Source organism: Pseudomonas sp. UBT (assembly GCF_050915955.1).
GTDB lineage: Bacteria > Pseudomonadota > Gammaproteobacteria > Pseudomonadales > Pseudomonadaceae > Aquipseudomonas > Aquipseudomonas antarctica_A.
Map to the genome: position 1 here is coordinate 1403375 of NZ_CP168079.1, position 57671 is coordinate 1461045.

The 57671-nt window shown below is 60.6% G+C and carries 52 protein-coding genes and 3 pseudogenes (2 of these 55 running past the window's edge); 24 read left to right on the plus strand and 31 right to left on the minus strand.

Features of this window, described 5'->3' with window-relative positions; all coding sequences use genetic code 11:
- From ACDZ94_RS06435 to pilM, 7 genes are all read right to left on the minus strand, one after another.
- A protein-coding gene (locus ACDZ94_RS06435) for an AAA family ATPase (RefSeq protein WP_259763164.1) crosses the window boundary here: on the minus strand, nucleotides 1-160 show its beginning. Its footprint begins 1409 nt before the window's first position; 160 of the gene's 1569 nt are visible here — the first part of the coding sequence; its start codon is at nucleotides 158-160; its stop codon lies off the left edge, out of view.
- A gap of 10 nt (nucleotides 161-170) precedes the next feature.
- Nucleotides 171-1271, minus strand: a complete 1101-nt coding sequence (gene aroB, locus ACDZ94_RS06440) for a 3-dehydroquinate synthase (RefSeq protein WP_053253955.1) — start codon at nucleotides 1269-1271, stop codon at nucleotides 171-173.
- Between the two features lie 124 nt (nucleotides 1272-1395).
- Nucleotides 1396-1914, minus strand: coding sequence for a shikimate kinase AroK (gene aroK, locus ACDZ94_RS06445; RefSeq protein ID WP_017138567.1), 519 nt, complete (start codon nucleotides 1912-1914; stop codon nucleotides 1396-1398).
- Nucleotides 1915-1918: 4 nt separating this feature from the next.
- On the minus strand, nucleotides 1919-3247 hold the full coding sequence (locus ACDZ94_RS06450) for a type IV pilus secretin PilQ (protein ID WP_064450308.1): 1329 nt from the start codon (nucleotides 3245-3247) through the stop codon (nucleotides 1919-1921).
- Between the two features lie 69 nt (nucleotides 3248-3316).
- The gene (locus ACDZ94_RS06455) at nucleotides 3317-4288 is read right to left on the minus strand and encodes a pilus assembly protein PilP (protein WP_432751217.1); all 972 of its coding nucleotides are present in this window, start codon (nucleotides 4286-4288) and stop codon (nucleotides 3317-3319) included.
- Complete coding sequence (locus ACDZ94_RS06460) at nucleotides 4285-4836, minus strand: PilN domain-containing protein (protein ID WP_432751218.1); 552 nt, start codon at nucleotides 4834-4836, stop codon at nucleotides 4285-4287. The genes ACDZ94_RS06455 and ACDZ94_RS06460 overlap by 4 nt, the downstream gene beginning before the upstream one ends.
- Nucleotides 4833-5489: a type IV pilus assembly protein PilM gene (pilM, locus tag ACDZ94_RS06465; protein WP_221296023.1), complete on the minus strand. Its 657-nt coding sequence runs from the start codon at nucleotides 5487-5489 to the stop codon at nucleotides 4833-4835. The genes ACDZ94_RS06460 and pilM overlap by 4 nt, the downstream gene beginning before the upstream one ends.
- A 220-nt stretch (nucleotides 5490-5709) precedes the next feature.
- On the opposite strand from pilM, the gene ACDZ94_RS06470 reads away from it, so the two are divergent.
- The gene (locus ACDZ94_RS06470; protein ID WP_407015984.1) at nucleotides 5710-8172 is read left to right on the plus strand and encodes a penicillin-binding protein 1A; all 2463 of its coding nucleotides are present in this window, start codon (nucleotides 5710-5712) and stop codon (nucleotides 8170-8172) included.
- 206 nt (nucleotides 8173-8378) lie between these two features.
- Here ACDZ94_RS06470 and ACDZ94_RS06475 read toward each other — a convergent pair whose 3' ends face one another.
- A complete protein-coding gene (locus tag ACDZ94_RS06475) occupies nucleotides 8379-9647 on the minus strand; it encodes a malic enzyme-like NAD(P)-binding protein (protein WP_064450304.1) in 1269 nt (422 codons plus the stop codon).
- Between the two features lie 288 nt (nucleotides 9648-9935).
- Entirely contained in the window at nucleotides 9936-10169 is a 234-nt protein-coding gene (rpmE, locus tag ACDZ94_RS06480; protein WP_064450303.1) for a 50S ribosomal protein L31, read from the minus strand.
- Between the two features lie 358 nt (nucleotides 10170-10527).
- Between rpmE and ACDZ94_RS06485 the strand changes: the two genes are divergently transcribed.
- From ACDZ94_RS06485 to ACDZ94_RS06530, 10 genes are all read left to right on the plus strand, one after another.
- Nucleotides 10528-12747, plus strand: a complete 2220-nt coding sequence (locus ACDZ94_RS06485) for a primosomal protein N' (RefSeq protein WP_432751219.1) — start codon at nucleotides 10528-10530, stop codon at nucleotides 12745-12747.
- 204 nt (nucleotides 12748-12951) lie between these two features.
- A complete protein-coding gene (gene argS, locus ACDZ94_RS06490; protein WP_432751220.1) occupies nucleotides 12952-14688 on the plus strand; it encodes an arginine--tRNA ligase in 1737 nt (578 codons plus the stop codon).
- Between the two features lies 1 nt (nucleotide 14689).
- Nucleotides 14690-15391 carry an SPOR domain-containing protein gene (locus tag ACDZ94_RS06495; RefSeq protein ID WP_053253947.1) on the plus strand — a complete coding sequence of 234 codons (702 nt, stop codon included), beginning with the start codon at nucleotides 14690-14692 and terminating at the stop codon, nucleotides 15389-15391.
- A 257-nt stretch (nucleotides 15392-15648) separates the two neighbouring features.
- Complete coding sequence (gene hslV, locus ACDZ94_RS06500; RefSeq protein WP_064450299.1) at nucleotides 15649-16179, plus strand: ATP-dependent protease subunit HslV; 531 nt, start codon at nucleotides 15649-15651, stop codon at nucleotides 16177-16179.
- Between the two features lie 37 nt (nucleotides 16180-16216).
- Nucleotides 16217-17554 carry an ATP-dependent protease ATPase subunit HslU gene (hslU, locus tag ACDZ94_RS06505; RefSeq protein ID WP_064450298.1) on the plus strand — a complete coding sequence of 446 codons (1338 nt, stop codon included), beginning with the start codon at nucleotides 16217-16219 and terminating at the stop codon, nucleotides 17552-17554.
- Between the two features lie 79 nt (nucleotides 17555-17633).
- Nucleotides 17634-18011: a gamma-butyrobetaine hydroxylase-like domain-containing protein gene (locus ACDZ94_RS06510; protein WP_064450297.1), complete on the plus strand. Its 378-nt coding sequence runs from the start codon at nucleotides 17634-17636 to the stop codon at nucleotides 18009-18011.
- 249 nt (nucleotides 18012-18260) lie between these two features.
- On the plus strand, nucleotides 18261-19940 hold the full coding sequence (gene phaC / locus ACDZ94_RS06515; RefSeq protein WP_064450296.1) for a class II poly(R)-hydroxyalkanoic acid synthase: 1680 nt from the start codon (nucleotides 18261-18263) through the stop codon (nucleotides 19938-19940).
- A gap of 164 nt (nucleotides 19941-20104) precedes the next feature.
- Nucleotides 20105-20950: a poly(3-hydroxyalkanoate) depolymerase gene (gene phaZ, locus ACDZ94_RS06520; protein WP_053253943.1), complete on the plus strand. Its 846-nt coding sequence runs from the start codon at nucleotides 20105-20107 to the stop codon at nucleotides 20948-20950.
- Nucleotides 20951-21038: 88 nt separating this feature from the next.
- On the plus strand, nucleotides 21039-22721 hold the full coding sequence (phaC, locus tag ACDZ94_RS06525) for a class II poly(R)-hydroxyalkanoic acid synthase (protein ID WP_064450295.1): 1683 nt from the start codon (nucleotides 21039-21041) through the stop codon (nucleotides 22719-22721).
- A 27-nt stretch (nucleotides 22722-22748) separates the two neighbouring features.
- Nucleotides 22749-23369 carry a TetR/AcrR family transcriptional regulator gene (locus ACDZ94_RS06530; protein WP_064450294.1) on the plus strand — a complete coding sequence of 207 codons (621 nt, stop codon included), beginning with the start codon at nucleotides 22749-22751 and terminating at the stop codon, nucleotides 23367-23369.
- Nucleotides 23370-23540: 171 nt separating this feature from the next.
- Here ACDZ94_RS06530 and ACDZ94_RS06535 read toward each other — a convergent pair whose 3' ends face one another.
- From ACDZ94_RS06535 to ACDZ94_RS06545, 3 genes are all read right to left on the minus strand, one after another.
- The gene (locus ACDZ94_RS06535) at nucleotides 23541-24491 is read right to left on the minus strand and encodes a phasin family protein (protein ID WP_221293734.1); all 951 of its coding nucleotides are present in this window, start codon (nucleotides 24489-24491) and stop codon (nucleotides 23541-23543) included.
- Between the two features lie 12 nt (nucleotides 24492-24503).
- A complete protein-coding gene (locus ACDZ94_RS06540; protein WP_064450292.1) occupies nucleotides 24504-24926 on the minus strand; it encodes a phasin family protein in 423 nt (140 codons plus the stop codon).
- Between the two features lie 105 nt (nucleotides 24927-25031).
- Nucleotides 25032-25307, minus strand: a complete 276-nt coding sequence (locus ACDZ94_RS06545) for a polyhydroxyalkanoic acid system family protein (protein WP_407015919.1) — start codon at nucleotides 25305-25307, stop codon at nucleotides 25032-25034.
- Nucleotides 25308-25451: 144 nt separating this feature from the next.
- On the opposite strand from ACDZ94_RS06545, the gene ubiE reads away from it, so the two are divergent.
- The 13 genes and pseudogenes from ubiE (at nucleotide 25452) to ACDZ94_RS06610 (ending at nucleotide 35624) form a co-directional block, all read left to right on the plus strand.
- Entirely contained in the window at nucleotides 25452-26222 is a 771-nt protein-coding gene (gene ubiE, locus ACDZ94_RS06550) for a bifunctional demethylmenaquinone methyltransferase/2-methoxy-6-polyprenyl-1,4-benzoquinol methylase UbiE (RefSeq protein ID WP_003171186.1), read from the plus strand.
- Entirely contained in the window at nucleotides 26222-26845 is a 624-nt protein-coding gene (locus tag ACDZ94_RS06555; protein ID WP_064450291.1) for a ubiquinone biosynthesis accessory factor UbiJ, read from the plus strand. The genes ubiE and ACDZ94_RS06555 overlap by 1 nt, the downstream gene beginning before the upstream one ends.
- A complete protein-coding gene (ubiB, locus tag ACDZ94_RS06560; protein WP_432751221.1) occupies nucleotides 26842-28446 on the plus strand; it encodes a ubiquinone biosynthesis regulatory protein kinase UbiB in 1605 nt (534 codons plus the stop codon). The genes ACDZ94_RS06555 and ubiB overlap by 4 nt, the downstream gene beginning before the upstream one ends.
- 41 nt (nucleotides 28447-28487) lie before the next feature.
- Entirely contained in the window at nucleotides 28488-28880 is a 393-nt protein-coding gene (gene hisI / locus ACDZ94_RS06565; RefSeq protein ID WP_012721796.1) for a phosphoribosyl-AMP cyclohydrolase, read from the plus strand.
- Nucleotides 28881-28882: 2 nt separating this feature from the next.
- Nucleotides 28883-29215 (plus strand): phosphoribosyl-ATP diphosphatase, encoded by a 333-nt coding sequence (locus ACDZ94_RS06570; protein WP_053253935.1) that lies wholly within the window; start codon nucleotides 28883-28885, stop codon nucleotides 29213-29215.
- 25 nt (nucleotides 29216-29240) lie between these two features.
- Nucleotides 29241-29519: a twin-arginine translocase TatA/TatE family subunit gene (locus ACDZ94_RS06575; protein ID WP_064450289.1), complete on the plus strand. Its 279-nt coding sequence runs from the start codon at nucleotides 29241-29243 to the stop codon at nucleotides 29517-29519.
- Between the two features lie 10 nt (nucleotides 29520-29529).
- Nucleotides 29530-29949 (plus strand): Sec-independent protein translocase protein TatB, encoded by a 420-nt coding sequence (gene tatB / locus ACDZ94_RS06580; protein WP_407015920.1) that lies wholly within the window; start codon nucleotides 29530-29532, stop codon nucleotides 29947-29949.
- On the plus strand, nucleotides 29946-30737 hold the full coding sequence (gene tatC, locus ACDZ94_RS06585) for a twin-arginine translocase subunit TatC (RefSeq protein WP_064450287.1): 792 nt from the start codon (nucleotides 29946-29948) through the stop codon (nucleotides 30735-30737). The genes tatB and tatC overlap by 4 nt, the downstream gene beginning before the upstream one ends.
- Nucleotides 30734-31441 (plus strand): 16S rRNA (uracil(1498)-N(3))-methyltransferase, encoded by a 708-nt coding sequence (locus ACDZ94_RS06590; protein WP_064450286.1) that lies wholly within the window; start codon nucleotides 30734-30736, stop codon nucleotides 31439-31441. The genes tatC and ACDZ94_RS06590 overlap by 4 nt, the downstream gene beginning before the upstream one ends.
- A gap of 186 nt (nucleotides 31442-31627) precedes the next feature.
- Nucleotides 31628-32638, plus strand: a pseudogene (locus ACDZ94_RS06595) (methyl-accepting chemotaxis protein); the annotation flags it as partial.
- A gap of 201 nt (nucleotides 32639-32839) precedes the next feature.
- The gene (locus ACDZ94_RS06600; RefSeq protein ID WP_432751486.1) at nucleotides 32840-33544 is read left to right on the plus strand and encodes a methyl-accepting chemotaxis protein; all 705 of its coding nucleotides are present in this window, start codon (nucleotides 32840-32842) and stop codon (nucleotides 33542-33544) included.
- Nucleotides 33545-33716: 172 nt separating this feature from the next.
- Nucleotides 33717-34499, plus strand: a pseudogene (locus ACDZ94_RS06605) (methyl-accepting chemotaxis protein); the annotation flags it as partial.
- A 132-nt stretch (nucleotides 34500-34631) separates the two neighbouring features.
- On the plus strand, nucleotides 34632-35624 hold the full coding sequence (locus tag ACDZ94_RS06610; protein WP_432751487.1) for a methyl-accepting chemotaxis protein: 993 nt from the start codon (nucleotides 34632-34634) through the stop codon (nucleotides 35622-35624).
- Between the two features lie 5 nt (nucleotides 35625-35629).
- Here ACDZ94_RS06610 and ACDZ94_RS06615 read toward each other — a convergent pair whose 3' ends face one another.
- The 19 genes and pseudogenes from ACDZ94_RS06615 to ACDZ94_RS06705 all read right to left on the minus strand — a co-directional run.
- Complete coding sequence (locus tag ACDZ94_RS06615; RefSeq protein ID WP_064450283.1) at nucleotides 35630-36364, minus strand: amino acid ABC transporter ATP-binding protein; 735 nt, start codon at nucleotides 36362-36364, stop codon at nucleotides 35630-35632.
- The gene (locus ACDZ94_RS06620; protein WP_432751222.1) at nucleotides 36357-37316 is read right to left on the minus strand and encodes an amino acid ABC transporter permease; all 960 of its coding nucleotides are present in this window, start codon (nucleotides 37314-37316) and stop codon (nucleotides 36357-36359) included. The genes ACDZ94_RS06615 and ACDZ94_RS06620 overlap by 8 nt, the downstream gene beginning before the upstream one ends.
- A gap of 145 nt (nucleotides 37317-37461) precedes the next feature.
- Nucleotides 37462-38259: a transporter substrate-binding domain-containing protein gene (locus ACDZ94_RS06625; protein WP_064450281.1), complete on the minus strand. Its 798-nt coding sequence runs from the start codon at nucleotides 38257-38259 to the stop codon at nucleotides 37462-37464.
- Nucleotides 38260-38480: 221 nt separating this feature from the next.
- A complete protein-coding gene (locus ACDZ94_RS06630; RefSeq protein ID WP_064450280.1) occupies nucleotides 38481-39281 on the minus strand; it encodes a transporter substrate-binding domain-containing protein in 801 nt (266 codons plus the stop codon).
- Between the two features lie 169 nt (nucleotides 39282-39450).
- Nucleotides 39451-42038 (minus strand): annotated as a pseudogene (gene mdoH, locus ACDZ94_RS06635) (glucans biosynthesis glucosyltransferase MdoH); the annotation flags it as partial.
- The gene (locus ACDZ94_RS06640) at nucleotides 42031-43797 is read right to left on the minus strand and encodes a glucan biosynthesis protein (protein ID WP_316963677.1); all 1767 of its coding nucleotides are present in this window, start codon (nucleotides 43795-43797) and stop codon (nucleotides 42031-42033) included. The pseudogene mdoH and the gene ACDZ94_RS06640, both read right to left, overlap by 8 nt.
- Before the next feature lie 266 nt (nucleotides 43798-44063).
- Nucleotides 44064-44501, minus strand: a complete 438-nt coding sequence (gene dtd, locus ACDZ94_RS06645; RefSeq protein WP_432751223.1) for a D-aminoacyl-tRNA deacylase — start codon at nucleotides 44499-44501, stop codon at nucleotides 44064-44066.
- Nucleotides 44498-45469 (minus strand): prolyl aminopeptidase, encoded by a 972-nt coding sequence (gene pip / locus ACDZ94_RS06650; RefSeq protein WP_064450277.1) that lies wholly within the window; start codon nucleotides 45467-45469, stop codon nucleotides 44498-44500. Before pip ends, dtd begins: the two co-directional genes overlap by 4 nt.
- A 104-nt stretch (nucleotides 45470-45573) precedes the next feature.
- Nucleotides 45574-46503, minus strand: a complete 930-nt coding sequence (locus ACDZ94_RS06655; protein ID WP_432751224.1) for an alpha/beta hydrolase — start codon at nucleotides 46501-46503, stop codon at nucleotides 45574-45576.
- Between the two features lie 155 nt (nucleotides 46504-46658).
- The gene (gene choX / locus ACDZ94_RS06660; protein ID WP_064450275.1) at nucleotides 46659-47606 is read right to left on the minus strand and encodes a choline ABC transporter substrate-binding protein; all 948 of its coding nucleotides are present in this window, start codon (nucleotides 47604-47606) and stop codon (nucleotides 46659-46661) included.
- A 258-nt stretch (nucleotides 47607-47864) separates the two neighbouring features.
- Nucleotides 47865-48665, minus strand: coding sequence for an N-formylglutamate deformylase (gene hutG / locus ACDZ94_RS06665; RefSeq protein ID WP_064450274.1), 801 nt, complete (start codon nucleotides 48663-48665; stop codon nucleotides 47865-47867).
- Between the two features lie 29 nt (nucleotides 48666-48694).
- Nucleotides 48695-49900: an imidazolonepropionase gene (gene hutI / locus ACDZ94_RS06670; protein ID WP_262666804.1), complete on the minus strand. Its 1206-nt coding sequence runs from the start codon at nucleotides 49898-49900 to the stop codon at nucleotides 48695-48697.
- A gap of 15 nt (nucleotides 49901-49915) precedes the next feature.
- Nucleotides 49916-51325 carry an amino acid permease gene (locus ACDZ94_RS06675; protein ID WP_262666803.1) on the minus strand — a complete coding sequence of 470 codons (1410 nt, stop codon included), beginning with the start codon at nucleotides 51323-51325 and terminating at the stop codon, nucleotides 49916-49918.
- Between the two features lie 161 nt (nucleotides 51326-51486).
- Nucleotides 51487-53025, minus strand: coding sequence for a histidine ammonia-lyase (gene hutH, locus ACDZ94_RS06680; RefSeq protein WP_221293726.1), 1539 nt, complete (start codon nucleotides 53023-53025; stop codon nucleotides 51487-51489).
- A gap of 58 nt (nucleotides 53026-53083) precedes the next feature.
- The gene (locus ACDZ94_RS06685) at nucleotides 53084-54607 is read right to left on the minus strand and encodes an HAL/PAL/TAL family ammonia-lyase (RefSeq protein WP_432751225.1); all 1524 of its coding nucleotides are present in this window, start codon (nucleotides 54605-54607) and stop codon (nucleotides 53084-53086) included.
- A 136-nt stretch (nucleotides 54608-54743) separates the two neighbouring features.
- A complete protein-coding gene (locus ACDZ94_RS06690) occupies nucleotides 54744-55568 on the minus strand; it encodes a quaternary amine ABC transporter ATP-binding protein (RefSeq protein WP_046034013.1) in 825 nt (274 codons plus the stop codon).
- A complete protein-coding gene (locus ACDZ94_RS06695; RefSeq protein ID WP_064450271.1) occupies nucleotides 55565-56416 on the minus strand; it encodes an ABC transporter permease in 852 nt (283 codons plus the stop codon). Before ACDZ94_RS06695 ends, ACDZ94_RS06690 begins: the two co-directional genes overlap by 4 nt.
- A 71-nt stretch (nucleotides 56417-56487) precedes the next feature.
- Entirely contained in the window at nucleotides 56488-57453 is a 966-nt protein-coding gene (locus tag ACDZ94_RS06700; protein ID WP_064450270.1) for an ABC transporter substrate-binding protein, read from the minus strand.
- A 69-nt stretch (nucleotides 57454-57522) separates the two neighbouring features.
- On the minus strand, nucleotides 57523-57671 hold the final stretch of the coding sequence (locus ACDZ94_RS06705; protein ID WP_064450269.1) for a purine-cytosine permease family protein. It continues 1309 nt past the right edge of the window; only the last 149 of its 1458 coding nucleotides appear in the window; its start codon lies off the right edge, out of view — the gene reads right to left on this strand; it ends in the stop codon at nucleotides 57523-57525.

Genomic DNA, 57671 nt, shown 5'->3' on the forward strand with positions numbered 1-57671 from the left:
CCAGCAGCAATTGGCTGTAGCGCGCCAGATGGTGCAACTGACCGAGCACCGGCTTGCGCTGGGCAGGGAAAAATTTGAAACCAGGCACCCGCGGAGCAAAAGGGTCATGGCTTAACTGGTAATGGCCGAGGAACGCCTCGTCGGCATGCAAACTAGTCATCGGGATCTTATTAACCTTTAAGCTGGGCCAGGGCGCGGTAATCCGCTCCCAGCGTGGCCTGTAAAATCTCTTTCGGATAATCGTCGGTCACTACCGCTTCGCCCATGTGGCGCAGCAACACCAGTCGCAGGCGACCGTCGATCACTTTCTTGTCTATTGCCATATGTTCGAGGAAATCCGCCTCGGTCATCTCCAACGGTGGAACGACCGGCAAGCCGGCGCGCTGGAACAGGCGTATACCCCGATCCCGCTCCTGAGCACTGATCCAGCCCAGGCGTTGCGACATCTCCAATGCCATCACTGTGCCAGCCGCGACGGCTTCCCCATGCAACCACACACCATAGCCCATGTGCGTTTCGATCGCATGGCCGAAGGTGTGACCCAGGTTCAAAGTGGCCCGCACACCGGACTCCCGTTCGTCGGCATTCACCACCAGCGCCTTGGCCGCGCAGGAGCGGGAAATCGCTTCGGTCAGCGCCACTTGGTCCAGCGCGCGCAGGGCATCCATATGTTCTTCGAGCCAGGTCAGGAACGGCTCGTCGCAGATCAGCCCGTACTTGATGACTTCCGCCAACCCCGCCGACAACTCGCGCGGCGGCAGGGTGTTGAGGGTCGCGGTGTCGATCAGCACCACGTTGGGCTGATAGAACGCGCCGACCATGTTCTTGCCCAGCGGGTGGTTGATGCCGGTCTTGCCGCCCACCGACGAATCGACCTGGGAAAGCAGGGTGGTCGGCACCTGGATAAAGTCCACGCCGCGCTGGTAACAGGCTGCCGCAAAACCGGCCATGTCGCCAATCACACCGCCGCCCAAGGCGACCACGGTGGTACGACGGTCATGGCGCGCAGTCAGCAGGCCATCAAAGATCAGTTGCAGGGTTTCCCAGTTCTTGTGGGCTTCGCCGTCAGGCAAGATCACTGAGATCACCGAATACGCCGCGAGGCTGCGGCTCAGACGCTCAAGATACAGCGGCGCGACCGTTTCGTTGGAGATGATCGCCACCTGCCGCCCGGCAATATGCGGAGCGAGCAATTCGGGCAGGTCCAACAAACCTTCGCCAATATGGATTGGGTAGCTGCGCTCGCCTAGATCGACCTTAAGTGTCTGCATGTGTCCCCGCGTGAAGATATATGTACGATCGGCAACGCTCAGATCTGACGTCGCCCGATGGCTCTACGCCACACCTGGAAGGGTAATGACGTGCCGCCGAGAATAGCGCATTTCGGATCTGCCTTTAACGGGGCGGCAACTGCTGCAAGCGCTCAAGAATGTCGAGAACGACCATTCGTGGCGGCCGCTCATCGGTTTCCACCACCAGATCGGCGATTTCCCGATAAAGCGGATCGCGCAACGTCAGCAAATCCCGCAACGTTTTTGCCGGGTCGGCCGTACGCAACAATGGGCGGTTGCGATCGCGGGCGGTGCGGCCCACCTGCTGCTCGACCGATGCATGCAGATAGACCACGCGACCACCGGCATGCAGTGCCCGGCGGTTTTCATCGCGCATGACGGCGCCGCCGCCGGTGGCCAATACCACGCCATCGCAGCCGCACAGCTCGGCAATCATCGCCTGCTCGCGGTCGCGAAAGCCCAGCTCGCCTTCCTTATCGAAGATCCATGGGATATTGGCACCCGTGCGCAATTCAATTTCCTTGTCGGAATCTTTGAACGGCAGGCGCAGCTCTTTGGCCAGCAAACGGCCGATGGTGCTTTTTCCAGCCCCCATCGGTCCTACAAGAATCAAATTTCGCACAGAATCAACGACTCACAGCAATCGCCTGGTTATTCATAATACGCGGAGTCAGGAATACCAGCAGCTCGGATTTTCTTTCCGCCAGCACATCGCGCCGGAAAAGGCGGCCAAGATACGGCACATCGCCCAAAAATGGCACTTTATCTACCACTTTGCTTTGGGTATTGGAGAAAACGCCACCGATGACGATGGTCTCGCCATCCTTGACCAGCACCTTGGCGTTGACTTCGTTTTTCTTGATCGGCGGTACGTCATTGAGCTTGTTCAGATAGTCGGGCTCGTCCTTGGTGACCTTGACCTCCATGACCACCCAGCCATCCGGGGTGATTTGCGGCGTCACCTCCAGCGACAGCGAGGCTTCCTTGAACGACACCGATGTAGCACCGCGCGAGGTGGATTCCTGATAGGGGATCTCGGTGCCCTTGAGGATGCGCGCGGTTTCCTTGTCGGAGGTGACCACCTTGGGCTGCGAGACGATTTCACCGTTGCCGGTTTTCTCCATGGCCGTCAGCTCAAGATCCAGCAACAGGTTGTCGGTGATATAGGCGATACCCAGGCCTGAAGTACCCGTGAGCGAACCCATGTCGACAAACGGCGAGCTGGGCGGGTTCTCCGGCGGTTCAGCACCCTCGGCCGAAGGTTTGTTGATACCGCCCGCCCCCCACTTGCCACGGTTCAGGCGCCCACCCCAGCGCACGCCAAGGCTTTTGTCGTAATCGACATTGGCTTCAACGATCCGCGCCTCGATCATCACCTGGCGCACCGGGACATCCAGTTGCGCCACGATCCGCCGCAGCTCTTCGAGCCGTTCGCCGGTCTGGTAGGCAATAATGTTATTGGTGCGCTCATCCACGGCTACCGAACCGCGCTCATCGGGGATGCCTTCAAGGCTGGTGACCGATTGGAACAATTTGGCCAGGTCCGCCGCCTTGGCGTAATTGACCTGCAACAGTTCCCGGCGCAAGGGCGCCAACTCGGCCATTTGCTTGCGCGACTCCAGGGTCAGCAGTTCGCGGGCGGCCAACTCTTCGGCCGGCGCCACCAGCAACACACCGGCCTTCACCCGCTTGTCCAACCCCTTGGCTTGCAACACCAGGTCCAGTGCCTGATCCCAGGGCACCTCCTTGAGCCGCAGGGTGATGGAGCCTTGCACATCGTCGCTGGCCACCAGATTAAGTCCGGCGACATCCGCAATCTGCTGCAATACAGCGCGCAAATCGATGTTCTGGAAGTTGAGGTTCAGCTTGTCACCGGAATAGCTGGTATTCACCGCCGAGCTGCCGGGAGGTGGCAGCTGGATCAGGTCCAGGCGATTGGGCACAGCAAATGCCATCGGTGCCGTGAACGCTATCCATAGCGCCACACCGAAGGACGAGAAAGTCCTTTTCATTGTTGGATTCCGTTATGAGTTGATAGTTAACACCAGGGTTCGGGAGCGCTCCAGCCATGCGCCCTGCTCATCCGGGAACAGCTCGGCCAGTTCAATGTGGCCTGCATGAATGGCCGTGACCCGGCCGTGGTTGGGCCCCAGGTAATCGCCAACCGCCAGCCGGTGCACAGCCGATGCTGCGCGCAGCAGGACGAAGGTTTGCATGCCGCGGGACAAGGTGCCGACCATTTCGACTTGATCGAGGGCCAGACCTTCCAACACTCCACGTTTACGGGCCAAGTCCGGGGCACGTGCCGGCTGGCCAGGCGCGTGATAGGCCTGCGAGGCGGGGGGCTGGAACGGATCACGCAAAGAGGTCGCATCGTAGACAAATCGCGCCACCGGCTCGACAACGCGCTCAGGCTTGCCGCCAGGCAACCTGCCGCGATAAGCCTTGGCCAGCAGCTCAAGACGCAGTAACGGCCCATCAGACCGAAGCGCAACATCGTGCACCGTGACCATCTGCGACAGCCCGCCCAAGGCACTCACGAACATCGCCAGGTCGTGATAGGCGCCAAACACCCCAACATGAACAGGCTCCTCGATGTAGAACGGCAGAGGCAGTTCGTCCAGGACCGTGACGCCCTCGACCACCACACCGTTGGCCGCCGCCAGCCGAGCAATGGCTTCGAGTAGACCAGGCATATCCGACTCGCCGGGCAATTGGCGTAAAAGCCCGCCAACCGCCTCCTGCATCACCTGCCCCTGACGGGCACGTTCCTCAAGACTGTCTGCCAAGCCAGCCTTTTGCGTGAGTTCCTGTTGCAGCGCCACTGCCTGCGTTTCCAACGTGTGCAGCCGCTCGCCTGCCGGGGCCAGCAGCCAACCATTGCTCACCACCCACACCAGACCTGCCAGCGCGCAGCCCAGCAGAACCTTGCCCGGCAGGGGCCATTTAGCAGCGTTGTAAGCGAGCGTGGAAAAGTCGAGCCTGGGCAGGCTCATGGCTGGGCCTCGGTGGGTTCCCCCTGGCGCACCATCAATTGAAAGGCGTTGCCGCCACCTTGCGCCTCCGCACGCACATGTTGCAGGCGAGTGGCGTGAGCACCTTCAGACGCCTCCAGGCGGCGCATCAGTTGGGCGATATCCTGGCTGGATTCGGCACTGCCGCTGACACTCACGGTGTTGCCCTTGGCTACAACCTCGTGAAGATGCACCCCATCCGGCACCGCACGGGCCAACTGGTCCAATAGCTGGGCGCTGGCCGAGCGGGATTCGTGCAGGTCCTGCACGACCTTCATGCGCGCAGCCAGTTGCTGGCTTTGCTCCTGCAAGTCGTCGATGGTCTTGATGCGGGAGTCCTGAACGGCGACTTCTTTAGTCAGGTGATTGTTGCGCGTCACCTGACGGTCTATAGCCTGATCGATGACCTGGTCCGCCAGCCAAACCGCCGCGAGCGCCACACCGGCGAACGCCAGCAGAAATATCAGGAAGTATTTGCGCCGCCGCTCCGCCAGCGCCTGGCGCCAAGGCAAAAGATTGATTCGTGTCATCCAGCGAAACTCCTCAGGGCCAACCCGCAAGCAACTCCCATCCCATGGGCATCCACGGCCCACTGTGCGCCATCAACGCGATAGCCCGGCGTGAAGCTGGCGAAATCCTGACTGCAAGCGCGCTCCAATGCAAACCCTTCGACATCCACCACCCGTGCCGCCAACCCGGCCAGGGCCAAAACCGCTTTGCGGGCCTCGACCTGCTCCTTGAGGCAGGCTGCCAGCAACACCTCGACCCGCGCCGAGCCCTGGGGCGAAGGGCCACGGACCTGAAAATCAATGGCGACATCGTCCAACGGGTAAGGAATGTACTGGTCGGCCTCCATCTGGATCTTCCAGACCATTTCCTCGTCACTGAGCCCCGCGTCCATTTCAATCACCCGTGTGATGACCGATGGGCCCGAGACTGCCACAGCTGCCTGCCGGGCGGATGTATGCAACCGAGATAACGCCTGCTGCAACGTCCGCGCTATCGCCTCGAGGTCCAACAGCGTGCCATCGACTACGGCATTGGCAGGCAACCCCTGCGTAACATAAGACTGAACGCTGTAACCACCGACTGAATGGCCCAGCTCAATCAGCTTGATGCCTGTGTCATTGATGTCGACGCCCAGCAGGGTGCTGGCTTTTCGCCTGAAAAATCCCTTTCTCATAAAACTCCCCAAAACTTTGCCTGTCATACCGCCTGATTGCGGCCGGGTGTCGTGCATTCGGTCGACTTGTTTAACGGGTACGAATGACGCCCCAAGCCGAAAATGCTTTAATGCCCAGCGTTTTTTCCCGCTTTTTATTTGCAGCTCGGGTCGATCCATCGTTTGCCATGCATGCCCCGACGCCTAACTCATTCTTTTCTCTGGAAATCCAAAAGCCTTGATTCGTCTGCTGAAGTTTTTCGGGTACTCCATTGTCGCGATCGTCTGCGGGCTGCTGCTCGTGCTCAGCGGTGCCTACCTCTACCTTAGTCCGGGTTTGCCTTCCGTAGAGGCGCTCAGAAGTATCCAGTTGCAGATTCCTTTGCGGGTTTACAGCAGCGATGAAAAACTGATCGCGGAGTTCGGCGAAATGCGCCGCACACCGATCCGTTTCGCCGACATTCCACCCAATTTCATCAACGCGCTGCTGTCGGCTGAAGACGATAATTTCGCCAATCACTACGGCGTCGACCCCAGCAGCCTGGTGCGTGCAGCCACACAGCTGGTAAAAAGCGGACACATTCAGTCCGGCGGCAGCACCATCACCATGCAGGTGGCGAAGAACTTCTTCCTCACCAGCGAGCGCAGCTTTTCGCGTAAAGCCACTGAAATCCTGCTGGCATTGCAGATCGAACGTCAGCTGACCAAGGACGAAATCCTTGAGCTGTACGTCAACAAGATCTACCTGGGCAACCGCGCCTACGGGATCGAAGCGGCGTCCCAGGTTTACTATGGCAAGTCGATTCGTGACGCCAGCCTGGCGCAGATGGCAATGATTGCAGGCCTGCCCAAGGCCCCGTCACGCTTTAACCCACTGGCCAACCCTGCGCGCAGCAAAGAGCGTCGCGACTGGATCCTGGGGCGCATGTACAAGCTGGGCAAGATCGACCAGGCCGCCTATGAAAGCGCCGTAGCCGAGCCGTTGAATGCCAGCTACCACGTGCCGACACCGGAAGTGAATGCACCGTACATCGCTGAAATGGCGCGCGCCGAAATGGTCGGTCGTTATGGCAGCGAGGCCTACACCGAAGGCTTCCGCGTGACCACGACCGTTCCTAGCAACCTGCAGGACATCGCCAACAACTCAGTCCATGACGGCCTCGTCACCTATGACCAGCGCCACGGCTATCGCGGCCCCGAATCACGCCTGCCCGGCAAAACCCTGAGCGCCTGGACCACCGAACTGAGCAAACAGCGCCCAATCAGCGGCCTGGAACCGGCCATCGTCACCCAAGTGACGAAAGATGGCGTGCAAGTACTGACCCGCACCGGTGAAGGCCATGTGTCGTGGGACAGCATGAAGTGGGCGCGCCCCTTCCTGAACACCAACAGCATGGGCCCGATGCCCAAGCAGCCGGCGGATGTCGCGCAGGTGGGTGACCTGATCCGCGTAAAACGCCAGAAAGACGACAGCCTGAAATTCAGCCAGGTCCCTGTGGCTCAAGGCGCCCTGGTGTCTCTTGACCCACAGAACGGTGCGATCCGCGCCCTGGTCGGTGGTTTTGCCTTCGAACAAAGCAACTACAACCGCGCCACCCAAGCCAAGCGCCAGCCGGGCTCGAGTTTCAAGCCGTTCGTCTACAGTGCTGCACTGGACAATGGCTACACCGCTGCCAGCCTGGTCAACGACGCGCCGATCGTGTTTGTCGACGAGTACCTGGACAAGGTCTGGCGCCCGAAGAACGACACCAACACGTTCCTCGGCCCTATCCGTATTCGCGAGGCGCTGTACAAGTCGCGTAACCTGGTGTCGATCCGCCTGCTGCAGGCGATGGGCGTTGGCAAGACTATCGACTACATGACGCGCTTCGGCTTCAACAAGTCGGACCTGCCACCCAACCTGTCCCTGGCCCTCGGCACCGCGACCCTCACGCCGATGGAAATCGCCACAGGCTGGAGCACGTTTGCCAACGGCGGCTACAAGATCACGCCGTACCTGATCGACAAGATCGAGAGTCGCAATGGCGACACACTGTTCACCGCCAACCCGCCACGCGTGCCAGGTGATGTGGTCAACGGTGTTGCAGCACCCGATGGCATCGCCGCACCCAGCAACGGCGGCATCACCATTGAGCCAACACCCGGTGCAGCACCAGCCGCAAACGCCCCTGCGCCAACCGAGCCACAAACACCTGCGGTTGCTGAACGTGTCGTGGATGGCCGTACCACCTATATCCTCAACAGCATCCTGGAAGACGTAATCAAGAAGGGTACCGGCCGTCGCGCCCTGGCCTTGGGCCGTGCAGACATTGCAGGCAAGACCGGTACCACCAACGAATCCAAGGACGCCTGGTTCTCCGGCTACAACGCTGACTACGTGACCACCGTATGGACCGGCTACGACCAACCGGAAAGCCTCGGTCGTCGCGAGTTTGGCGGCACCGTCGCCCTGCCGATCTGGATGAGTTACATGGGCGCGGCCTTGAAAGACAAGCCGCTGCACACCCAGCCTGAGCCGGAAGGCATTCTCAGCCTGCGGATTGATCCGGTGAGTGGCCGTGCGGCTTCGCCAAGCACGCCAAATGCGTACTTCGAGTTGTTCAAGAGTGAAGACACGCCGCCGTCGGTCAACGAGCTGGGTAACGGCACCGCACCGGGCAGCCCGCTGCCGGCGGATGAGGCGGCGCCGATCGATCTCTTCTAACTCGGTCTGCGCCTGAACGCAGATCCAATGTAGGAGCGGGCTTACTCGAGAAAGCGGAGTGTCAGTCAATGAACCTGGCGACTGACCCACCGCGTTCGCGAGCAAGCCCGCTCCCACCCTTGGAGCGCCACCAGGCCCAAGCGAATCGCCACAAAAAAGCCCCGACTCGTGAGAGCCGGGGCTTTTTGTTGGTGCGTTACAACAGCTTAGCCGTTGAACACATCATCCACGCTTTGCAGTGGGTAGTGCTTCGGATACGGCAGGGTGGCCACACCCGTCTCGATGGCAGCTTTAGCCACGGCATCGGAGATCAGGGTGATCAGGCGCTTATCCATTGGTTTCGGAATGATGTACTCACGGCCGAACGCCAGCGGGGCACCACCGTAGGCATCGCATACGTCCTGAGGTACCGGCAGCTTGGCCAGTTCACGCAGGGCGTTGGCGGCAGCTACTTTCATCTCTTCGTTGATGCGCTTGGCGCGAACGTCCAGGGCACCACGGAAGATGAACGGGAAACCCAGTACGTTGTTGACCTGGTTCGGATAGTCCGAACGGCCGGTGGCCATGATCACGTCGTTACGGGTGGCGTGCGCCAGTTCCGGGGAGATTTCCGGGTCTGGGTTGGAGCAGGCGAACACGATCGGGTTGGCCGCCATGGACTTCAGGCCTTCAGCGCTCAGCAGGTTCGGGCCGGACAGGCCAACGAACACGTCTGCACCGTTCAAGGCATCAGCCAGGGTGCGCTTGTCAGTGGCGTGGGCAAACATCGCCTTGTACTGGTTCAGGTCGGTACGCTCGGACTGAACAACGCCCTTGCTGTCGACCATGAAGATGTTTTCCAGCTTGGCGCCCATGCTCACCAACAACTTCATGCAGGAGATGGCCGCAGCGCCAGCGCCCAGGCAGACGATCTGAGCGTCAGCCAGAGTTTTGCCAGCGATTTCCAGGGCGTTGATCATGCCGGCCGCAGTAACGATCGCGGTGCCGTGCTGGTCATCGTGGAATACCGGAATGTCGCACTGTTCGATCAGGGCCTTTTCGATCTCGAAGCACTCAGGTGCCTTGATGTCTTCCAGGTTGATGCCACCGAAGGTGATGGAAATGCGCTTAACGGTGTCGATGAAAGCCTGCGGGCTCTCGGAATCGACTTCGATGTCGAAAACGTCGATGCCGGCAAAGCGCTTGAACAGCACGCCCTTACCTTCCATGACTGGCTTGGAAGCCAATGGGCCGAGGTTACCCAGGCCGAGAATCGCGGTGCCATCGGAAATCACTGCAACCAGGTTGCCTTTGCCGGTGTACTTGTACGCCAGTTCGGGGTCGCGGGCGATTTCACGTACGGGCTCGGCAACGCCAGGGCTGTAGGCCAGCGACAGGTCGCGGGCGGTGGCAGTGGCTTTGGTGAGCTCTACACTCAGCTTTCCTGGACGAGGATGGGCATGATATTCGAGAGCGGCAGTTTTCAAATCAGACATATCGGCATTCCGCTTTTACTGTTGGTCGACGGACCGCCGAGGATACGCGTGTCGCAAAGTCCCTACAAGACTGGGCAGTCACAGGTGTCAAGGGCCCTGCGCTACGACTTTCGGCCAAGAGCCACGGGATACAAGGGCCCAACTGTTCACAATTGATATAAAAAATGTCTACAATTTTTTATTCAAACGTCGATTTTTAGCGGCGCTGCTAAATCACAGGCACAAAAAAGGCGTCCACAAGGGACGCCTTTTTCAACAGCCGGCAAAAACCCAGAGGGCTTTTGAGCCTTACTCTGCTGGAGTAGCAGCAGGCTTCTTGCCGAAAGTACCAAAGCGATCTGCGAAGCGCTGTACACGGCCGCCGGTGTCCAGAGTTTTCTGCTTACCGGTGTAGAACGGGTGGCACTCGTTGCATACGTCAGTACCCAGTGGCTTGCACAGGTTCGAACGCGTTTCGAACTTGTTGCCGCAGCTGCAGGTTACTTCGATGGTTTCGTACGCTGGATGGATATCGGCTTTCATGGTGACTTCCTCGGGCTAGCGTGCCGCCACTCGACACTATTGTCGAATACCGCACGTAATTAGGCCGCGGATTCTACCAGACCTTTTTAAACGCGCAAGCAGCGCTTCCCGTGGTTTACCCACATAAAAGCCCCTTTCATCAGAAAAACCCAACACACCAGCGTCCATGTGGGAGCTGGGCTTGCCCGCGATAGCGATATCTCAGGCACCCCATCTAGCGACTGACAAGCCGCCATCGCGGGCAAGCCCGGCTCCCACAGTTGAGCTGCCGTATTCCGAACAACGCGGGACACCCCCACAGCAGGTCTGCTAGGCTCCCGCCCCTGAGCCACCGCCTGCCTTTATATGAGACCCCCGCGTGCCCGACGCCATTTTGCGCCTAGCCCTGCCCTCGCCCCTGCGCCGCCTGTTCGACTACCGGGCCCCGGCTGGCGTGCTGCGGGCACAGTTGCAGCCAGGCATGCGCGTGCGCGTGCCGTTTGGTCGTCGGGAAATGATCGGCATCCTGATCGAAGTCGCCGATCACAGCGAAGTGCCCGCCGAAAAGCTCAAGCCGGCACTGGCTATTCTCGACGCCACGCCACCGCTGCCGCCCGCCTTGTTCAAACTGTGCCTGTGGACCGCCCAGTATTACCAGCACAGCCTGGGCGACACGCTGAGCTGGGCGCTGCCGGTGCTGTTGCGCCAGGGCGAACTGGCCGAAGCGCGCCAGGAACGCTTTTGGTCGATGGTGCCCGGTGCGCGCCTCGATGACCCGCGCATCGCCCGCGCCCCGCGCCAACGTGAAGCCCTGGCGACCCTGGCCCAACACCCACACGGCGTGGCCCATCAGCTATTAAGCAAGCTGATGCTGAGCAAGGACAGCCTCGACCTGCTGTTGACCAAGGGCATGGTGCAGGTGGAAATCCGCAAGCACGCGCCGGACCCGCGCCACGAACACTGGCTGGCCCAGCCCGAACTGCCGCTGAACCCCGAACAGCGCGCGGCGTATGAAGCCATTCGCGCCGGTTTCGACTGCTTTCATGCGTTTCTGTTGGCCGGCGTCACCGGCAGCGGCAAGACCGAAGTGTATTTGCAACTGATCCGCGAAACCCTGCAGGCCGGTAAACAGGCGTTGGTGTTGATCCCCGAGATCAACCTGGGCCCGCAAACCCTGGCGCGCTTCGAACAACGCTTTAACGCGCGCATCGCCCTGGTGCACTCGGCGGTCAACGACCGTGAGCGTTTGGAATCGTGGCTGGCGGCGCGGGACGGCGAGGCCGACATTATTATCGGCACCCGCTCGGCCCTGTTCACGCCCATGAAAAACCCCGGGCTGATCATCATCGACGAGGAGCACGACGGCTCCTATAAACAGCAAGAAGGCCTGCGCTACCACGCCCGTGACCTGGCGCTGGTGCGCGCACGCCAGGAAAACATCCCGATTGTGCTGGGTTCCGCCACGCCCTCGCTGGAAAGCCTGCACAACGCCTACACCGGCCGCTATGGGCTCCTGCGCTTGAATGAGCGGGCAGGCGGCGCCAAGCAACCACGCTTCCTGCGCCTGGATGTAAAAAGTCGCCCGCTGGACAGTGGGATTTCCGGGCCGATGCAACAGGCCATCGGCCAGACCCTTGCCGCCGGCCAGCAAGTGCTGGTGTTTCTCAACCGCCGGGGTTTTGCGCCGACGCTGCTGTGCCACGACTGCGGCTGGATGTCAGAGTGCGAACGCTGCGATGCGCGCATGACCGTGCACCAACGCTACGGCGAGTTGCGCTGCCACCACTGCGGCCATGTAGAGCGTGTGCCGCGCCACTGCCCGCAATGCGGCAAAGTCGACCTGCGCCCGGTAGGCGCGGGCACCGAGCGCGCCGAAGAGCGCTTGGGCATCCTGTTCCCGGATTACCCGGTGCTGCGGGTCGACCGCGACAGCACCTCGCGCAAAGACGCGATGAACCAGCTGTTTACCACCATCCAGAAAGGCCAGCCGTGCATTCTGGTCGGCACGCAGATGCTTGCCAAAGGGCATCACTTTCCACGCGTCACGCTGGTGTCGATCCTGGATGCCGACGGGGGCTTGTTCTCCGGGGACTTCCGCGCCAGCGAGCGCATGGCGCAGCTGATCGTGCAGGTCGCAGGCCGTGCCGGGCGCGCCGAAGAGCCAGGCAAAGTCATTATCCAAACTCACCTGGCCGACCACCCGCTACTGATACAGCTGACTGAACAAGGCTACTTTGCCTTTGCCGAACAAGCGCTTAGCGAACGCCGCTCCGCCGGCCTGCCGCCTTTCTCTCATCTGGCCCTGCTGCGGGCTGAAGCGCATAAACCGGGGCAGGCGGAAAGTTTTCTGGATGAGGCGTGCAGTGCCGCCGAACGTTTGCTGGGCGAACTGGGTCTGACCGGCATCGAATTGCTCGGCCCGGTGCCCGCCCCCATGGAACGTCGTGCCGGGCGCTACCGTGCTCAGCTACTCTTGCAGGCATCGTCCCGCGCACCGCTGCATCGGCTATTAAGTAGCTGGTTGCTTGCCCTGGAGCAAATGCCCAGTGGCCGCCAAGTGCGATGGTCGTTGGATGTGGACCCGGTAGATTTGTATTGACTGCAAAATCGCTATCGCAGGCAAGCCAGCTCCCACATTTTGAAATGTGAATACCCTTAAATGTGGGCGCGGGCTTGCCCGCGATGAGGCCCGCAGGTCTACCAACCCGTCTGAACGGTTGGCAAGCCCGCCCTCGCCACGGATAATGCCCAGTTTTTCCACCTGCGCATCGCGCGCCGCCGCTTGCGGTCGAAAGAGAACACCATGAAAGACACCATTCGCCAGCTGATCCAACAAGCCCTCACCCAACTCGTCAACGAAGGTGTGTTGCCTGAAGGCCTGACGCCGGCGATCCAGGTGGAAAACACCCGCGACAAGACCCACGGCGACTTCGCCAGCAACATCGCGATGATGCTGTCCAAGCCTGCGGGCATGAAGCCGCGCGACCTGGCGGAAAAAATCATCGCCGCGCTGCCGGTTGACGAGAGTGTCACCAAGGCTGAAATCGCCGGCCCTGGCTTCATCAACTTCTTCCAGAACACCCAGGCCCTGGCTTCGCGCCTGGACGCGGCCCTGGCCGACGCCAGCATTGGCGTGCGCAAGGCCGGCCCGTTGCAGCGCGTGGCCATCGACCTGTCGGCACCGAACCTGGCCAAAGAGATGCACGTCGGCCACTTGCGCTCGACCATCATTGGCGACGGCGTGGCGCGGGTGCTGGAGTTCCTGGGCGACGACGTGATCCGCCAGAACCACGTGGGCGACTGGGGCACGCAGTTCGGCATGCTGATGGCGTACCTGCAGGAAAACCCGATTACCAGCAACGAGCTGTCGGACCTGGAAAACTTCTACCGCGCCGCGAAGAAGCGCTTCGACGAATCCGAAGAATTCGCCGACCGCGCCCGTGGCCTGGTGGTCAAGCTGCAAGCCGGTGACAAGGAATGCCTGGAACTGTGGGGCCGCTTCCGTGAGATCTCGCTGTCGCACTGCCAGGAAATCTACGAACTGCTCAACGTGAAACTGACCATGGCCGACGTGATGGGCGAAAGCGCCTACAACGACGACCTGATCAACGTGGTCAACGACCTCAAGGCCAAGGGCCTGCTGGTTGAGAGCAACGGCGCGCAGTGCGTGTTCCTCGAAGAATTCAAGACTGCCGACGGCGAGCCGCTGCCGGTGATCATCGTCAAGGCCGATGGCGGCTACCTCTACGCCACCACTGACCTGGCGGCCGTGCGCTACCGCAGCGGCGTGCTGAAAGCCGACCGCGCCCTGTATTTTGTCGACCAGCGCCAGGCCCTGCACTTCCAGCAGGTGTTTGAAGTGGCACGTCGCGCGGGCTTCGTCACCCACCCGATGCACATGGAGCATATGGGTTTCGGCACCATGAACGGCGCCGACGGCCGCCCGTTCAAGACCCGTGACGGCGGCACCGTGAAGCTGATCGACCTGCTGAACGAAGCCCAGGAGCGTGCCTACAACCTGGTGAAGGAAAAGAACCCGGAACTGGCCGAGGCCGAGCTGCGCAACATCGCCCGAGTGGTGGGCATTGGCGCGGTGAAATACGCCGACCTGTCCAAGCACCGCACCAGCGACTACAGCTTCAACTTCGAGCTGATGCTGAACTTCGAAGGCAATACCGCGCCGTACCTGCTGTACGCCTACACCCGCGTGGCCGGTGTGTTCCGCAAGTTGGGCAAGGACTTCAGCGAAGTTGAAGGCCAGATCAATCTTGAAGCGCCGCATGAACAGGAACTGGCTGCCAAACTGGCGCAATTCGGCGAAGTGCTGAACAGCGTCGGCGAGAAAGGCACGCCGCATATCCTCTGCACCTATTTGTACGAAGTCGCCGGCCTGTTCTCCAGCTTCTACGAGAACTGCCCGATTCTCACTGCCGACGAAGAAGCCCAAAAGCAAAGTCGCCTGCGCCTCGCCGCATTGGCTGGACGGACCCTCAAGCAAGGCCTGGAACTGTTAGGCCTGGAAACTCTGGAGCGTATGTAAGTTGGCTGCCAAGAAAAAACCTGCACCCAAGCGCGGCGCCAGCCGCTATCAGGCACCGGCGAAGAAACCTATTCCGGGCTGGCTATGGATGGCTATCGGCCTGGCGGTCGGCGCGTTTGTGGTGATTCTGATGAAGCTGGAGCCCGGCAAGGGCGACGACGTCAAACGCGTCAAGCAAGAGCAGCAGAAGGCCACGAAAATGGCCGAAGCCAACAAAACTGCGCCTAGCCCTACAGCACCGGTGAAGCCGAAATACGACTTCTATACGCTGCTGCCTGAATCGGAAGTGATCGTGCCGCCCGACGCCGTGCCGGAGAAAACCCTGCCGACGCCGCAAGTGCCGACCACGCCGGTGACCCCAGCGGAAGCCGCGAAAATCGACACGGCGCGTGCCCAGGCCGCTCTGGCCGGCATCACCCCGCCACCGCCGCCGCCCGTCGCGACCACCAAGGCTGCGCCGGTGACCAAGTTCTTCCTGCAAGCGGGCTCGTTCCCGAAACAGGCGGATGCGGATCGCGTGCGGGCTCAGATCATTCTGTTGGGCCAAGCGGTGACGGTGGAGTCCGGCACAGTGAAGGACGCGACCTGGTATCGCGTACTGGTCGGGCCGTTCAGCAACCGCGAACAGCTGACCGTGGCGCAGAAACAATTGGCGGGAGCCGGCTTTAGTAACCTGTTGTTACAACAACGCCAGAGCCGCTGATTCTGAGAACACAGTAGGCCCCATGTGGGAGCGGGCTTGCTCGCGAATGCGGTAGATCAGTCACTATTTCCGGCGACTGACATACCGTATTCGCGAGCAAGCCCGCTCCCACATTTGGTTTTGGGACGCTCGCAAAAATGTGTCAGACCAATAAACACCACTCGTCCGCCACACCCCCCTACGGTTGAAATCCCTCCCTCCACCCCCATATGAGTTTCCATCAGGGCATTTTCGCCCCGCTGCGTGGAGACTCCCCCTTGACCACCATCGTTTCAGTACGTCGCCACGGCAAAGTCGTCATGGGCGGCGACGGCCAGGTTTCCCTTGGCAACACCGTGATGAAAGGCAACGCCAAAAAAGTGCGTCGTCTGTACCACGGCCAGGTGCTCGCAGGCTTTGCCGGCGCCACCGCCGACGCCTTCACCCTTTTCGAGCGTTTTGAAGGGCAACTGGAAAAACACCAGGGCCACCTCGTTCGCGCCGCTGTCGAACTCGCCAAAGAATGGCGCACCGACCGTACCCTCAGCCGCCTGGAAGCCATGCTGGCAGTCGCCAACAAAGACGCGTCCTTGATCATCACCGGTAACGGCGATGTGGTTGAGCCTGAACATGGCCTGATCGCCATGGGTTCCGGCGGTGGCTACGCCCAAGCGGCAGCCAGCGCCTTGCTGAAGAAAACCGACCTGTCGGCCCGTGAAATCGTCGAGACCGCCTTGGGCATCGCCGGCGATATCTGCGTGTTCACCAACCACAACTTCACCATTGAGGAGCAGGACCTCGCCGAATAAGCCGTAGGCTTATTCCCGCTTGAGGCCGCCAAACACTATGTCCATGACTCCCCGCGAAATCGTCCATGAACTTAATCGCCATATCATCGGCCAGGACGATGCCAAGCGCGCCGTTGCCATTGCGCTGCGTAACCGCTGGCGCCGGATGCAACTGCCCGAAGAACTGCGCGTTGAAGTAACGCCGAAGAACATTCTGATGATCGGGCCGACCGGCGTCGGTAAAACCGAAATCGCCCGGCGCCTGGCCAAACTGGCCAACGCCCCGTTCATCAAGGTCGAAGCCACCAAGTTCACCGAAGTGGGCTATGTGGGCCGCGACGTTGAGTCGATCATTCGTGACCTGGCCGACGCCGCGCTGAAACTGCTGCGCGAACAGGAAATGACCAAGGTCAGCCATCGCGCCGAAGACGCCGCCGAAGAACGCATCCTCGATGCCTTGCTGCCGCCGGCACGCATGGGTTTCAACGAAGACGCCGCACCGGCCTCGGATTCCAATACCCGCCAGCTGTTCCGCAAGCGCCTGCGTGAAGGCCAACTGGACGACAAGGAAATCGAGATCGAAGTCGCCGAAGTGTCCGGCGTCGATATCTCCGCACCGCCTGGCATGGAAGAAATGACCAGCCAGTTGCAGAACCTGTTCGCCAACATGGGCAAGGGCAAGAAGAAAAGCCGCAAGCTCAAGGTGAAGGAAGCGCTGAAGCTGGTGCGCGACGAAGAAGCCGGGCGCCTGGTCAATGAGGAAGAACTCAAGGCCAAGGCCCTGGAAGCGGTCGAGCAGCACGGCATCGTGTTTATCGACGAGATCGACAAGGTGGCCAAGCGCGGCAACTCCGGTGGCGTCGATGTCTCGCGCGAAGGCGTACAGCGCGACCTGCTGCCGCTGATCGAAGGCTGCACCGTGAACACCAAGCTGGGCATGGTCAAGACCGACCACATCCTGTTCATCGCCTCGGGTGCATTCCACCTGAGCAAGCCAAGCGACCTGGTGCCGGAGCTGCAAGGCCGCCTGCCGATTCGCGTGGAACTCAAGGCGCTGACCCCGGGCGACTTCGAACGTATCCTCAGCGAGCCACACGCTTCGCTCACCGAGCAATACCGTGAGCTGCTGAAAACCGAAGGCCTGGCCATCGAGTTCCTGCCGGACGGCATCAAGCGCCTGGCGGAGATCGCCTGGCAGGTCAACGAGAAGACCGAGAACATCGGTGCCCGTCGCCTGCATACCCTGCTTGAGCGCTTGCTGGAGGAAGTGTCCTTCAGCGCCGGCGACATGGCAGGCTTGCAGAATGGCGAAGCGATCAAGATCGACGCTGAGTACGTCAACAGCCACCTGGGCGAATTGGCGCAGAACGAAGATCTGTCGCGCTACATTCTGTAGAGCTCAAGCTGTAAGCTACAAGCGGCAAGTTGATCGCGTTCAACTTGAAGCTTGTAGCTTGCAGCCCAAGGTCTCCCACATGTTGAAATTTCCCACTGCTGTAAATCTCCACAAAACCTCCAACACCCTCGGCCTCACCTACGGGCCCGACGAGGTCTACCAGCTCCCCGCCGAACTGCTGCGCACCCACTCGCCTTCCGCCGAGGTCCAGGGCCACGGCAAACCCATCCTGCAATTCGGCAAACTCAACGTCCGGTTGATCAAGATAGAACCGGCCGGTCAGTACGCACTGAAATTGACCTTCGACGACGGGCATGACAGCGGACTGTTCACCTGGGACTACCTCTACCAACTGGCTGTGCGCCAGGAAGCGCTGTGGGCCGACTATCTTGCTGAACTCAAAGCCGCCGGTAAAACCCGCGATCCGAGTGAGTCGGTCGTGCGGCTGATGCTCTAGCCCAGGCTTCTTGCTCTTTAGAGGGCATTTTCTAATTTCATCTGCTTGAATGCCCTGTCGCGTGGCCAACGATTGGCCCGCTTGCGAAAAAAATTAAACTCGGGTAACCAATGGAACTGGCAAGTTCCCTGCATTTAACGATGCGGTATTTACGGTCACCCGAGTCGCAGTACCAGGCTGGTGTCGTGTATCGAAATTGGGTGCGCAGCAATCGCCGGTACTCGTCTTTCGGACAATGGAGCGTCGTAGATGAGTAACAAGAATAACGATGACTTGAAACGCCAGGCCTCGGAAAACACCCTGGGGCTGAACCCGATCATCGCGTTACGCAAAAAGGACTTATTAGCCTCGGCGAAGATGGTGCTGACCCAAGCCATCAAGCAACCGTTGCACAGCGTCAAGCACGTCGCCCACTTTGGCATCGAATTGAAGAATGTGATGTTCGGCAAATCCGCGCTGGTGCCCGAAAGCGACGACCGCCGCTTCCACGACCCGGCCTGGAGCCAGAACCCGCTCTATAAACGTTACCTCCAAACCTACCTGGCGTGGCGCAAGGAACTGCACGACTGGATCGGCGACAGCAACCTGTCGGAACAGGACATCAGCCGCGGCCACTTCGTGATCAACCTGATGACCGAAGCCATGGCCCCCACCAACAGTGCGGCCAACCCGGCGGCGGTCAAACGCTTCTTTGAAACAGGCGGTAAAAGCCTGCTCGATGGCCTGTCCCATCTGGCCAAGGACATGGTGCACAACGGCGGCATGCCGAGCCAGGTCAACATGGGTGCCTTTGAAGTGGGCAAGACCCTGGGCACCACCGAAGGCGCGGTAGTCTTTCGCAACGATGTACTGGAGCTGATCCAGTACAAGCCCATCACCGAACAGGTACACGAGCGCCCACTGCTGGTGGTACCGCCGCAGATCAACAAATTCTATGTGTTCGACCTGAGCCCGGAGAAGAGCCTGGCGCGCTTCTGCCTGCGTAATGGCCTGCAGACGTTTATCGTCAGTTGGCGCAACCCGACCAAGGCCCAGCGCGAGTGGGGCCTGTCGACCTATATCGAGGCGCTCAAGGAAGCGGTCGATGTGGTCACGGCGATTACCGGCAGCAAAGACATCAACATGCTCGGCGCCTGCTCCGGCGGCATCACCTGCACTGCGCTGCTGGGCCACTATGCCGCGCTGGGGGAAAAGAAGGTCAACGCCCTCACCCTGCTGGTGAGCGTGCTGGACACGACCCTCGACACCCAGGTGGCGCTGTTCGTCGACGAACAGACCCTGGAGGCGGCCAAGCGCCACTCCTACCAGGCCGGTGTGCTGGAAGGCCGCGACATGGCCAAAGTGTTTGCCTGGATGCGCCCCAACGACCTGATCTGGAACTACTGGGTCAATAACTACCTGCTGGGCAACGAGCCGCCGGTGTTCGATATCCTGTTCTGGAACAACGACACCACGCGCTTGCCGGCTGCCTTCCATGGCGACTTGATCGAGCTGTTCAAGAACAACCCGCTGGTGCGCGCCAACGCCCTGGAAGTGTGCGGCACGCCGATCGACCTCAAGCAGGTCACCGCCGACATCTACTCCCTGGCCGGCACCAACGACCACATCACGCCATGGCAGTCCTGCTACAAGTCGGCGCAGCTGTTTGGTGGCAAGGTCGAGTTTGTGTTGTCCAGCAGCGGGCATATCCAGAGCATCCTCAACCCGCCAGGCAACCCCAAGGCGCGCTATCAGACCAGCGATGGGCTGGCGGGCAAGGCGCTGGAGTGGCAGGAAAATGCGACCAAGCACACCGATTCCTGGTGGCTGCACTGGCAGGCATGGCAGGCAGAGCGGGCGGGAAAAATGAAGAAAGCACCTACAAGTTTGGGTAACAAAGCCTATGCCGCAGCTGAGGCTGCGCCGGGTACTTATGTGCATGAAAGATAAAAAATTGTGTGATTGAAATGAGATCGATGTGGGAGCTGGCTTGCCTGCGATGGCAATCTATCAGTCACCTGCTTGCTAGCTGATCCACCGCTATCGCAGGCAAGCCAGCTCCCACATAGACCGAGTTCCTACAGATAAGTAGCGCCACTCCACAGGGCTTGAGCATGCCGCAACCGTTCATCTTCCGTACCATCGACCTGGATGGCCAGACCATCCGCACGGCGGTGCGCCCGGGCAAGCCTCACTTGACGCCGCTGCTGATCTTCAACGGCATCGGCGCCAACCTTGAGCTGGTGTTTCCGTTCGTCCAGGCGCTGGACCCGGACCTGGAAGTGATCGCCTTCGATGTGCCGGGCGTGGGCGGCTCCTCGACGCCCAAACGGCCCTATCGATTTCCCGGATTAGCCAAACTTACCGCGCGCATGCTCGATTACCTGGACTATGGCCAGGTGAATGCGGTGGGTGTTTCCTGGGGCGGGGCACTGGCGCAACAGTTTGCGTATGACTACCCGGAGCGCTGCAAAAAACTGATCCTCGCGGCCACCGCTGCCGGTGCATTCATGGTGCCGGGCAAGCCGAAGGTACTGTGGCTCATGGCCAGCCCCCGGCGTTATATCCAGCCGTCCCATGTGGTGCGCATTGCGCCAATGATTTATGGCGGTTCGTTCCGCCGCGATTCAAAACTGGCCGCCGAGCACGCCAGCAAAGTGCGCTCGGCCGGCAAGCTGGGTTACTACTGGCAACTGTTCGCGGGGCTGGGCTGGACCAGCATTCACTGGCTGCACAAAATCCGCCAACCCACCCTGGTGCTGGCGGGGGACGACGACCCGCTGATCCCGCTGATCAACATGCGCATGCTCGCCTGGCGCATTCCCAACGCACAGTTGCACATCATCGATGACGGCCACTTGTTCCTGATCACCCGGGCCGAAGCCGTGGCGCCGATCATCATGAAGTTTCTCGAGGAGGAGCGCCTGCGGGCTGTGATTCACCCGCGACCGGCGGTGTAAGGACTGCACCGCCGCGCAACTTGCCGAGAACCGACTATGGTTCTGAATTGGCGTGCCTGTTGTTGCCTTGACGAAGGAGTGTTGGCTCATGCGAGAAAGACCCGTGACGAACCCGGCGCCCATCCCTGCCGCGTTCATCAATGCGCAAAATGCGATTACCGGCCTCAGGGGGCGGGATCTGCTGGCGACCCTGCGCAGCGTTGCAGCTCACGGCTTGCGCAACCCGGTGCATACCGCGCGTCATGCGCTGGCACTAGGCGGTCAGCTGGGCCGCGTCTTACTGGGCGAAACCGTGCACGAGCCCAACCCTAACGACGCGCGCTTTATCGACCCCACCTGGAAGCTCAACCCGCTGTATCGACGCAGCCTGCAAGCCTATTTGAGCTGGCAGAAACAGACCCGCCACTGGATCGATGACAGCGCCTTGAGCGCGGATGACCGAGCCCGCGCGCACTTCGCCTTCGCCTTGCTCAACGATGCTGTCTCGCCCTCCAATACGCTGCTCAACCCGCTGGCCATCAAGGAGTTGCTCAACTCAGGCGGCAACAGTGTGGTGCGCGGCGCGAGCAATCTGTTTAACGACTTGCTGCACAACAATGGCCTGCCAAGCCAGGTCAGCAAACACGCGTTTGAAGTGGGCAAGACCGTCGCCACTACCCCGGGCTCAGTGGTGTTTCGCAACGAGCTATTGGAGCTGATCCAATACAAGCCGATGAGCGAAAAACAGTACGCCAAGCCCCTGCTGATCGTGCCGCCGCAAATCAACAAGTACTACATTTTCGACCTCAGCCCGGCCAACAGCTTTGTGCAGTACGCCCTGAAAAACGGCCTGCAGACCTTTATGGTCAGCTGGCGCAACCCGGATGTGCGTCACCGCGAATGGGGCCTGTCCACCTACGTAGCGGCGCTGGAAGAAGCGTTGAATGTGTGCCGGGCGATCACTGGCGCCCGCGAGGTCAACCTGATGGGGGCTTGCGCCGGCGGCCTGACCATCGCCGCGCTGCAGGGCCACCTGCAAGCCAAGCGCCAGCTGCGGCGCATTTCCAGCGCTAGTTACCTGGTGAGCCTGCTGGACAGCCAGATCGACAGCCCCGCCACGCTGTTCGCCGATGAACAAACCCTGGAAGCCGCCAAGCGCCGCTCCTACCAGCAAGGCGTGCTGGACGGTCGCGACATGGCCAAGGTGTTTGCCTGGATGCGCCCCAACGACTTGATCTGGAACTACTGGATCAACAACTACCTGCTGGGCAAGGAACCGCCAGCGTTCGACATCCTGTACTGGAACAACGACAACACGCGGCTGCCCGCCGCGCTGCATGGCGATTTGCTGGACTTCTTCAAGCACAACCCGTTGAGCCATCCCGGCGGCCTGGAAGTGTGCGGCACGCCTATCGATTTGCAGAAGGTCACGGTGGACAGCTTCAGCGTGGCCGGGATTAACGACCACATCACACCGTGGGACGCGGTGTATCGCTCCACACAATTGCTGGGCGGCGAGCGACGCTTCGTACTGTCCAACAGCGGGCATATCCAGAGCATCCTCAACCCACCGGGCAACCCCAAGGCCAACTACGTCGAAAACCCCAAGCTGAGCAGCGACCCACGCGCCTGGTACTACGACGCCAACCACGTCGAAGGCAGCTGGTGGCCGCAGTGGCTGGAGTGGGTTCAACAACGCTCCGGCGTACAACGCGAAACCCTGACCGCCCTGGGCAACCAGAATTACCCACCGATGGAAGCGGCGCCGGGCACTTATGTGCGAGTGCGCTGAGCTCAACGATCACATTAAGAAGACTGGATGAAGACCCGCGACCGTATCCTTGAATGTGCCCTGCTGTTGTTCAACCACAAGGGCGAACCGAACGTGTCGACCATGGAGGTGGCCAATGAAATGGGGATCAGCCCCGGCAACCTCTACTACCATTTCCATGGCAAGGAACCGTTGGTACTCGGGCTGTTCGAGCGTTTCCAGAACGAACTGGCACCGCTGCTCGACCCACCGGCAGATGCGCAGTTGAGGGCCGAGGACTATTGGTTATTCCTGCACCTGATCGTCGAGCGCATGGCCCATTACCGGTTTCTGTTTCAGGACCTGTCGAACCTTGCAGGACGCCTGCCGAAGCTGGCCAAGGGCATTCGTAATTTGCTGACGGCGCTCAAGCGAACACTGGCTTCATTACTGGCGCGACTCAAGGCGGCGGGGCAGTTGGTCAGTGATACCCAGGCGCTGGGGCAACTGGTGGAGCAAATCACCATGACCTTGCTGTTTTCGCTGGATTACCAGCGGATTCTGGACCGTGAGGGCGAGGTGCGGGTGGTGGTGTACCAAATCATGATGCTGGTGGCGCCGCATCTGCTGTTGCCGGCGCGACAGGCGACCGAGAAGTTCGCACTGAAATACTTGGATGATCTGGATTGAACATGTGGGAGCGGGCTTGCCCGCGATAGCGGTGGATCAGCCAATTTCAATGTGACTGACACTGCGCCATCGCGGGCAAGCCCGCTCCCACACTGGATTTGAGGTGTTCATAAAGTCGCAAAAAAACGCCCGACCTTCGCAGGCCGGGCGTTTTTTTGTGCCCTGAAAAAATCAGGACTGACTGGATGGCGTCGGGGTTGCCGGCGTTACAGTCGGGGCAGTAGCAGCGTGCGTCGGCGCGGAGACCGAGTTGGCTGTCGAAGCGGTTGGCGCTGGCGTTGCAGGCTTGGCCGCGACGGCAGGCTTTGGCGCTGCTGGCTTTTTCGCTACAGCGGGCTTCTTGGCGGCGGCTGGTTTTGCCGCTGGCTTGGCAGCCACAGGTTTTGCCGTTGCAGCTTTTGCTGCAGCGGGCTTGGCAGCTGGTTTTGCCGCTGCGGTTTTAGCTGCTGGCTTCGCGGCGGGTTTTGCGACCGCCTTGGCTGCAGGTTTAGCCGCTGGCTTGGCAGCTGCTTTAGCGGCCACTGGCTTAGCCGCAGACTTGGCGGCCGGTTTGGCAGCAGCGGTTTTCGCCGCGGGCTTGGCAGCCGCTTTAGCCGCAGGTTTGGCAGCCGGCTTGGCAGCCGCTTTAACCAGAGGCTTGGCCGCTGTTTTCACAGCCGGTTTGGCGGCGGCGGTTTTGGCGGCAGGCTTGGCAGCGGGTTTAGCCGCGGCGGTTTTAGCCGGGGCCACTTTAGCGCCGGTGAGCTTTTCGATTTGCTTGGTCAGGGTATCGACCTTGCCGTGAAGCGTTTTCAACTCCGCTTTGCTGGGCACGCCCAATCGCGAAATAGCACTGTTGAGACGCTTGTCGAAAGTCTCTTCCAACTTGCCCCATGTATCCGAAATACTTGATTTGGCAGAACCGGCGCTCGCTTTTGCCGCCTCTACTTTTTTACCGACTGTGCTCTTGGTCAACTTCTCGGCCTTCTCGCCGTCCTTGACCAAAGTCTCGAAGTATTTGCCGCCGTCACTGCTAACCTTCGAGTACACGCCTAAACCAGCAAGCCAGATTTTACGGGAATATTTTTCAACTTCCCCGATCCACGAGCTGCCTTCTTTCTGAGTCGTCTTTTTAACAGCCATCCCGATGTCTCCTTAGTGTTTACGCGCGACACGTTCTAGCAATGCCGTCAGCTCTTCGAGCTTAGCAGAGAGTGTCTCAACGTCATGTTTAGACGCAATGCCGATCCGATTCAAGGCACTTGCAACACGCGTGTCAAAAGCTTTTTCAACTTTATCCAGTTGAACTTCAACCAGGCCTTTGACGCTTGAGACATTACTCTTTACTTGGTCAATCTGACTGTTGGCGGCATCAAGTTGTTCAACCACAACTTTTTTGCCTTTACTTTCAACATGTTGACCGGTCTTAACCAGCTCTTTGAAGTACTCGGTACCCTCGCTGCCGACCTTGGCATAGGCACCAAGGCCCGCCAGCCAGATCTTGCGGGCATAGCTTTTAACGTCACTCAGGGCGGTAGACTGAACGTCGATTTTTTTCTTCAAAATAACTTTGGCCATGGTGCACCTCACGCAGATTAGGGTCGAGGAACGGCCCGCAGGAGTTGAGGGCTTGGGCACAAAGTAGGGTGAAAAATTAGAATCGGCACCCTAAGAACACAGCCATCAGGCCAATGCCTTATCCAGGGCTTTCTCGATTTCAGACTTGATAGTGCCACTCATGGCCGACATCAACAGTCCCAGTTCCACATCAATGCGCAACGAATCATCCGCAACCACCACGGTGCCTTTAACCCCCGAACGCTTGAGGTTCAAGGTATCGCCGGACCACGACGGCTCCAGGCCGTATTGCTCCTTGAGTTTGTTCGCCAACTTCTCGGCCTTCGCGCGCGCGCCGTCCTTACCCAGGGTGTGCGCACGTTCAACGGTAATACGGGCCATTGCTATGACTCCTCTTTATAGCGACTGGAACACCTGCCATGCGGCAAAAGGTCTCGGTGACCGTCTATCTTACCTTCAGCCTTGCCAAGACAAAGCAGGCCTTGGGGATTATCATGTCCCGCATTCTCTTTTGGTGACAGCGATATGACTGATCAGCGCAAAGGCAGCGATGCCGAACCCACCACTCACTTCGGCTTCAAGAACGTCCCGGAAAGCCAGAAAGCGGAAAAAGTCGCTGAGGTGTTCCACTCCGTAGCCGCCAAGTACGACCTGATGAACGACGTGCTGTCGGGCGGCATGCACCGCCTGTGGAAACGCTTCACTATCGAACTGTCTGGCGTACGCACCGGCAACCGCGTGCTGGATATCGCCGGCGGTACGGGTGACCTGGCGGCCAAGTTCTCCAAGCTCGTCGGCCCTACCGGCCAGGTCGTGCTGGCGGACATCAATGGCTCGATGCTCAAGGTTGGCCGTGATCGCCTGCTGGATAAAGGTGTGGCCGGCAATATCGAGTTCGTCCAGGCCGACGCAGAAAAACTGCCGTTCCCGGACAACCATTTCGACTGCGTGACCATCGCCTTCGGCCTGCGCAACGTGACCCATAAAGAGGACGCGATCCGCTCGATGCTGCGCGTACTCAAGCCGGGCGGCCGCCTGCTCGTGCTGGAGTTCTCCAAGCCGACCAACGCGCTGATGTCCAAGGTCTACGACACTTACTCGTTCGCCTTCATGCCGCTGATGGGCAAGCTGATCACCAATGACGCCGAAAGCTACCGCTACCTGGCTGAATCGATCCGCATGCACCCCGACCAGGAAACCCTGAAGTCCATGATGGTAGAAGCCGGTTTCGACCGCGTGACCTACCACAACATGACCTCGGGTATCGTCGCCCTGCACCGCGGTATCAAGCCCTGATGCTGTTCGCCGGTCTTCTCGCCAGCGTTGAACACGGCCTTAACCGTGTACTGCGCCTGGACAGCACCGCCCTGGCGCGGCTCGCGCACTTGAACGGCAAAATCATTGCCGTAGATTGCCGCAGCCCTGCCTTGCAGCTGTTTATCCTGCCCAGCGATGAAGGCCTGCTGCTCGCCAGTGATTGGGCCGCCGAAGCCGACTGCACCCTGCGTGCGCCGGCGTCGAGCCTGTTGCACCTGGTGTTGAGTCGCAATAAAACCGCCATCCTGCACAGCCCTGAAGTGGAGCTGGAAGGCGACAGCGCGGTGCTGATGGACCTGGCCGCCGTGCTGCAAGACCTGGAACTGGATTGGGAATACGAGCTGTCGCGCTGGATCGGCCCCGTCGCCACCCAACTGATCAGCGGGCACCTGCGCAGCCGCGCGCGCTGGTACCAGCAGGGGTTCGCCAGCCTCAACCAGAACCTCGCCGAATACCTGAGCGAAGAATCGCGCACCCTGGTCGGAGAACGCGAAGCGCAAGCGCGCTTTCGCGAACTCGACAAGGCCAAAATCGACCTGGAACGCCTTGAGGCGCGCTTCGAGCGCCTGAGCCGGTCCCTTGATCCAAGCGATAACGCATGAAGCTGCTCGCCGTCCGCCGTTTGTTTCGTATCCAGCGCGTCGTAATCCGCTACCGCCTCGATGACCTGCTGTTCGCCCTGCCCTTGCCATGGTTTCTGCTGGCGGTGCGCTACATACTGCCGTGGCGCTGGTTCCCGCGCAAACCGCTGGAGCTGAGCCGTGGCGCGCGCCTGCGCCTGGCGTTGCAGGACCTGGGTCCGATCTTTATCAAATTCGGGCAGATCCTCTCCACCCGGCGCGACCTGCTACCGGAAGATATCGCCGACGAACTGATGCTGTTGCAGGACCGCGTACCGCCCTTCGACTCCCAGCAGTCGATGAAGCTGATCGAAGAACAGCTGGGCAAGAAAATCAGCGAAGTGTTCAGCCGCTTCGACGTCGAGCCGCTGGCCTCGGCCTCGGTCGCACAAGTGCACGCAGCGCAGCTCAAGACCGGCGAAGAAGTGGTGGTGAAGGTGATTCGCCCAGGCCTCAAGCCGATCATCGGTCAGGACCTGGCGTGGCTGTTCATCTTGGCCCGGGCCGCCGAACGCTTCTCTGCCGATGCGCGCCTGCTGCACCCGGTGGACGTGGTCGCCGACTACGAAAAAACCATCTACGACGAACTCGACCTGCTACGCGAAGCCGCCAACGCCAGCCAGCTCAAGCGCAACTTCGAAGGCTCATCGCTGCTGTACGTGCCGCAGGTGTATTGGGACTGGTGCCGCCCTAAAGTGCTGGTGATGGAGCGCATCTACGGCGTGCAGGTCACCGACCTCGCCACCCTGGCCGACCAGCGCACCGACATGAAGATGCTCGCCGAACGCGGTGTAGAGATCTTCTTCACCCAGGTGTTCCGCGACAGTTTCTTCCACGCCGACATGCACCCGGGCAACATCTTCGTCAGCACCGTGAACCCGTGGAGCCCGCAGTACATTGCGATCGACTGTGGCATCGTCGGCAGCCTGACCCCGGAAGACCAGGATTACCTGGCGCGTAACCTGTTCGCCTTCTTCAAGCGTGACTATCGCCGCGTGGCGCAATTGCACATTGATTCGGGCTGGGTGCCGGCGGAAACCAAGCTCAACGAATTCGAAGCAGCGATCCGCACGGTGTGCGAGCCAATCTTTGAAAAACCGTTAAAAGATATTTCATTCGGACAGGTGCTGATGCGCCTGTTCCAGACCGCGCGCCGCTTCAATATGGAAGTGCAGCCGCAGTTGGTCTTGCTGCAAAAAACCCTGCTCAACATCGAAGGCCTGGGCCGTCAGTTGTACCCGGACCTCGACCTGTGGAATACCGCGCAGCCGTTCCTCGAACGCTGGATGCGCGAGCGCGTCAGCCCGAAAACCCTGCTGGGCAACCTGCAAAGCCAAGTGGAGCAACTGCCGCACCTGGCCAACATGACCCGCGACCTGCTGGAACGGATGTCTCAGCCCCATGCCAAAGACCCCGCACCGCCATGGCAAACGCGCAAGGACGACTGGTTCCTGCGCCTGCTGGGTGCCGCGCACCTGGTCGGTGGCGTGATGCTGGCCATTGGCGGGCCGCTGAACCAACTGGGGCATTGGCCGGCGGGCATCATGGTCGCCGTGGGTGTTTATCTGATCGTGCGTCGATAACCCATCCGGTTATACACTGTCGCAAATTGCCGGAGCCGAACATGAAAGACTGGCTGGACGAGATCAAGTGGGACAGTGACGGCCTGGTGCCGGCCATTGCCCAGGACTACAAGACCGGGCGCGTACTGATGATGGCCTGGATGAACCGCGAGGCCCTGAGCCTCACCGCCACTGAGCAGCGCGCCATTTACTGGTCACGTTCGCGTGGCAAACTGTGGCGCAAGGGCGAAGAGTCCGGGCACGTGCAAACCCTGCACGAGATGCGCATCGACTGCGACGCCGACGTGGTGATCCTCAAGGTCGAGCAAATCGGCGATATCGCCTGCCACACCGGCCGTCACAGCTGCTTCTATCGCGTGTTCGAGAATGGCGAATGGAAGGTTGTGGAACCGGTGCTCAAAGACCCGCACGCCATTTACTCGGCAGGACACTGAACATGAGCGATACCCTGAACCGTGTGGCCCAGGTGCTGGAAGACCGCAAAGGCGCGGATGCCGACAGCTCCTATGTCGCCAGCCTGTACCACAAGGGCCTGAACAAGATTCTGGAAAAACTTGGCGAAGAATCCATCGAGACGATCATCGCCGCCAAAGACGCGCAGATCAGCGGTGATTGCAGCGATGTGATCTACGAAACCGCTGACTTATGGTTCCACAGTCTGGTCATGCTCGCCCAACTGGGGCAGCATCCACAGGCCGTGCTGGATGAACTGGACCGTCGCTTCGGCTTGTCCGGGCACGTCGAAAAGGCCTCGCGCCCGTCCGCCTGAATAACTTTTACAGAGGAATTGCAGCATGGGCATTTTTGACTGGAAACACTGGATCGTCATTCTCGTGGTGGTCGTTCTGGTATTCGGCACCAAGAAACTCAAGAACCTGGGCACCGACGTGGGCGAGTCGATCAAGGGCTTTCGCAAAGCCATGAACGATGATGAAAAGCCCGTCGACCCGGTGGTCAACCCGGTACCTCCGGCCCAGCCTGTGCACCCGCAGGCGACCCAGCCGATCACCGAGCGTCGTACCTTCGACGTGCAGGCTGAAAAAGTCGAAGAGCCGACCCGCAAAGACTCGTGAGCACTGACTAATGTTTGGTATCAGCTTCTCTGAACTGCTCCTCGTCGGCCTCGTGGCCCTGCTGGTACTGGGGCCGGAACGCCTGCCCGGTGCCGCACGCACGGCCGGCCTTTGGATCGGGCGCCTGAAACGCAGTTTCAACGCCATCAAACAGGAAGTTGAACGGGAAATCGGCGCCGACGAGATCCGCCGCCAACTGCACAACGAACATATTCTGTCGTTGGAGCAGGAAGCGCGGAAGATTTTGTCGCCGGTGCAAGAGCCGCCCAAACCGGCCGAGCACAGCATCGCACCACCGCCCGTGGCCGACGTTGCACCGGTGGTGGAACACACCCCCGCGCCGCCCGCTCACACCCCGACCGAGCCAGCGTCGACACCCGTTGCGTCGCCCGCTCCCCATGACCCTACATTGCCGCCGCGAGCCCCATGAGCGCTGATAAACCGGAAGACGACCATCACATGCCGCTGGTCTCGCACCTCACCGAGCTGCGTACCCGCCTGCTGCGTTGCGTAGCGGCCATCTTCATCATCTTTGCCGGGCTGTTCGCCTTCACCCAGCAAATCTATACCTTCGTCTCCACGCCGCTGCGCCAGTACCTGCCGGCCGGCGCGACGATGATCGCCACCGACGTGTCGTCGCCGTTCCTGACGCCGTTGAAGCTGACCATGATGGTCTCGCTGTTCCTGGCGATCCCGGTGATCCTGCATCAGATCTGGGGCTTTATCGCACCGGGCCTGTACAAGCACGAGAAGCGCATCGCGGTGCCGTTGCTGGTGTCGAGCATCCTGCTGTTCTACACCGGCATGGCCTTCGCCTACTTCCTGGTGTTCCCGCTGATCTTCAAATTCTTCGCCGCCGCCACCCCGGCCGGCGTGGAAATGATGACCGACATCACCAGCTACCTCGACTTCGTGATGACGCTGTTCTTCGCCTTCGGCGTGGCCTTTGAAATCCCGGTGGCCGTGGTGCTGCTGGTGTGGATTGGTGTGGTCGACGTCAAATACCTGAAGAAAGTCCGCCCGTACGTCATCATCGGCTGCTTCGTGGTCGGCATGATCCTCACGCCGCCGGACATCTTCTCGCAGACCCTGCTGGCTGTGCCGATGTGGATGCTGTTCGAAATCGGCATCCTGTTTGGCAGCCTGATCAGCAAGCGTGGCGACCACCCGGATGACCAACCCGCCGACGACGACCAGCCGCCAGCGACGCAGCCGTGAACCTGCTGCTGCTTGAAGAGGCCGACTTTATCGCGGCCGACCGGGTGATATTGCGTGATCGGCGCCTGGTGCACATGCAGGAAGTCCACCGCGCTGCGGTGGGCGACAACCTGCGCGTGGGCCGTATCGGCGGCCTGATGGGCAATGCGCAACTGCTGCGCCTGGAAGCCCTGGAAGCAGAGCTGCAAGTCAGCTTCGACCAACCGCCGCCGACCAAACTGCCCCTGACCCTGCTGCTCGCCCTGCCACGCCCCAAGATGCTGCGCCGGGTGCTGCAAACCGTGGCGGCGATGGGCGTACCGAAGGTGGTATTGGTCAACAGTTACCGGGTTGAAAAGAGCTTCTGGCAAACCCCGTTTCTGGAGCCTGAGGCGATTCGCGAGCAACTGATCCTCGGCCTGGAACAGGCACGGGACACCGTCCTGCCCGAAATCGTTATCGAAAAACGCTTCAAACCGTTTGTCGAAGATCGCCTGCCGGCCATGACCGAAGGCACCCTCGGCCTGATCGGCCATCCCGGCGATTACCCGGCCTGCCCCCGTGGGCTGGATACGCCTGTGACCCTGGCAATCGGCCCGGAAGGTGGCTGGATTCCTTACGAAGTGGACCTGCTGGCCAAGGCCGGCTTGCAACCGGTGCAACTTGGGGCACGAATCCTGCGCGTAGAAACCGCCGTCACCGCCCTGCTCGCCCGCCTCTTCTAACAACGCCAAACCCTGTGGGCGCGGGCTTGCTCGCGATAACGGTGGATCAGTCAGCCTATCTGCCACTGGTACACCGCTATCGCGAGCAAGCCCGCTCCCACAGTGGATGGGCGTCGCTACAGAATCTTCCTACGCGGCCGATAGCCTCTGAATAAGTCCAAGCCTTGTTCAAAGGGAGTTCGCCGTATGTATCGTTGGTTAGCCGAAAAACTGGGGAATGTGAGCGTCAATCGCAAGCTGAGCATTGGCTTTGGCCTGGTGTTGGTCCTGACGCTGTTGACCACCTTCACCGGTTGGACCGGCCTGGGTGATGTGATCAGTCGCGGCGACAAACTGGGCTTCATCTCCAGCCTCAACGGCCTGACCAAAGACCTGCGCCTGGCGCGCCTGGACTTTGAAATGCGTCGCGGCGAACAGGGCACGGATGCGGTCAACGGCCTGCTCACACAGCTGGACAACGGCCTGAAAACCGCGCAAGCCCTGATCGAGCAACCCGATGACAAGGCCCTGGTAGAACAACAGCTGGACGCCTTGAACCAATACAAAAAGGCCTTCACCACCATGGTGCAGGCGGGACTGAAGCGTGAAGGCGCCCGCAGCAAGCTCGGCGACACCGCCGACAACGCCGTGACCAAGATCAACGAGATCGAAGCCGCCTTGCTGCAAGGCGATAGCGTCACGCAGTTCAACAGCGTGGTCGACCTGAGCAAACTGATCCAGCAATCACGCTTCCAGGTTCGCGGCTACACCTACAGCGGCAAGACGGAGGCCGAACAGCCTGCCCTGGACGCTATCGACAACGCCCTGAAGAAAATCACCGAACTCCAAGGCCAATTGCCGGCCCAGTTTCAGGCCAATCTGCAAGAGGCCGGCGTCTCGCTGCAAGCCTACCGCGCCGCCGTCAGCCAATACCGCGACTCCCAGGTCGCCAGCGCTGCTGCCCTGAAAATCATGACCTCCCAAGGCGATATTCTGCTGGGCCACAGTGAGAAACTCACCACCTCGCAAACCGCCGTGCGCGATGCCGACGCCGCACACGCCAAACAACTGCTGCTGCTGGCCACCGTGCTGGCGCTGATCTTCGGCATGGTCGCCGCCTGGGCCATCACCCGTCAGATCGTCATTCCGCTGAACCAGACCCTCAATGTCGCTGAACGCGTAGCCTCCGGCGACCTGAGCCACAATCTGAACTCCGCGCGCCAGGACGAACTGGGCCAACTGCAACGCGCCATGCAAAGCATGACGGTCGGCCTGCGCGAATTGATCGGCGGCATCAGCGACGGCGTCACCCAGATCGCCAGCGCCGCCGAGCAACTGTCCGCCGTGACCGAGCAGACCAGCGCCGGGGTCAACAGCCAGAAGATCGAGACCGACCAGGTCGCCACCGCCATGAATGAAATGGCTGCGACCGTGCAGGAAGTGGCGCGCAACGCCGAGGAAGCCTCGGAAGCCGCCGTCGCCGCTGATCAGCAGGCCCGCGAGGGTGACAAGGTGGTCGGTGAAGCCATCGCTCAGATCGAGCGTTTGGCTACCGAGGTCGGCAATTCCACCGAGGCCATGAGCCATCTGAAACGCGAAAGCGACAAGATCGGCAGCGTGCTCGACGTGATCAAATCGGTGGCCCAGCAAACCAACTTGTTGGCACTCAACGCGGCGATTGAAGCGGCGCGTGCCGGTGAAGCCGGCCGCGGCTTCGCGGTGGTGGCCGATGAGGTGCGCAGCCTGGCCCAGCGCACCCAGAAGTCCACCGAAGAGATCGAAGAGCTGATCGTAGGCCTGCAAAGCGGCACCCAACAGGTAGCCACCATCATGGACAACAGCCGTGGCCTCACCGACAGCAGCGTCGAACTGACTCGTCGAGCCGGCAACGCACTGGGGAATATCACCCGCACGGTCTCGACCATTCAGGCGATGAACTCGCAGATTGCCACCGCCGCCGAGCAACAAAGCGCCGTGGCCGAAGAGATCAACCGCAGCGTGCTGAATGTGCGTGATGTCTCTGAACAAACCTCTTCGGCCAGTGAGGAAACAGCTGCATCCAGTGCGGAACTGGCGCGCCTGGGGATTTACCTGCAAACCCTGGTCGGCCGCTTCAAGGTTTGATCCCGTCGCGACGGCCATCATGGCCGTCGCCCTCACAGCTTGTGAAATTTCCTACGCGTTTTTCAGGTCGTGGATTACACACCTGGCGCCGAATAAAAGTAGCGTTTCAACTTCCCTGGCCCATGTCAGCCGGACCGTCGAAACGCTCCTTTTGATTCGTTGGAGGTTTACCATGATTCGTCCACTGATCCGCCTGTTAGGCAATCTCGGCATCACACTCAAACTTGCCCTGGGCTTTGGCCTGGTGCTCTGTCTTAGCCTGGTTATCGCGTCCACGGGCTGGCAGGCGTTGAACGCCTCGCTCGCACGCTCTCAGAAGCTGACCATCCTCTCGCAACTGGCTGTCGTCGGCGAAGAGCTGCGCGCCGATCGTATCGTTTACCGAACCCTCAGCGACCCGGCGAGCCTGGTCAAGATTGGTTTGCACATCGAAAAAATCGACGGTCTGCTGACGACGGTGTCACCGCTTTTTTCCGATCCGGTCAATCAACAGCAGGTGCAACAAAGCCGCCGCTTTGCGACCAGTTTCAAAACAGCCTTGGGTGGCCTGGAAAACTTGATCAAGCTGCGCGAAACCGCGCTGGAACAGCTCAAACTTGGCGCAGTACAGGCCAGCGATGCCCTGGCGCAGTTGTCCAGTGACCTGCCCAATCAGGACGACGAAAAAGCCCTCGATGCCGTAGAACAACTGCGTCAAGCCATGGAGCAAGCCTAAGATCGCGCGCGCAACCCTGCCTGGGCTTCGGCTTCGTTGGACAGTTACGCCAAAGGCGTCGATGAATCGATCCAGGCGCTTGACCGTGCAGAGGCCGCCGTGATGACACTGCCCGTTAACAACGTCGCGCTAAAGAGCACGTTGCTCGACTATCGCACGCAACTGGCGCGGCTCAAGGACGCACAGCTCACCACCGAGACCACCCAGAACCAGCTTGAGCAATGGCTGGATCAGTTGCTCACGGAAAGCGACCAGTTGAGCCAGGACCAAACCGCCAAACGCGACCAAGAAGCGGGTATCGCTCGCACCTTACTGCTCAATGTCACCGTAGCGGCGCTGTTAGTGGGTGCACTGGCCGCTTGGCTGATCGCCGTGCAGATCGTCAAACCGTTGCAACACGCGCTGTTGGCGGCCAATCGAGTCGCCCAGGGCGATCTGAGCCAGGACATCACAACCACTCGCCGGGATGAACTGGGGCAGCTGCAACGCAGCATCGGACAAATGACGGTCAACCTGCGCGGCTTGGTCGGCGGCATCGGCGATAGCGCGCGACAGATCGCCAGCGCTGCCGAGCAGTTGTCCAGCGTGACCGAACACTCGCGCGTCGGCGTCGAAGAGCAGAAACAGGAAACCGAACAGGTGGCCACGGCCATGAATGAAATGCTCGCCACCTCCCAGGAAGTTGCACGCCACGCCGAGCAAGCCTCGAACGCCGCCATCGAAGCCGATCAACAGGCAAGCGCGGGCGACCAGGTGGTGGCCGAGGCCATTGCTCAGATCGAGCACCTGGCCCAAGAGATGGCTCACTCAAGCCAGGCCATGCAAGGGCTGCGGCAGGAAAGCCAGAAGATCGGCAGTGTGCTGGAGGTGATCAAGTCGGTCTCGGAGCAAACCAACTTGCTGGCCCTCAACGCGGCCATCGAAGCCGCTCGCGCCGGTGAAGCCGGTAGAGGTTTTGCGGTAGTTGCCGATGAGGTACGCAGCCTGGCGCAACGCACCCAGCAGTCGGCCGAGGAAATTGAAGAGCTGATCGGCAGCCTGCAACGAGGCACACAGCGGGTCGCCGACATCATGGACAACAGTCGCAGCCTCACCGATAACAGCGTGCAACTAACCCGCCGCGCGGGGGACGCCCTGGCCAATATCACCCGCACGGTCTCCGTGATCCAGGAGATGAACCCCCAGATTGCCGCCGCTGCCGAGGAGCAAACGGCGGTTGCGGAAGAGATCAATCGCAGCGTGCTGAAGGTCAAGGATGTGTCGGAACAGACCTCTACCGCCAGTCAGGAGACCGCAGCGGCCAGTGTCGAACTGGCGCGTCTGGGCTCGGATTTGCAAGGCTGGGTGGGCAAGTTCACGGTGTAGAACCGTTACAGCACCTGACGCAGGAAGGCCTGGGCCCGTGGGTCTTTCGGCGCATCGAAGAACTCGGCCGGGGCCGCATCTTCCAGCAACTTGCCGTGATCGAAGAACAGCACCCGGTCCGCCACTTCGCGGGCAAAACCCATCTCGTGGGTGACGCAGACCATGGTCATGCCTTCCAGCGCCAGGGTCTTCATCACGTCCAGCACTTCGCCGACCATTTCCGGGTCCAGCGCCGAGGTGGGCTCATCAAACAGCATCACCTTGGGCTCCATGGCCAACGCGCGGGCGATCGCCACCCGCTGTTGCTGGCCACCGGACAACCGTGAGGGGAACTCGTTGGCCTTTTGCGCAATGCCGACTTTTTCCAGCAGCGCCAATGCCTTGGCTTCACGCTCTTGCTTGCCGCGCTTGCGCACGACTTTTTGCGCCAGGCACAGGTTTTCCAGCACGGTCATGTGGGGGAACAGGTTGAAGTGCTGGAACACCATGCCGACTTCGCGGCGATAGGCGTTCACGTCAGTCTTCGGGTCGGCCAGTTGCAGGCCGTCGATGCTCACCGAGCCTGCGTCAAACTCCTCCAACCCGTTAAGGCAGCGCAGAAAGGTGGATTTGCCCGAACCCGAAGGGCCGATCACCACCAGCACTTCACCCTTGGCGACTTGGGTGGTGACGTGGTCCACCGCGCGCACCACCTGACCACGGGTGTCGAAGACTTTTACCAGATCGCGGACTTCAATCACTTTGCGCGAGCCTCCGCTCAAGCCGGCTGGCCATTTTCGACAGCGGCAGGTTGATCAGCAGGTACAGGCCTGCCACACAGAACAGGATTTCAAACGGCGAAAACGAGGTGGTGATAACTTCACGACCACTTTTGAGCAACTCGGTAATCGCGATCACCGACACCAGGGACGTGTCTTTCACCAGGCTGATAAATTGCCCGGCCAGCGGCGGCAACACGCGCTTAAACGCTTGCGGCAACACCACGTGGCGCATCGACTGGCTGGCACTCAACCCCAGGGACCGTGCGGCTTCGTTCTGGCCACGGGTGATGGACTGCACGCCGGCGCGGACAATTTCCGCCACGTAAGCGCCGGTGAACAGCGACAACGCGGCGATCCCGGCGAATTCCCGGGACAGGTTGAGCACCGTTCCGATGAAGAAATAGAAAATAAAGATTTGCACCAATAGCGGCGTGCCGCGCACCAGCTCGACGTAGATCGTCGATAGATCGCGCAAGGTCGGGTTGCTGGACAGACGGCACAAGCCGGTTGCCAGGCCAATCACCAGCCCCAGAATTCCGGAGATGACCGACAGCCACAAGGTGGTCCACAAGCCCCACATCAGCGGGCCAAGCGCCCAATGCCGGGTTACGCCGATAACATCGCCTTCGGCCACGTCGTCACCGCGCGTCACTTGCAGGCTATTGTCGGCAACCGTCAGCTTTTGTTCGGCACCGGCATCATTGCGCAGGGTCACTTCGGCTACGTCGCCTTTGCGCACCAGTTCAATGACGGTGGAGATGTCGGCTGCACGCTGGGAGGTTTCGGCCTGATAGGCGAAGTACTGCGGTACGCGGTTCCAGCGCCATTCGTAGGACATCAGCGAGGTGGCGTAGTACAACGCGCCAGCCAGGCCAACCAGCACGACCACGGTCAGCAGGTGCCAGGGCCATTGGGCTTTTTTCTGTTTCATTTCAGCTTCCGGGATTGATGTCGCCTGTCAGGCCGCTTTCGCGAGCAAGCCCGCTCCCACACTTGACCGCATTCTCATGTTGGAACTCGGTCAAGTGTGGGAGCGGGCTTGCTCGCGAAAGGCGCGACTCGGTATTCAGCCTGGCTTATTCCATGTCCTTGAGCCACTCGGAGCTCTTGAACCACTTGTCATGGATACGATCGTAGGTGCCGTCGTTACGGATCTGGTGCAGGAAGTTGTTGATATAGTTGAGGCTGTCGTAATCGCCCTTTTTCAGGCCGAATGCCAACGGTTCGAAGGTGAAGGGCTCGTCCAGGAACACCAGCTTGCCGTTGCCGACTTTTTTCTCGGCAACCACGTTGTACGGAGCGTCATACACAAAGGCATCGGCCTTGCCATTGACCACGTCCAGCACGCCTTCCTGCTCATTGTCATAGCCGTGGTACTTGGCTTTGGAAATCATCTTTTTGGCGATCATCTCACCCGTGGTGCCGAGCTTCGAGGTCAGGCGGTATTTCTCGTCGTTCAGGTCTTTGTAGGACTTGATGGTGCCTTCCAGGTCTTTGCGAATCAGCAACGTCTGGCCAACCACGATGAAGGGTTCGCTGAAGTTCAGGCGCAGGTTCCGTTCCTGGGTCAGGGTCATGCCGCTGCCGATCATGTCGAACTTGCCGGTCAGGAACGCAGGGATGATGCCGTCATAACCGGTGGACACCAGCTCCAGTTTGACGCCCATGGACTTGGCCATGGCCTTGAGGATGTCGACTTCGAAACCGATGATTTCACCGCGCTTGTCTGTCATTTCGAACGGCATGTAGGTCGGGTCCATGCCGACCTTCAGCGTGCCGCGCTTGACCGCATCGTCGATGGCGCCAGCGTGCGCTGCAGTGACGGCGACCAGCGCGGTGACGCCGAGCATCAGCCTCGAAAGATACTTTTTCATCATCAAGTCCCCTGAACGATTTCTTGTAAGGTCGGCGCGCAAAAGGGCTGCACCATTTCGGGGTGCGATCCTAACCCACTCGCTCCCCGTCACAAAGGTTTCACGGGTAAATGTTATCGGCGTATGTCGGAAAAGCCCCACAACGGTGCAGCGAAACACGGGGGATAGACACGTCTGCAGAGAGGATCGGCAACTGATTGATGTGTAAGCAGTTATGACGATCAGTCCATCTCCCCGACCCAGGCGGTGTCCTTGAACCACTTGTCATGGAGCCGATCGTAAGTGCCATCCTGCGCTATTTGATTGAGGAAATGATTGATCCAGTTAAGGCTGTCGTAATCACCTTTCTTCAGGCCGAATGCCAGGGGCTCAAAGGTAAACGGCTGCTCAAGTGCAAAAAGTGTGTGGTTTTCCGGCCTGGCCATCGCAATCAGGTTATAGGGTGCGTCATGAATGAAAGCATCGGCCTTGCCCTCCACCACCTGCCGCACGCCTTCTTCCGGGGTGGCGAAACTGCGCAGGCGAGCGGCGCCCAGAAAACGTTGCGCCGCGGCTTCCCCCGTGGTGCCTTCGATGGCGACGATCCGGTAACCCGCCTCATCCAGGTCTTCTATGCTGGAAACCTTGCCGGCAAGGCTCGGATGCAGCAATACGGTCTGGCCCACCACGATAAAGGAGTCGCTGAAATTCAGCTTGAGGTTGCGCTCCTGGGTCACCGTCATACCACTGCCAATCAGATCAAACTTTTTCGCCATCAGCCCCGGCAACAACTCGGTATAGGGCACCGCCACCAGTTCCAGCTCGACGCCCAAGGCATGGCTCATCGCCTGGAGCAAGTCGATCTCAAAGCCTACGATGCGCCCCTGCTTGTCCATCATTTGAAAGGGCACGTAGGTGGGCGTGGTGCCGACTTTAAGCACTCCACGCCGAACGGCATCATCTAGGACGCCGGCATTCACCCAGCCGGTATATGCCAATGCGACAACGCCGATCAGCCACGCCGAACAATACCTTTTGATCATGAATCCCCCTGCGGCCTCGTCAATGTGGGGGGCGATGCTACCCCAGCAAAAGGCACGACAATACGTCTCGAACAAAGGTCTTTTGTTTCGAAATAACAAGGGGTTAGGGCTAAGAGGAAGAAGCGTGAAACGCTGTAGGACCAGCGCTTCGAACACCCCCGAGGTGAGCCCTCGGGGGCGTCTGAATCAGGCCAGTTGGGCCTGGGACGACAGCGGTTGCAGCGGCAGCAATGGCGCGTGCGGATCAGCTTTGATCGATTCACGCCAAGCGCCGAGCCACTCGGCGTGGCCTTCGCTCCACACCTGCTGGTGCAGACGAGCCAGGGCCACCGGGTCACTGAGCAGCGCCAGGCGCTCGCCGTTGTTGAGGCCGGCAGGGCCGACTTTCAACGCGTGGCGGACACGCTCCTGACGCAGGTGCTCGATCGGCTCCGCCTCACGGTGACGCGAGGTCGCCAGGGCGCAGGCCAAGGCGTTTTGCTGCGGGTCGACCACCGAACGCACAAACCCGTCATTGAGGGCGTGCCAACGGTTTTCGTGGGTGTACTTCTCGGTCGACAACAGGGCTTGCGGCGGATTGTATTCCTCGGGGATCAGGAACAGGCTCTCGTCGCGGGACTTGAGGCCCAGCTTGACCCGGCTGGAAATCACCGACACTGGAATCGACAGCATCAGCGAACCCACGATCGGGATCAGCCACCACAAGAAGCTTGGGTTCAACCACACCACCAACAGCGCCCACAGGAAGCCGAGCAGGGTTTGTGGACCGTGGCGCTTGACGGCCTCGCTCCATGGCGTGGAATCGTCGTCACGCTGCGGCGAGTTCCAGGTCGCAGCCCAGCCGAGGAACGCGGCGAGCACGAAACGGGTGTGGAAGATCATCCGCACCGGCGCCAGCAGCATGGAGAACAGCATCTCCAGCAGCATCGACAAGGTCACCTTGAACTTGCCACCGAACTCTTTCGCGCCCTTGGCCCAGATCAGGATGATGCTCAGCAATTTAGGCAGGAACAGCAGCACAATGGTGGTGGAGAACAGCGCCACAGCCTTGTCCGGATGCCATTGCGGCCACAGCGGGTACAACTGGCGTGGCGCCATGAAGTACTGCGGCTCCATCAGGGTGTTCACCGCCAGCAACGCCGTCGACAACACCAGGAAGAAGAACCACAGCGGCGCCGACAGGTAGGACATCACGCCAGTCAGGAACACCGCGCGGTGCACCGGGTGCATGCCTTTTACCAGGAACAGGCGGAAGTTCATCAGGTTACCGTGGCACCAGCGACGGTCACGCTTGAGTTCATCCAGCAGGTTCGGCGGCAGCTCTTCATAGCTGCCCGGCAGGTCGTAGGCAATCCACACGCCCCAACCGGCACGGCGCATCAGCGCTGCTTCAACGAAGTCGTGGGAAAGAATCGCACCGGCAAACGCACCTTTACCCGGCAACGGCGCGAGGGCGCAGTGCTCGATAAAGGGCTTCATGCGGATAATGGCGTTGTGGCCCCAGTAGTGCGACTCACCCAACTGCCAGAAGTGCAGACCGGCCGTAAACAGCGGGCCGTACACGCGAGTGGCGAATTGCTGCATGCGCGCATACAGGGTGTCCATGCCCGACGCACGTGGCGCGGTCTGGATAATCCCGGCATCCGGCGTGGCTTCCATCAGGCGCACCAGGCTGGTCAGGCATTCGCCGCTCATCACGCTGTCGGCGTCGAGCACCACCATGTATTTGTAGTCACCGCCCCAACGACGGCAGAAGTCGTCGAGGTTGCCGCTCTTGCGCTTTACGCGACGGCGACGACGGCGATAGAAGATCTTGCCGAAACCACCCGCTTCGCGGCACACGTCGAGCCAGGCTTGCTGTTCGGCGATGCAGATGTCGGCTTCGTTACTGTCACTGAGGACGAAGAAATCGAAGCGATCCAGGTCGCCCGTGGCGGCTACCGATTCAAACGTCGCGCGCAGACCGGCAAATACCCGGGGCACGTCTTCGTTGCAGATCGGCATCACCAACGCTGTACGGGCATCTTTCGGAATCGGCTCGTCCCCGGCACTTTTACCGGAGATCCGGTATTTATCGTGACCGGTGAGCAATTCGAGAAAGCCCATCAACGCGGTCCAGAAACCGGCCGAAACCCAGCAGAACAAGATCCCGAACATGATCAGGATGCTGGTTTGCAGGGCGTAAGGCAGTACCTGGGTGGCGGTTTGCAGCAGGGTCTGATTGCGAACCTCGTCGAAGTCGACCAGCGACCAGCCCTGGTACGGCATGATGCCTTTCATGTACCAGCCGGCGACGATGGTCTGGCCGAGCATCAGCACCAGCAAGATATAGCGACGGATCGAACCCACGGTACGCCAGCGAGCCGCTGGCAATACACGCTCGTCCTTCGGCGGGGCCGGAGGGTTGGTGCGACCGGTCATCCGGCGCCAACCGCGCACCAGGATGTTGGTACGCCAAGGCTCGGGCACCACTTTGGTCCGACGGATCGGCGGCGTGGCTTTCAGGCAAACACGGCCACTGGCGTCGAGCGCCAGCATTTCCGCATCTTGCAGCTCTTCAGCGGTGTTGAGGGTCAGACGACGGCCAACCGACGCTTGGGCAGCGTCGGAAGGTGCGTCGAAGGTTGCGGACGACAAACGTTGGTGCAGCTCGCTGAAGGAAGTGCAGCCCGCCAGTTCGGCGCGCTGCTCTGCGGTCATCGGGAGGTGCGCCAGGTACTCGGACAGAGTCTCGGGCGTAACTTGAGAATTACTCATCGGCAGGCAACTGATAGCTCCAGGTCTCGGTCAGGACATGTTCTGTCTTGGCCTGATCTGGGTTAGAGAGTGGAGTGGCTGAGGCAGCGTCTGGCTGCTTAGCTTCCTTGTCTTTCGCGTCTTTAGCTTCTTTAGCTTCTTTCTTGGCCTGTTTCTCGTGTTGCTTGGCCAAAAGCTTGTCGGCTTTGAGCACCTGGGTCGAGACCTTCTCAGGCTCAGGTTTCACGATGTCCTCAACCAGTGCGGCACGCATTTCGGTCGGCTTGCCTGCGTCCTTGATCTTCATGCGCAGGGTCAGGCGCCAGCCTTTGGTGTGCTCGTTGTAGCGCACACTGTTTTCAACGATTTCGGCGTTGTCGCCAACACTCACCTGGCTGCGAACCGGGGCATCCGCAGGCAGGTTCTTCAGGGCCGGGCCCTCGAAGTCCACCAGGTAAGCCACGCTGCCGTCAGGCTGACGGATCAGGTTGGATTGCTTCACGTCACCCGTGGAACGCAGGGTTTGCTTGACCCAGGCGCTGTCGGCCGGGTGCAGGGCTTTTTCGTCCATGGTCCAGTGCAGGCGGTAGCTGACGTCCAGCGGCTCGCCGACTTTCGGCAGCTCGGCCGGGCTCCAGAACGCAACGATGTTGTCGTTGGTTTCGTCGGCGGTCGGAATCTCTACCAGGTCGACGGAACCCTTGCCCCAGTCGCCTTCAGGCTCGATCCAGGCGCTTGGGCGCTTGTCGTAGTTGTCGTCCAGGTCTTCGTAGTGGCTGAAGTCGCGGCCACGCTGCAGCAAGCCGAAACCACGCGGGTTCTCGACGCTGAAGTTGCTGACAGACAGGTGTTTAGGGTTGTTCAGTGGGCGCCAGATCCACTCGCCGTTGCCGGCATGGATCGACAGACCGCTGGAGTCGTGCAGTTCACGACGGTAATTAAGCACTTTCGACGGCTGGTTGGCGCCGAACAGGTACATGCTGGTCAACGGGGCAATGCCCAGCTTGGTGACCTTGTCGCGCAGGAACATCTGCGATTTGACGTCGACAACGGTGTCGGTGCCAGGGCGCAGGGTCAGGCGATAGGCGCCGGTCGCGCGTGGCGAATCCAGCAAGGCGAAGATCACCAGCTGTTTTTCGCCCGGTTTTGGACGCTCGATCCAGAACTCGGTGAAACGCGGGAACTCTTCACCGGACGGCAACGCAGTGTCGATCGCCATGCCACGAGCGGACAGACCATAGGACTGGCCTTTGCCGACGACGCGGAAGTAGCTGGCGCCGAGCATGGTCATGATTTCGTCTTGCTTGTCGTCTTTGTTGATCGGGTAAAGCACACGGAAACCGGCGTAACCCAGTTGTTCGGTGGACTTTGGATCATATTTCACGTCGCCGAAATCGAAACGAGTCGGGTCGTATTTGATTTCATGAACGCTGTCGGTGGTCACTTCGTTGATTTTCACCGGCGTGTCGAAGTGCATGCCCTGGTGATAGAAGGACAGTTTGAACGGCGTGTTCTGGTCGGCCCATTCGGCTTTTTCGTTACGGAAACGAATCTTCTGATAGTCGGCGAATTTCATTTCGCGAAATTCGTTCGGCAGATTGCTGCGCGGAGCTTCGTATTTCTGCCCGGCCAGCTCTTTTGCCTTGGCCGACACATCATCCAGACTGAATGCCCACAGTTGACCCGCGCCGAACAGGCAAAACAGGGCAGAGCCCGTTACCAGTGCGTTTCGTAACCGTTTGGCAGACAATTTTGGTGCATTACAGGGACTAACAATCACGAGCAACCCTCGCCGAAAACAGATCAAAAAACCAACGGCCAGCTATCTATATGCCAGGTTGGCGAGCATTGTTCCGACTCCCCTGGGTCAAAATGATTCCCCAATGGTCGCCGGACAAGTCTCTACCTAAGTCAAAAATGGACCAAACAACGCTGATCCCCGTAGCGCGCGATTATCTAGTAGCCCGCGAAACAACGCATCAGGGACAACGAAGTATTTGTAGCGAAACCCTGCGTTTTTAGGCATTAAAGTCGTTTTTAATACATTCATGTCTGTAAGAGGAAGGTCACAGGGCCATCATTGACCAAATGCACCTGCATATCCGCGCCAAAACGCCCTGACGCCACCTTGCCATGCAATTGTTGCGCTTGTAACAACAAGTGTTCAAAAAGCGCTGCTCCGAGTGCCGGAGGCGCCGCCGTGGAGAAGCTCGGCCGCAGCCCGCTTTTGGTATCCGCCGCCAGGGTGAACTGCGACACCAGCAACAAACCGCCACCGATATCCTTCAAGGACAAGTTCATTTTGCCCTCGTCGTCGCTGAATACACGGTAGTTAAGCAGCTTGTGCAACAGTTTGTCGGCGCTCTCGGGCTTATCTGAAGGTTCGACGGCTACCAGCACCAACAAACCCTGGTCAATTGCCCCTACGACGTCGCCCGCAACTTCGACCCGGGCGCCACGCACCCGCTGCAACAGGCCCTTCATGCTTCTTCTGGCGGCAGATCAAGCAGGCGACGTGCCATCTCGCCGGTCGCGCGCACCAACGCATCGGTAATGCCGGGTTCGGACGCGGCATGGCCCGCTTCGCGGATCACTTGCAGCTCACTGTTGGGCCACGCCTGATGCAGCTCCCAGGCATTGTCCAGCGGGCAGATCATATCGTAGCGGCCATGAATGATTACGCCAGGCAGATGGGCGATCTTGTGCATGTCGCGAATCAGCTGGTTAGGCTCCAGGAAGGAGTCGTTGGTGAAGTAATGGCACTCGATACGCGCAATGGACAGCGCGCGCTGCGGCTCGGAAAAACGCTCGACATGCTGCGGGCTCGGGCACAAGCCCAGCATACGGCCTTCCCAGCCGGACCAGGCTTTGGCGGCGTGCATCTGGGCGATCTGGTCGTTGCCGGTCAGGCGCTTATGGTAGGCCGCAACCATGTTGTGGCGCTCATCCGCCGGGATCGGTGCAAGGTAGTCCTGCCAGTAATCGGGGAACATGCGGCTCGCACCTTCCTGGTAGAACCAGTGGATGTCTTGCGGGCGAGCCAGGAAGATGCCGCGCAGGATCAAGCCATGCACACGCTCAGGATGGCTTTGTGCGTAGGCCAGGGAAAGGGTCGAACCCCAGGAGCCGCCGAACAGCACCCATTTTTCGATGCCCAGGTGCTCGCGGATGCGCTCAAGGTCGGCGACCAAGTCCCAGGTGGTGTTGTTTTCCAGGCTCGCGCGAGGGGTGGAGCGCCCGCAACCACGCTGGTCAAAGGTAACGATGCGGTAAAGGTTCGGATCAAAATAGCAGCGGCTCTGGGCGTCGCAACCGGAGCCAGGGCCTCCATGAATGAAGACGACGGGCAAGCCTTCGGGGGAGCCACTTTCATCGACATACAGCGTGTGGGTGTCATCGACTGCCAGATCGTGCCGGGCGTAGGGTTTGATCTGCGGGTACCAAGTCTGCATTGCGCGCTCCGTAGGGTGTCGGTTCATCCCTGGGGGGACGTCTATTATTTTTTGCCGTCTGGCATCATAAACCCGAATTGTGCAATGAGCATGTCCTTGAGCGCTTAGACCTGTGTCAGCCCTTCGCTCCTCAGGTAATGCAGCAGATAGTTGTACAGTTGATCCACCTCCGGCACTTGGCCGCGCGCGCGCAAGCAGCCGTGGACCAGACCCTTGCCCGGATACAGCACGGCGGACACGCCCGCCGCTTGCAGGCGTTCGGCGTAGAGCATGCCGTCATCGCGCAGCGGGTCGAACTGGGCCACGGCGATCAATGCCTTGGGCAAACCGCTGAAATTCTCGGCCAGCAGTGGCATGGCATAGGCCGACGGATTGCCGGCGCCCAGCAGGTAGAGCGCCAGGTAGCAGTCGGTGTCGGCAGTGCTAAGCAGCGGCGCATCCATGCAATCACGGCGCGACGGCAAATCAGACGCGCCGCCCAACCCCGGATAAATCAGCACTTGAGCCAGAGGCAGCGGCTGGCCGTCATCGCGCAAGCCCAGGCACAGCGCCGCAGCCAGGTTGCCGCCCGCGCTGTCACCGATCACCGCCAGGCGCTGCAGGTGGATGGCGTGCGGCCCCTCGCCTGCCTGGATCGCCTGCCACACCGCGCGGCAATCCTCGTAAGCCGCCGGGAACGGGTGTTCGGGGGCCAGGCGATAATCGATGGCGATCACCAGCACCTGCAACGCATCTGCCAGCTCGAAGCAAATGAAGTCATGGGAATTCAGCCCACCGACCACCCAGCCGCCGCCGTGCATATAGAGCAGGCACGGCCAGCCCTCGGGCGGGGTGGGTGTGGTGGGAAGATAGCTGCGCACGCTCACACCGCCGAGAGAATAGTCCCAGACTTGCAGCCCTTCCGGCTTCGGCGGGGTGAATGCCTGGCACATCCGGTCGTAATTCCGGCGCAACCCCACCAGCGATGAGTCGTCGCTGCTGAAGGATTCGGTGTGTGTGACGAAGGCTGCAAGCTGCGGAGAAATCGGATACATGCGCAAATATCCCAAACGATGGTGATCCAAATGTGGGAGCTGGCTTGCCTGCGATAGCGGTGTATCAGCCACCCGTTCACTGCCTGAGACTCCGCCATCGCGGGCAAGCCCGGCTCCCACATTTGCGCTCTATTATTAGGTCTGGCGCGTACGGTTCAGGGTTTGAGGCTGGCGTGTACGGCCGCCATACCATCGCTGCCATCAAACGCCGTCACCCCGGCCAACCAGCGCTGCAAATCCTCAGGATGGTCACGCAGCCATTGCTTGGCCACATCCTGCGGCGACTGGCGCTCCATGATCGGCACCATCAACTGGCTTTCCTGGGCCGCGGTGAAGGTCAAGTTCCCCAACAAGCGGTTGGCGTTGGGGCAGCGCTCGGCGAAGTCCGGCGCGGTGACGGTAGAGACGGTCGCGCGACCTTCGTCAGCGCCAAACACATCTTCACTGCCGGTGAGGTAGGCCATTTTCATATTGATGTTCATCGGGTGCGGGGTCCAGCCGACGAACACCACGAACTCCTTGCGATTCACCGCACGCTGCACCGCCGCCAGCATGCCCGCCTCACCAGAGGCGACCAGCTTGAAGTCGCCGAGGCCGAAGTGGTTGGTGTCGATCATTTTCTGGATATCGGTATTGGCACCGCTGCCGGGCTCGATACCGTAGATCTTGCCGCCCAATTTATCCTTGAAGCGGGCAATGTCGGCAAAGGTTTTCAACCCGGCATCGGCCACGTATTGCGGCACGGCCAGGGTGGCCTGGGCGTCAGAGAGGCTGGGCGTGTCGAAGACCTTGACCTGCTGGGCGGCCACGAACGGCGCGATATTGTTGTCCATCGCCGGTTTCCAGTAGCCGAGGAAGATATCCAGGCGCTTGTCGCGGATGCCGGCAAAGATGATCTGCTGCACGGCGCTAGTCTGCTTGCTGTCGTAGCCCAGGCCGTTGAGCAGCACGTCGGCCATGCCCGAGGTCGCGATCACGTCGGTCCAACTGACCACGCCCATGCGCACGGCTTTGCAGGAGGCCGGTTCAGCGGCCATGGCTTGTGCACTCAGGAGTGCGGCGCCGATGAGGGTCAACAGGTAACGGTTGAACGGTCTTTTCATGAAAGAGGTCTCACTCGGCAGGTTTTATTGTGGGGAGTGGCGTCTGGCGCGCCCTACTCACAACCTTACCCAGCGGGACCTCTGTTAACACGACCTGTGGCGACCGGCAGTTGCACTGAGGCGACCGTGAGGCCGCCATCGCGGGCAAGCCCGCTCCCACACTTGATCGAGTTCCAACATGAGAATGCGATCAAACTGTGGGAGCGGCGGTGCGACGGTTCGACTTGCTCGCGAACGCTATTTCAGCAGCACCGAAAATTACCGGTAGTGCTTTTGCCCCCAGTTCAGGAACCCTTCCAGCAATTGCTTCAACACCACCCGCGTCGACTCGGCCAGATCAGGCCGATAACGAAACGGCTCGAACTCTTCCATATAAGCGCTCTGGCACAACTCCAATTGCACGGCATGGATATCCTGCGCCGGGTCGCCGTAGTGCCGGGTAATATGCCCACCCTTGAAGCGCCCGTTCAGCACATGGGTGTACTGCGGATGCGTGGCGCAGATGGCTTCCAACTGGCTCGCCAGTTCAGGGTCACAGGCAGCGCCGTTGAAGGTGCCGAGGTTGAAGTCCGGCAGCTTGCCGTCGAACAGGTGCGGGATTACCGAACGAATCGAGTGCGCATCAAACAGCAATGCATAGCCAAACTCAGCCTTGAGCCGCGCCAGTTCTTCTTGCAGGGCGCGGTGGTACGGGCCCCAGATCTTTTGCAGGTAGGTGGCGCGCTCCTCTGGGGACGGCTCCAGGCCTTCGCGGAACAACGGCACCCCGTCGAACAACGTCGCCGGGTACAGCCCGGTGGTGGCACCGGCGTACAACGGCTTGTCGTCCGAAGGCCGGTTCAGGTCGATGACAAACCGTGAGTACTCGGCCGACAAGGTGCTGGCGCCCAGCTCCTCGGCAAAGTCATACAGCGTGGGGATGTGCCAATCGGTGTCCGGCAAGCTTTGCGCCTCGGGGATCAACCCGGCCTCCACCGCGGGCGTCAGGCGCAGGCCGGCGTGGGGCATGCTGATCAGCAGCGGTACGCGGCCTTGTTTGAAGTTCAGAACCTTATCCACAGCGGTACTCCTCGTTCACAAAGGCAGCCTTAAACAGTGACATCGACGCCGTGGCGCACGACGCGTTTATCCAGCTCCCCGCCCAGCCAATAGGCCAGGTCGGCGGGACGATCAATCTGCCAGGCGACAAAGTCGGCGACCTTGCCCACCTCCAGCGAACCATGGGTCTCGCCCATGCCCAGCGCGGTGGCCGCGTGTTGCGTGGCGCCCGCCAGGGCTTCTTCAGGGGTCATACGGAACAAGGTGCAGGCCATGTTCAGCATCAGGCGCACCGACAACGCCGGTGAGGTGCCGGGGTTGAGGTCGCTGGCGATGGCGATCTTCACGCCGTGTTTGCGCAAGGCCTCCATCGGCGGCAACTGGGTTTCGCGCAGGAAGTAGAACGCGCCTGGCAACAGCACCGCGACGGTGCCGGAAGCGGCCATGGCGATGGCATCTTCTTCGGTCATGAATTCCAGATGGTCCGCCGACAACGCGTGGTAACGCGCGGCCAGGCTGGAGCCGTGCAGCGACGACAGTTGTTCGGCGTGCAGCTTCACCGGCAGGCCAAGTTGCTGGGCGACTTTAAACACCCGCTCCACCTGTTCCGGGGAAAACGCCAGGTATTCGCAGAACGCATCCACCGCGTCCACCAGTCCCTCCGCTGCCAGGGCCGGCAGCATCTCGGTGCAGATGTGGTCGATGTAATCATCCGCGCGATCCTTGTACTCCGGCGGCAACGCATGGGCCGCCAGGCACGTGGCACGCACGCTGACCGGCAGCGCTTCGCCGAGGCGACGAATCACCCGCAGCAATTTGCGCTCGCTGGCCAGGTCCAGGCCGTAGCCGGATTTGATCTCCACCGTGGTCACGCCGTCGCGCAGCAGACTGCGCAGGCGCTTATGAGCGCTGGTGAACAGTTCATCTTCAGTGGCGGCACGGGTGGCGCGCACGGTGCTGGCAATACCGCCGCCCTTGGCAGCGATTTCGGCGTAGCTCACGCCTTCCAGGCGCTGCTCGAATTCGCCGCTGCGATTGCCACCGAACACCGTGTGGGTATGGCAGTCGATCAGCCCGGGGGTGACCCACGCGCCTTGCAGGTCATGCACCTGGGCGTAATCCGCCGCTGGCGCCTGGCTGCGGGGGCCGATCCACTCGATGAGCGAACCCGCTGTGACCATGGCGGCATCCTCGATGATCGAGTATTTGCCATGGGCCATGGTTGCGACGTGGCAGTGTTGCCAAAGCGTTTTCATCAACGCCTCCCTAAGTTATCGATGAGACAAAGCCGAGTCGTAATGGACCTTGGCCGCTTGCCCTGCGGCGGGCTTGACCCACAGCAGGTAGGCGAGCACCAGCAGCACGATCCAGACGGCGCCGACCAGCAAAGCGGCCTGGGTGTCCGGGAAGTAACCCAGCACGCCAAACACGAACAGCATGAACACAATGGCGGCCGCTGGCGCGTAGGGCCAGAACGGTACCGGGAATTTCAGCTCGGCGACCTGCGCCTTGGTCATCGAACGGCGCATCGCGACCTGAGTGAACAAAATCATCAACCACACCCACACCGTGGCGAAGGTGGCAATCGAGGCGATCAGCAGGAACACGTTTTCCGGGATGAGATAGTTGAGCACTACGCCGCCAAGCAGCGCCGCGCCCATCACCACCACGGTCATCCAGGGCACGCCTTGCTTGGACAACTGAGCAAAGCCCTTGGGCGCGTGGCCTTGCTGGGCCAGGCCGTACATCATGCGGCCGGCGCCGAAGATGTCACTGTTGATGGCCGAGACCGCCGCCGAGATCACCACGATGTTGAGGATGGTCGCTGCCGAGCCTATCCCTAAGTTGCTGAAGATCTGTACGAACGGGCTGCCCTGGCTGCCGATCTGCGGCCACGGGTAAATCGCCATCAGCACAAACAGGGTCAGCACGTAGAACAACAGGATGCGCAGCGGCACCGCGTTGATCGCCTTGGGGATAACGCGTTGCGGGTCCTTGGCTTCACCGGCGGTGATGCCGATGATTTCGATGCCGCCGAAGGCAAACATCACCACCGCAAACGAGGCAATCAGGCCGCCGATGCCATTGGGCATGAAGCCGCCGTGGGCCCACAGGTTGCTGATACCGCTGGCCTGGGTTTCACCCGCCGAATGGATGCCGAACAACATGATGCCGAAGCCGCCGAGGATCATCGCCACAATGGCGCCAACCTTGAGCAGCGACAACCAGAACTCCATCTCGCCAAACACTTTGACGCTGCACAGGTTCAGGCCGCCGATCAAAAACACGATGCCGAGCACCCACACCCAACGCGCGACTTCAGGAAACCAGAAGCCCATGTAAATGCCGAAGGCGGTGACATCGGCGAGGCAGACGATGATCATTTCAAACGCGTAGGTCCAGCCGAGGATAAACCCGGCCATGGGACCCAGGTAGGTACTGGCGTATTGGCCGAAAGAGCCGGACACCGGATTATGCACGGCCATTTCGCCGAGGGCGCGCATCACCATGAAGACCGCGGCACCGCCAATCAGGTAGGCCAGCAGGACGGCAGGACCCGCCATCTGGATGGCCGAGGCGGAGCCATAGAACAACCCGGTGCCGATCGCGGAACCGAGTGCCATGAAGCGAATATGTCGGGCGCTGAGCCCGCGTTTCAAACCCTTTTCTTGCTGGTGCATTTCTCTTCCCTAGTTATTTTTATCCCGAGAAAATTCAAAGCTGCGAACGCTCAAAATGTGGGAGCTGGCTTGCCTGCGATGGCTATCTGTCAGTTGATACATCTTTGACTGATACACCGCTATCGCAGGCAAGCCAGCTCCCACATTGGACAGCGGCGAGCTTAGAGGCTTGGCAGCAACTTGACCGGCACCAGCTCATTCAGGCAGCGGCTGGCGAGCAGCTCCGTGGCGGCGATGATATCCGGGGCAAAGAAGCGGTCCTTGTCATAGAACCCCACTTTGGCGCGCAGGATGTCACGGGCTTTTTCCAGCTTCGGCGAAGTCTTCAGGCCGTCACGCAGGTCCAGGCCCTGGCAGGCAGCCAGCCATTCAACGGCGAGGATGCCACGGGTGTTCTCAGCCATTTCCCACAGACGCTTGCCCGCAGCCGGGGCCATGGACACGTGGTCTTCCTGGTTGGCCGATGTCGGCAAGCTGTCGACGCTATGCGGATGGGACAGCGCCTTGTTCTCGCTGGCCAGTGCTGCCGCCGTCACCTGGGCGATCATGAAGCCGGAGTTCACCCCGCCATTGCCCACCAGGAACGGCGGCAGTTGCGACATGTGCTTGTCCATCATCAGCGAGATACGACGCTCGCTCAGGGAGCCGATTTCAGCGATGGCCAGCGCCATGTTATCCGCGGCCATGGCCACCGGTTCGGCATGGAAGTTACCACCGGAGATCACGTCGCCTTCGGCTGCGAACACCAGCGGGTTATCCGACACGGCGTTGGCTTCTACCACCAGCACTTCGGCGGCCTGGCGGAATTGAGTCAGGCAGGCGCCCATGACTTGCGGCTGGCAGCGCAGGGAGTACGGGTCTTGCACCTTGTCGCAGTTCTGGTGCGACTGGGAGACCTGGCTGCTTTCGCCCAGCAGGTCGCGATAGGCCGCAGCCGAATCGATCTGCCCACGTTGGCCACGCGCCGCGTGAATACGTGCGTCGAACGGCGAGCGCGAGCCCAGCACGGCTTCCACGGTCAGGCCACCACACGCGAGTGCGCCGGCGAACAAATCTTCGCCTTCGAACAGGCCACGCAGGGCGTACGCGGTGGACACCTGGGTGCCATTGAGCAGCGCCAGGCCTTCCTTGGCGGCGAGGGTCAGCGGCGCCAGGCCGGCGACTTTCAGCGCTTCGGTGGCTTCCAGCCATTCGCCTTTGTAGCGCGCCTTGCCTTCGCCCAGCAGCACCAGCGACATGTGCGCCAATGGCGCCAGGTCACCGGATGCACCGACCGAACCTTTGAGCGGGATGTGTGGGTACACCTCGGCGTTGATCAACGCGATCAGCGCGTCGATCACCTGGCGGCGAATCCCGGAGAAGCCACGGCTCAGGCTGTTGACCTTGAGCACCATGACCAGCCGCACCAGCGCATCGCTGATCGGCTCACCGACGCCGGCAGCGTGGGACAGCACCAGCGAACGCTGGAGGTTTTCCAGGTCTTCGCTGGCGATGCGGGTCGAGGCCAGCAGGCCGAAACCGGTGTTGATGCCGTAGGCGGTGCGATTCTCGGCGAGAATCTGCTCCACGCAGGCAACACTCGCTTCGATCTGCGCCGTGGCGCTGTCATCCAGGCTGAGGGTTACCGGCTGCTGGTAGATGGCCCGCAGTTGGGCGAGGCTCAGTTGGCCTGGAATCAGATTTAGCGCAGTCACATTCATACTCCTTGTGAATTGTTCTTGTGAATACTTCTTTTGAATACTTCTTTTGAAGAAGTATTCAGTGCAAATTCGGTAATACGTGGTGCAGCAAAGCGGTGTCGTTGAGCAGCGCGGCGGCGCTCGCGATGTCCGGCGCCAGCCAACGGTCCTGTTCGTACGGCGGGACCTTTTCACGCAGCAAGCGCCAGGCGCTGTCAGTGCCTGCGCCGAAACGCTGATCCTTGAGAAACTCGAACGCCTGGGCCGCCAGCAGGTACTCGATGGCGAGAATCTGGGTGACGTTGGCCAACAGCTGATGCAGCTTGAGCGCGGCATTGGTGCCCATGCTCAGATGGTCTTCCTGCAGGCCCGAGGTGACGAAGTTGTCGAGCACCGCCGGTTGCGCCAGTTGGCGGTTTTGCCCACACAAGGACGCCGCGACGTACTGCACGATCATCATCCCGGAGTTGACCCCGGGGTTGCTGACCAGGAACGCCGGCAAGCCGCTGACATGCGGGTTGATCAGGCGGTCCAGGCGGCGTTCGGCCACGGAGCCGATTTCGGCCATGGCGATGGCGAGCATGTCGGCCGCCAACGCCACGGACTGCCCATGCGGGTTGGCCTGGGACACCACGCGGTAGTTGTCCGGGGTGCCGAGCACCAGCGGGTTGTCGGTGGCGCTGTTGAGTTCGGTCTCGATCTGGCGCGTGGCGTGTTCAACCTGGTCACGCGCCGCGCCGTGAATCTGCGGGATCGAGCGGATGCTCAAGGCATCCTGAGTGCGAATACCTTTGCTGCTGGCGATCACTTCACTGCCGTCGAGCAAGGCGCGCAGGTTGATACCCACGTGTTGCATGCCGGGGTGCGGCTTGAGGGCGATGATGGCTTCGTCAAACGCGTCGATCTGGCCGCGCTGGGCCTCGAAGCTCATGGCGCCGATTACGTCGGCCCATTGCAGCAAATGATGCGCATCGGCCAGGGCCAGGCAGCTCAGGCCGGTCATGCACGGCGTGCCATTGACCAGGCACAGGCCGTCCTTGGCGCCGAGCACCACCGGCTGCAAACCTTCTGCGCTCAGGGCCTGTTGCGCCGGGACGACGCGGCCCTGGTAGCTCACATTACCAACGCCGAGCAAGGCCACGCCGACGTGGGCCATGTGGGTCAGGTAACCCACCGAACCCTGGGACGGCACTTGCGGCGTGATGCCGTGGTTAAGCAGTGCCAGCAACGAATGCACCACCTGCGGATGCAGGCCGGATTTGCCGTGGCTGTAGTTGATGATGGCCGCGCAAATAATCGCGCGGGTCTGCTCGTCGCTGAGCACCGGGCCGACGCCACAGGCGTGGCTCAGCAAGGTATTGCGCGACAGCTGGCTGAGTTGCTCACCCTTGAGCGACACATTGCACAGCGCGCCCAGGCCGGTGTTCACGCCATAGGCGCGTTCACCGCGGGTGACGATGCGCTGCACGATGGCCTGGGCATTGTCGATGCGCGCCCAGGCGTGGCCCGAGAGTTCGAGCACTGCGCCGTGACGAGCCACGGCGACCACGTCCTGCCAGCGCATCGGGGCGTCGGCGATGATGATTTTTGCTGCCTGGGACATCTTCATACCTTCTTCAATTCTTGTGCAGCCTTACCCGCCTCTTCGCGGGCAAGCCCGCTCCCACAGGGGACCGCATTCCAAATGTGGGAGCGGGCTTGCTCGCGAAGAGGCCAGCCGGCTCACCACAAAATCCGGATCAGACCACCGCCGCCCGCCGCTGAACAAACCGGTCCACATACTCATCCGCCGGCGAATGCAGAATCTCGCGCGGCGTGCCGACCTGGATCAGCTTGCCGTCCTTGAGGATCGCAATGCGGTTGCCAATACGTACGGCTTCGTCGAGGTCGTGGGTGATGAACACGATGGTCTTGTGCAGGGTCTTTTGCAGCTCCAGCAACTGGTCCTGCATCTCGGCGCGGATCAGCGGGTCGAGCGCACTGAAGGCTTCGTCCATCAGAATGATGTCGGTGTCAGCCGCCAAGGCGCGGGCCAGGCCCACACGCTGGCGCATGCCGCCGGAAAGCTGGTGCGGGTATTTGTTTTCGTAGCCTTTGAGGCCCACGGTTTCGATCCAGTGCAGCGCGCGTTCGGCGCAGACCTGCTTGGTTTCGCCACGCACTTTCAAGCCGTAGGCGACGTTGTCGAGCACACTCTTGTGGGGCAGCAGGCCGAAGCTCTGGAACACCATGCTGATCTTGTGCCGACGGAATTGGCGCAGGGCTTCCATGTCCAGTTGCAGGATATCTTCGCCGTCCACCAGGATCGCGCCGCTGGTGGGGTCGATCAGGCGGTTGAAGTGGCGCACCAGTGTGGATTTGCCGGAGCCCGACAAGCCCATGATCACAAAGATCTCGCCGGTGCCGATGCTCAGGGACAGGTCGTTCACGCCGACCACGCAGCCGGTCTCGGCCAGCACCTGGTCCTTGGTCTTGCCCTGGCCAACCAGCGCCAGCGCTTCCTTGGAGCGGTTGCCGAAGATCTTGAAGACATTCTTGACTTCAATTTTGCTGACAGTAGTCATTTGTTCGCCTCATGCCGTGGACGACCATAGGCCTGGGTAATGCGGTCGATGACCACTGCAAGAATCACGATCGCCAGCCCGGCTTCGAGGCCACGGCCAACGTTAAGGGTCTGGATGCCGACGAGGACGTCTTCACCCAGGCCACGGGCACCGATCATCGAGGCGATCACCACCATCGACAGCGCCATCATGGTGGTCTGGTTGATCCCGGCCATGATGCTCGGCAGCGCCAGCGGCAGTTGCACGCCGAACAGTTGCTGCCAGCGGTTGGCACCGAAGGCATTGATGGCTTCCATGACTTCGCCGTCGACTTGGCGAATGCCCAAATCCGTCAGGCGAATCAGCGGCGGCGCGGCGTAGATCACCGTGGCGAAAATCGCCGGCACCTTGCCGAGGCCGAACAGCATCAGCACCGGAATCAGGTACACGAAGCTGGGCATGGTTTGCATGATGTCGAGCAACGGCATCAGCACCGAACGCAGGCGATTGCTGCGTGCCGACAGAATGCCCAGCGGAATGCCGATCAGCACCGAGATCACCGTGGCGACCATCATCAGTGCGAGCGTTTGCATTAGCTTGTCCCACAGGCCCACCGCGCCCACCAGGAACAGCAACCCGACGATGACCGCCGTGGTCACCACCTTGCGGGTGGCGTGCCAGGCGATCCCGCCGACGATGGCCAGCATCAGCCACCAGGGCGCCGCGCGCAGCAACCCTTCCAGGTTGACGATGGCCCACAGCAGGGTATCGGAGATGTGCCGGAACACATCGCCGTAGTTGGTGACCAGCGAGTCCACCCAACCGTTGACCCAGTCGGCGATGGAAAACGTAAAACTCTCAGGAAACATAGCGTGCTCTCGATCCAGTGGGTTGTGGCCGGGCGCCCGGTTGCCTGTGAGGGCAACCGGGAACGCTCAACCTACAAGGCCGCGTCGATTTTCTTGGCTGCGTCGTCGCTCACCCATGCGTGCCAGACTTCAGGATGTTCCTTGAGGAAAATTTTCGCCAGTTTTGGCGACTCAATTCGCTCTTTGGCCATGCGGCCCAGGTTCTGGTTCAGCAGCTCGATGGGCAGGTTGACCTTCTCCAGCACGGCCACCAGCTCCGGCGCTTGCTCGTGGAAGGTCTTGGACAAGCCAACCTTGATGCTCACGGTTTTATCCACACCGGGTTTTTCTTCCAGCTTGACCAGATCAACCTGGCCCATCAGCGGGGTGGGTGACCAGTAATAAAAGAGGATCGGCTCGCCACGCTTGTAGCTCGACAGCACCGCCGCATCCAGCGCCGGGCCGGTGCCTGGGCGGAAGTTGGTGTAGGTGCTTTCCAGGCCATAGCTTTTAAGCATTTCGCTGTTGTCCAGCTCACAGGTCCAGCCGGCCGGGCAGTTGTAGAAGCGGCCCTTGGATGGCTCTTCCTGATCCTTGAACACCGAAGCGTATTTGGCCAGGTCGGCGATGTTTTTCAGGTCCGGCGCCTTGGGTTCCAGCTTGCGCTTGGCGTCGCCTTCAATCACGTAACGCGGCACGTACCAGCCTTCGACAGCACCGACAACCGGGGCACCGACGCCGACGACTTTGCCGGCCTTCTCGGCCTTGTTCCAGACTTCGCTGCGGCCGACCCACTCTTCGGCAAACACCTGGATGTCGTTGCTGCTCAGGGCGTTTTCCATGGTGATGGAGTTGCCCGGCAGGCTGTCGGTTTTGCAGTCGTAGCCTTTTTCCAGCACGGTTTGCAGGATGTCGGTGAGCAACATGCCGCTTTCCCAGTTCAGGCCGGCGAATTTCACCGGTTTGCCGGATTCGCACCAACCGGCCGCCTGGGCGCCGGCGCTAGCCAGCAAGCCTGCAGAAAACAGTGATGCCAGCAGGGTTTTATTCATCTTCATTGTTGTGACGCTCCCAATCTTGAAATGGATTACGGCAGTCAGTAGGCGTCCTGCCCTGTCCACGTCCCATCAGGCTTGTGCGGCCAGCCCGTTTGTCGTTGGTGCAGCGCCCTGCTCTCGCGGCAGGATCAGTCGTTCAGGGATTGCGCTGTGCCACTTTTTCGCACAGACGTAATAGAGGGCTGCGGGAAGTACCAGACCGATGATCCAGGAAATAT

Coding starts and splice junctions, on each gene's coding strand:
- aroB (WP_053253955.1), bottom strand. CDS start 1,271: ATGCAGACACTTAAGGTCGATCTAGGCGAGCGCAGCTACCCAATCCAT.
- ACDZ94_RS06450 (WP_064450308.1), bottom strand. CDS start 3,247: ATGGCATTTGCTGTGCCCAATCGCCTGGACCTGATCCAGCTGCCACCT.
- ACDZ94_RS06455 (WP_432751217.1), bottom strand. CDS start 4,288: ATGAGCCTGCCCAGGCTCGACTTTTCCACGCTCGCTTACAACGCTGCT.
- ACDZ94_RS06460 (WP_432751218.1), bottom strand. CDS start 4,836: ATGACACGAATCAATCTTTTGCCTTGGCGCCAGGCGCTGGCGGAGCGG.
- pilM (WP_221296023.1), bottom strand. CDS start 5,489: ATGAGAAAGGGATTTTTCAGGCGAAAAGCCAGCACCCTGCTGGGCGTC.
- ACDZ94_RS06475 (WP_064450304.1), bottom strand. CDS start 9,647: ATGTCTGATTTGAAAACTGCCGCTCTCGAATATCATGCCCATCCTCGT.
- rpmE (WP_064450303.1), bottom strand. CDS start 10,169: ATGAAAGCCGATATCCATCCAGCGTACGAAACCATCGAAGTAACCTGC.
- argS (WP_432751220.1), top strand. CDS start 12,952: ATGAAAGACACCATTCGCCAGCTGATCCAACAAGCCCTCACCCAACTC.
- hslU (WP_064450298.1), top strand. CDS start 16,217: ATGTCCATGACTCCCCGCGAAATCGTCCATGAACTTAATCGCCATATC.
- ACDZ94_RS06510 (WP_064450297.1), top strand. CDS start 17,634: ATGTTGAAATTTCCCACTGCTGTAAATCTCCACAAAACCTCCAACACC.
- phaC (WP_064450296.1), top strand. CDS start 18,261: ATGAGTAACAAGAATAACGATGACTTGAAACGCCAGGCCTCGGAAAAC.
- phaZ (WP_053253943.1), top strand. CDS start 20,105: ATGCCGCAACCGTTCATCTTCCGTACCATCGACCTGGATGGCCAGACC.
- phaC (WP_064450295.1), top strand. CDS start 21,039: ATGCGAGAAAGACCCGTGACGAACCCGGCGCCCATCCCTGCCGCGTTC.
- ACDZ94_RS06530 (WP_064450294.1), top strand. CDS start 22,749: ATGAAGACCCGCGACCGTATCCTTGAATGTGCCCTGCTGTTGTTCAAC.
- ACDZ94_RS06535 (WP_221293734.1), bottom strand. CDS start 24,491: ATGGCTGTTAAAAAGACGACTCAGAAAGAAGGCAGCTCGTGGATCGGG.
- ACDZ94_RS06540 (WP_064450292.1), bottom strand. CDS start 24,926: ATGGCCAAAGTTATTTTGAAGAAAAAAATCGACGTTCAGTCTACCGCC.
- ACDZ94_RS06545 (WP_407015919.1), bottom strand. CDS start 25,307: ATGGCCCGTATTACCGTTGAACGTGCGCACACCCTGGGTAAGGACGGC.
- ubiE (WP_003171186.1), top strand. CDS start 25,452: ATGACTGATCAGCGCAAAGGCAGCGATGCCGAACCCACCACTCACTTC.
- ACDZ94_RS06555 (WP_064450291.1), top strand. CDS start 26,222: ATGCTGTTCGCCGGTCTTCTCGCCAGCGTTGAACACGGCCTTAACCGT.
- ubiB (WP_432751221.1), top strand. CDS start 26,842: ATGAAGCTGCTCGCCGTCCGCCGTTTGTTTCGTATCCAGCGCGTCGTA.
- hisI (WP_012721796.1), top strand. CDS start 28,488: ATGAAAGACTGGCTGGACGAGATCAAGTGGGACAGTGACGGCCTGGTG.
- ACDZ94_RS06570 (WP_053253935.1), top strand. CDS start 28,883: ATGAGCGATACCCTGAACCGTGTGGCCCAGGTGCTGGAAGACCGCAAA.
- ACDZ94_RS06575 (WP_064450289.1), top strand. CDS start 29,241: ATGGGCATTTTTGACTGGAAACACTGGATCGTCATTCTCGTGGTGGTC.
- tatB (WP_407015920.1), top strand. CDS start 29,530: ATGTTTGGTATCAGCTTCTCTGAACTGCTCCTCGTCGGCCTCGTGGCC.
- tatC (WP_064450287.1), top strand. CDS start 29,946: ATGAGCGCTGATAAACCGGAAGACGACCATCACATGCCGCTGGTCTCG.
- ACDZ94_RS06600 (WP_432751486.1), top strand. CDS start 32,840: ATGGCTGCGACCGTGCAGGAAGTGGCGCGCAACGCCGAGGAAGCCTCG.
- ACDZ94_RS06620 (WP_432751222.1), bottom strand. CDS start 37,316: ATGAAACAGAAAAAAGCCCAATGGCCCTGGCACCTGCTGACCGTGGTC.
- ACDZ94_RS06625 (WP_064450281.1), bottom strand. CDS start 38,259: ATGAAAAAGTATCTTTCGAGGCTGATGCTCGGCGTCACCGCGCTGGTC.
- ACDZ94_RS06630 (WP_064450280.1), bottom strand. CDS start 39,281: ATGATCAAAAGGTATTGTTCGGCGTGGCTGATCGGCGTTGTCGCATTG.
- dtd (WP_432751223.1), bottom strand. CDS start 44,501: ATGAAGGGCCTGTTGCAGCGGGTGCGTGGCGCCCGGGTCGAAGTTGCG.
- pip (WP_064450277.1), bottom strand. CDS start 45,469: ATGCAGACTTGGTACCCGCAGATCAAACCCTACGCCCGGCACGATCTG.
- ACDZ94_RS06655 (WP_432751224.1), bottom strand. CDS start 46,503: ATGTATCCGATTTCTCCGCAGCTTGCAGCCTTCGTCACACACACCGAA.
- choX (WP_064450275.1), bottom strand. CDS start 47,606: ATGAAAAGACCGTTCAACCGTTACCTGTTGACCCTCATCGGCGCCGCA.
- hutI (WP_262666804.1), bottom strand. CDS start 49,900: ATGAAAACGCTTTGGCAACACTGCCACGTCGCAACCATGGCCCATGGC.
- ACDZ94_RS06675 (WP_262666803.1), bottom strand. CDS start 51,325: ATGCACCAGCAAGAAAAGGGTTTGAAACGCGGGCTCAGCGCCCGACAT.
- hutH (WP_221293726.1), bottom strand. CDS start 53,025: ATGAATGTGACTGCGCTAAATCTGATTCCAGGCCAACTGAGCCTCGCC.
- ACDZ94_RS06685 (WP_432751225.1), bottom strand. CDS start 54,607: ATGTCCCAGGCAGCAAAAATCATCATCGCCGACGCCCCGATGCGCTGG.
- ACDZ94_RS06690 (WP_046034013.1), bottom strand. CDS start 55,568: ATGACTACTGTCAGCAAAATTGAAGTCAAGAATGTCTTCAAGATCTTC.
- ACDZ94_RS06695 (WP_064450271.1), bottom strand. CDS start 56,416: ATGTTTCCTGAGAGTTTTACGTTTTCCATCGCCGACTGGGTCAACGGT.
- ACDZ94_RS06700 (WP_064450270.1), bottom strand. CDS start 57,453: ATGAAGATGAATAAAACCCTGCTGGCATCACTGTTTTCTGCAGGCTTG.